This is a genomic window from Pseudomonas sp. FW305-25, from assembly GCF_017351415.1.
Classification (GTDB): domain Bacteria; phylum Pseudomonadota; class Gammaproteobacteria; order Pseudomonadales; family Pseudomonadaceae; genus Aquipseudomonas; species Aquipseudomonas chlororaphis.
The window spans coordinates 112,717-170,387 of sequence record NZ_JACNDE010000007.1; the positions used below are offsets into that span (position 1 = coordinate 112,717).

45 protein-coding genes and 2 riboswitches (2 of these 47 only partly in view) are annotated in these 57,671 nt (G+C 64.9%); of the genes, 21 read left to right on the forward strand and 24 right to left on the reverse strand.

From position 1 onward, the window contains the following. The 3 genes from J4E58_RS09470 to J4E58_RS09480 form a co-directional block, all read right to left on the reverse strand. On the reverse strand, window positions 1–516 hold the 5' portion of the coding sequence (locus J4E58_RS09470) for a branched-chain amino acid ABC transporter permease (protein WP_087091541.1). The gene continues 345 nt to the left of window position 1, outside the view; only the first 516 of its 861 coding nucleotides appear in the window; it begins with the start codon at window positions 514–516; its stop codon lies beyond the left edge, outside the window. Between the two features lie 81 nt (window positions 517–597). Continuing rightward, window positions 598–1,800, reverse strand: a complete 1,203-nt coding sequence (locus J4E58_RS09475) for an ABC transporter substrate-binding protein (protein ID WP_087091540.1) — start codon at window positions 1,798–1,800, stop codon at window positions 598–600. 112 nt (window positions 1,801–1,912) lie between these two features. Further along, window positions 1,913–2,683 (reverse strand): FadR/GntR family transcriptional regulator, encoded by a 771-nt coding sequence (locus J4E58_RS09480; RefSeq protein ID WP_087091539.1) that lies wholly within the window; start codon window positions 2,681–2,683, stop codon window positions 1,913–1,915. Between the two features lie 216 nt (window positions 2,684–2,899). On the opposite strand from J4E58_RS09480, the gene J4E58_RS09485 reads away from it, so the two are divergent. Next, window positions 2,900–3,304 carry a DUF488 domain-containing protein gene (locus J4E58_RS09485; RefSeq protein ID WP_087091538.1) on the forward strand — a complete coding sequence of 135 codons (405 nt, stop codon included), beginning with the start codon at window positions 2,900–2,902 and terminating at the stop codon, window positions 3,302–3,304. Between the two features lie 12 nt (window positions 3,305–3,316). On the opposite strand, the gene J4E58_RS09490 is transcribed toward J4E58_RS09485, so the two are convergent. Both J4E58_RS09490 and J4E58_RS09495 read right to left on the reverse strand, forming a co-directional pair. Then, a complete protein-coding gene (locus J4E58_RS09490; protein ID WP_007932333.1) occupies window positions 3,317–3,778 on the reverse strand; it encodes a hypothetical protein in 462 nt (153 codons plus the stop codon). 105 nt (window positions 3,779–3,883) lie between these two features. Continuing rightward, the gene (locus tag J4E58_RS09495) at window positions 3,884–4,162 is read right to left on the reverse strand and encodes a hypothetical protein (protein ID WP_087091537.1); all 279 of its coding nucleotides are present in this window, start codon (window positions 4,160–4,162) and stop codon (window positions 3,884–3,886) included. Between the two features lie 198 nt (window positions 4,163–4,360). Between J4E58_RS09495 and J4E58_RS09500 the strand changes: the two genes are divergently transcribed. Then, window positions 4,361–7,048, forward strand: coding sequence for an MGH1-like glycoside hydrolase domain-containing protein (locus J4E58_RS09500; RefSeq protein WP_087091536.1), 2,688 nt, complete (start codon window positions 4,361–4,363; stop codon window positions 7,046–7,048). Window positions 7,049–7,473: 425 nt separating this feature from the next. Here J4E58_RS09500 and J4E58_RS09505 read toward each other — a convergent pair whose 3' ends face one another. Continuing rightward, window positions 7,474–9,192, reverse strand: a complete 1,719-nt coding sequence (locus J4E58_RS09505; RefSeq protein ID WP_087091535.1) for a hydrogenase maturation protein — start codon at window positions 9,190–9,192, stop codon at window positions 7,474–7,476. A gap of 300 nt (window positions 9,193–9,492) precedes the next feature. On the opposite strand from J4E58_RS09505, the gene J4E58_RS09510 reads away from it, so the two are divergent. The 8 genes from J4E58_RS09510 to J4E58_RS09545 all read left to right on the forward strand — a co-directional run bounded on the left by J4E58_RS09510 (window position 9,493) and on the right by J4E58_RS09545 (window position 23,021). Further along, a complete protein-coding gene (locus J4E58_RS09510) occupies window positions 9,493–10,005 on the forward strand; it encodes a sigma-70 family RNA polymerase sigma factor (protein ID WP_007921828.1) in 513 nt (170 codons plus the stop codon). Beyond that, window positions 10,002–10,955, forward strand: a complete 954-nt coding sequence (locus J4E58_RS09515; RefSeq protein ID WP_087091534.1) for a FecR domain-containing protein — start codon at window positions 10,002–10,004, stop codon at window positions 10,953–10,955. Before J4E58_RS09510 ends, J4E58_RS09515 begins: the two co-directional genes overlap by 4 nt. A 105-nt stretch (window positions 10,956–11,060) precedes the next feature. Continuing rightward, window positions 11,061–14,000: a TonB-dependent receptor gene (locus J4E58_RS09520; protein WP_087091533.1), complete on the forward strand. Its 2,940-nt coding sequence runs from the start codon at window positions 11,061–11,063 to the stop codon at window positions 13,998–14,000. 302 nt (window positions 14,001–14,302) lie between these two features. Continuing rightward, window positions 14,303–17,197 (forward strand): TonB-dependent receptor, encoded by a 2,895-nt coding sequence (locus J4E58_RS09525; RefSeq protein ID WP_087091532.1) that lies wholly within the window; start codon window positions 14,303–14,305, stop codon window positions 17,195–17,197. Between the two features lie 273 nt (window positions 17,198–17,470). After that, window positions 17,471–19,324, forward strand: a complete 1,854-nt coding sequence (locus tag J4E58_RS09530; protein WP_087091531.1) for an extracellular solute-binding protein — start codon at window positions 17,471–17,473, stop codon at window positions 19,322–19,324. Next, entirely contained in the window at window positions 19,311–20,375 is a 1,065-nt protein-coding gene (locus J4E58_RS09535) for a microcin C ABC transporter permease YejB (protein ID WP_087091530.1), read from the forward strand. Before J4E58_RS09530 ends, J4E58_RS09535 begins: the two co-directional genes overlap by 14 nt. Beyond that, window positions 20,375–21,397: an ABC transporter permease gene (locus tag J4E58_RS09540; RefSeq protein WP_087091529.1), complete on the forward strand. Its 1,023-nt coding sequence runs from the start codon at window positions 20,375–20,377 to the stop codon at window positions 21,395–21,397. The genes J4E58_RS09535 and J4E58_RS09540 overlap by 1 nt, the downstream gene beginning before the upstream one ends. A gap of 1 nt (window position 21,398) precedes the next feature. After that, a complete protein-coding gene (locus J4E58_RS09545; protein ID WP_087091528.1) occupies window positions 21,399–23,021 on the forward strand; it encodes an ABC transporter ATP-binding protein in 1,623 nt (540 codons plus the stop codon). A gap of 81 nt (window positions 23,022–23,102) precedes the next feature. Here the strand turns inward: J4E58_RS09545 and J4E58_RS09550 are convergent, their stop codons facing one another. Beyond that, window positions 23,103–23,417, reverse strand: a complete 315-nt coding sequence (locus J4E58_RS09550) for an SCP2 sterol-binding domain-containing protein (protein WP_007921837.1) — start codon at window positions 23,415–23,417, stop codon at window positions 23,103–23,105. Window positions 23,418–23,467: 50 nt separating this feature from the next. Beyond that, the gene (locus J4E58_RS09555; protein WP_007921838.1) at window positions 23,468–24,178 is read right to left on the reverse strand and encodes a histidine phosphatase family protein; all 711 of its coding nucleotides are present in this window, start codon (window positions 24,176–24,178) and stop codon (window positions 23,468–23,470) included. Between the two features lie 204 nt (window positions 24,179–24,382). Between J4E58_RS09555 and sohB the strand changes: the two genes are divergently transcribed. Continuing rightward, the gene (sohB, locus tag J4E58_RS09560; RefSeq protein ID WP_087091527.1) at window positions 24,383–25,405 is read left to right on the forward strand and encodes a protease SohB; all 1,023 of its coding nucleotides are present in this window, start codon (window positions 24,383–24,385) and stop codon (window positions 25,403–25,405) included. Between the two features lie 163 nt (window positions 25,406–25,568). On the opposite strand, the gene J4E58_RS09565 is transcribed toward sohB, so the two are convergent. Together J4E58_RS09565 and J4E58_RS09570 are read right to left on the reverse strand one after the other, a co-directional pair. After that, window positions 25,569–26,063 (reverse strand): DUF934 domain-containing protein, encoded by a 495-nt coding sequence (locus tag J4E58_RS09565; protein WP_053261748.1) that lies wholly within the window; start codon window positions 26,061–26,063, stop codon window positions 25,569–25,571. Next, window positions 26,047–27,705 (reverse strand): nitrite/sulfite reductase, encoded by a 1,659-nt coding sequence (locus tag J4E58_RS09570; protein WP_087091526.1) that lies wholly within the window; start codon window positions 27,703–27,705, stop codon window positions 26,047–26,049. Before J4E58_RS09570 ends, J4E58_RS09565 begins: the two co-directional genes overlap by 17 nt. Window positions 27,706–28,202: 497 nt before the next feature. On the opposite strand from J4E58_RS09570, the gene J4E58_RS09575 reads away from it, so the two are divergent. Next, the gene (locus J4E58_RS09575) at window positions 28,203–29,300 is read left to right on the forward strand and encodes an ABC transporter substrate-binding protein (RefSeq protein ID WP_087091525.1); all 1,098 of its coding nucleotides are present in this window, start codon (window positions 28,203–28,205) and stop codon (window positions 29,298–29,300) included. A 7-nt stretch (window positions 29,301–29,307) separates the two neighbouring features. On the opposite strand, the gene J4E58_RS09580 is transcribed toward J4E58_RS09575, so the two are convergent. Together J4E58_RS09580 and metH are read right to left on the reverse strand one after the other, a co-directional pair. Continuing rightward, complete coding sequence (locus tag J4E58_RS09580; protein ID WP_009044467.1) at window positions 29,308–29,526, reverse strand: DUF2970 domain-containing protein; 219 nt, start codon at window positions 29,524–29,526, stop codon at window positions 29,308–29,310. 107 nt (window positions 29,527–29,633) lie between these two features. Next, window positions 29,634–33,344 (reverse strand): methionine synthase, encoded by a 3,711-nt coding sequence (gene metH / locus J4E58_RS09585; RefSeq protein WP_087091524.1) that lies wholly within the window; start codon window positions 33,342–33,344, stop codon window positions 29,634–29,636. Window positions 33,345–33,500: 156 nt separating this feature from the next. On the opposite strand from metH, the gene J4E58_RS09590 reads away from it, so the two are divergent. Beyond that, a complete protein-coding gene (locus J4E58_RS09590; RefSeq protein ID WP_087091523.1) occupies window positions 33,501–35,792 on the forward strand; it encodes a fatty acid cis/trans isomerase in 2,292 nt (763 codons plus the stop codon). A 203-nt stretch (window positions 35,793–35,995) separates the two neighbouring features. Further along, window positions 35,996–36,580, forward strand: a complete 585-nt coding sequence (nfuA, locus tag J4E58_RS09595) for a Fe-S biogenesis protein NfuA (RefSeq protein WP_007921862.1) — start codon at window positions 35,996–35,998, stop codon at window positions 36,578–36,580. A 159-nt stretch (window positions 36,581–36,739) separates the two neighbouring features. Here nfuA and cobM read toward each other — a convergent pair whose 3' ends face one another. From cobM to J4E58_RS09615, 4 genes are all read right to left on the reverse strand, one after another. Next, a complete protein-coding gene (cobM, locus tag J4E58_RS09600; protein ID WP_087091522.1) occupies window positions 36,740–37,486 on the reverse strand; it encodes a precorrin-4 C(11)-methyltransferase in 747 nt (248 codons plus the stop codon). Between the two features lie 81 nt (window positions 37,487–37,567). Next, the gene (locus tag J4E58_RS09605; protein WP_087091521.1) at window positions 37,568–37,981 is read right to left on the reverse strand and encodes a cobalamin biosynthesis protein; all 414 of its coding nucleotides are present in this window, start codon (window positions 37,979–37,981) and stop codon (window positions 37,568–37,570) included. Next, window positions 37,978–38,685 carry a CbtA family protein gene (locus tag J4E58_RS09610; protein WP_087091520.1) on the reverse strand — a complete coding sequence of 236 codons (708 nt, stop codon included), beginning with the start codon at window positions 38,683–38,685 and terminating at the stop codon, window positions 37,978–37,980. Before J4E58_RS09610 ends, J4E58_RS09605 begins: the two co-directional genes overlap by 4 nt. An 11-nt stretch (window positions 38,686–38,696) precedes the next feature. After that, window positions 38,697–38,885 (reverse strand): CbtB-domain containing protein, encoded by a 189-nt coding sequence (locus J4E58_RS09615; RefSeq protein ID WP_007921866.1) that lies wholly within the window; start codon window positions 38,883–38,885, stop codon window positions 38,697–38,699. Window positions 38,886–38,982: 97 nt separating this feature from the next. Continuing rightward, window positions 38,983–39,205, reverse strand: a riboswitch (cobalamin riboswitch). A gap of 105 nt (window positions 39,206–39,310) precedes the next feature. Continuing rightward, a riboswitch (cobalamin riboswitch) is annotated at window positions 39,311–39,510 on the forward strand. 95 nt (window positions 39,511–39,605) lie between these two features. Here J4E58_RS09615 and cobW point away from each other — a divergent pair. From cobW to J4E58_RS09635, 4 genes are all read left to right on the forward strand, one after another. After that, entirely contained in the window at window positions 39,606–40,673 is a 1,068-nt protein-coding gene (gene cobW, locus J4E58_RS09620) for a cobalamin biosynthesis protein CobW (protein ID WP_087091519.1), read from the forward strand. Between the two features lie 3 nt (window positions 40,674–40,676). Continuing rightward, window positions 40,677–44,450 carry a cobaltochelatase subunit CobN gene (cobN, locus tag J4E58_RS09625; protein WP_087091518.1) on the forward strand — a complete coding sequence of 1,258 codons (3,774 nt, stop codon included), beginning with the start codon at window positions 40,677–40,679 and terminating at the stop codon, window positions 44,448–44,450. A 177-nt stretch (window positions 44,451–44,627) separates the two neighbouring features. After that, window positions 44,628–45,635 (forward strand): ATP-binding protein, encoded by a 1,008-nt coding sequence (locus tag J4E58_RS09630; RefSeq protein WP_087091517.1) that lies wholly within the window; start codon window positions 44,628–44,630, stop codon window positions 45,633–45,635. Window positions 45,636–45,688: 53 nt separating this feature from the next. Further along, window positions 45,689–46,309, forward strand: a complete 621-nt coding sequence (locus J4E58_RS09635; protein ID WP_172963044.1) for a VWA domain-containing protein — start codon at window positions 45,689–45,691, stop codon at window positions 46,307–46,309. Window positions 46,310–46,413: 104 nt separating this feature from the next. Here the strand turns inward: J4E58_RS09635 and J4E58_RS09640 are convergent, their stop codons facing one another. Further along, window positions 46,414–47,637: an NADH:flavin oxidoreductase/NADH oxidase family protein gene (locus J4E58_RS09640; protein ID WP_087091516.1), complete on the reverse strand. Its 1,224-nt coding sequence runs from the start codon at window positions 47,635–47,637 to the stop codon at window positions 46,414–46,416. 77 nt (window positions 47,638–47,714) lie between these two features. Between J4E58_RS09640 and J4E58_RS09645 the strand changes: the two genes are divergently transcribed. Next, a complete protein-coding gene (locus J4E58_RS09645) occupies window positions 47,715–48,128 on the forward strand; it encodes a MerR family transcriptional regulator (RefSeq protein WP_087091515.1) in 414 nt (137 codons plus the stop codon). Window positions 48,129–48,215: 87 nt separating this feature from the next. Here J4E58_RS09645 and J4E58_RS09650 read toward each other — a convergent pair whose 3' ends face one another. From J4E58_RS09650 to J4E58_RS09660, 3 genes are all read right to left on the reverse strand, one after another. Continuing rightward, window positions 48,216–49,571 (reverse strand): LPS O-antigen chain length determinant protein WzzB, encoded by a 1,356-nt coding sequence (locus J4E58_RS09650; RefSeq protein WP_087091514.1) that lies wholly within the window; start codon window positions 49,569–49,571, stop codon window positions 48,216–48,218. Between the two features lie 585 nt (window positions 49,572–50,156). Continuing rightward, entirely contained in the window at window positions 50,157–51,695 is a 1,539-nt protein-coding gene (locus tag J4E58_RS09655; protein WP_087091513.1) for an MFS transporter, read from the reverse strand. Continuing rightward, on the reverse strand, window positions 51,692–52,189 hold the full coding sequence (locus tag J4E58_RS09660; protein ID WP_087091512.1) for a heme-binding protein: 498 nt from the start codon (window positions 52,187–52,189) through the stop codon (window positions 51,692–51,694). The genes J4E58_RS09655 and J4E58_RS09660 overlap by 4 nt, the downstream gene beginning before the upstream one ends. Window positions 52,190–52,292: 103 nt before the next feature. Here J4E58_RS09660 and J4E58_RS09665 point away from each other — a divergent pair, with 103 nt between their 5' ends. Both J4E58_RS09665 and J4E58_RS09670 read left to right on the forward strand, forming a co-directional pair. Further along, window positions 52,293–53,168 carry a LysR family transcriptional regulator gene (locus J4E58_RS09665; RefSeq protein WP_087091511.1) on the forward strand — a complete coding sequence of 292 codons (876 nt, stop codon included), beginning with the start codon at window positions 52,293–52,295 and terminating at the stop codon, window positions 53,166–53,168. Between the two features lie 65 nt (window positions 53,169–53,233). Next, the gene (locus J4E58_RS09670; RefSeq protein WP_087091510.1) at window positions 53,234–53,956 is read left to right on the forward strand and encodes an Imm52 family immunity protein; all 723 of its coding nucleotides are present in this window, start codon (window positions 53,234–53,236) and stop codon (window positions 53,954–53,956) included. 52 nt (window positions 53,957–54,008) lie between these two features. Here J4E58_RS09670 and dhaL read toward each other — a convergent pair whose 3' ends face one another. The 4 genes from dhaL to J4E58_RS09690 form a co-directional block, all read right to left on the reverse strand. Then, window positions 54,009–54,653: a dihydroxyacetone kinase subunit DhaL gene (dhaL, locus tag J4E58_RS09675; protein WP_087091509.1), complete on the reverse strand. Its 645-nt coding sequence runs from the start codon at window positions 54,651–54,653 to the stop codon at window positions 54,009–54,011. A gap of 3 nt (window positions 54,654–54,656) precedes the next feature. Continuing rightward, window positions 54,657–55,658, reverse strand: a complete 1,002-nt coding sequence (locus J4E58_RS09680; protein ID WP_087091508.1) for a dihydroxyacetone kinase subunit DhaK — start codon at window positions 55,656–55,658, stop codon at window positions 54,657–54,659. A gap of 133 nt (window positions 55,659–55,791) precedes the next feature. Next, the gene (locus tag J4E58_RS09685) at window positions 55,792–56,898 is read right to left on the reverse strand and encodes an alcohol dehydrogenase catalytic domain-containing protein (RefSeq protein ID WP_087091507.1); all 1,107 of its coding nucleotides are present in this window, start codon (window positions 56,896–56,898) and stop codon (window positions 55,792–55,794) included. Window positions 56,899–56,937: 39 nt separating this feature from the next. Then, window positions 56,938–57,671, reverse strand: the 3' portion of a protein-coding gene (locus tag J4E58_RS09690) for an SDR family oxidoreductase (protein ID WP_087091506.1). 25 nt of this gene lie beyond the right edge of the window; 734 of the gene's 759 nt are visible here — the last part of the coding sequence; its start codon lies beyond the right edge, outside the window — the gene reads right to left on this strand; it ends in the stop codon at window positions 56,938–56,940.

Here is a 57,671-nt window from a genome sequence, read left to right on the forward strand (position 1 = left end):
GCCGGCGCGCACCAGGGCGCCGAAGCGCGTGCGCTCCAGCAGCAGCCACAGCGCCAGCCCGACCAGCGCCGAGAAGACGATGAGGAACAGGCGGTAGTAGGGGTAGACGAAGTCGCCGACGATCAGCACGCCGCGCAGCAGTTCCGGTACCGCGACGCTTTTGCCGACGGGGCCCCAGATCAGCACGCTGGCTTCCTGGATGATCAGCGCGATGCCCAGGGTCACCAGGATCTGGAAGGTGTGGGGCAGGTGGTAGATGCGCTGGATCAATAATCGCTCGATGGCCCAGGCCAGGACCGCGACCACCAGCGGCGCGACCAGCAGCGCCAGCCAGAAGCTGCCGGTGAGGCTGACGGCGGTGTAGCAGATGTAGGCCCCGAGCAGGAAGAACGCGCCGTGGGCGAAGTTGACGAAGTTCAGCAGGCCGAAAATGATCGTCAGGCCCACCGCGATCAGGAAGTAGATCATCCCCAGGCCGAGGCCGTTGAGGATCTGGAACAGGTAAAGATTGAGCATGCGGGTACCCTCGACAGGGGGCCGGCGACTGTCGTCGGGCGGCCCGCTGCCTCTAGCCAGCGATGAAAAGGTCGGTCGGGGTCAGGCCAGGTTGCAGCCGGTGGCGCCGACATCCGGGAACGAGCGCCCGGAGCTGAGCACTTCGGCCAGGTCGTCCTTGTCGCGCATGTTGGCCGTGGCCTTGCCCTGCAGCAGGTAGTAATCCTTGATCACCTGATGGTCGCCGGCGCGGATGCTTTCCTCGCCGGTCGGGCCCTGGTACGTCAGGCCTTGCATGGCCTTGGCCACGGTCGCGCCGTCGAAACTGCCGGTGGCGACTATGGTGTCGAGCATGATCCGGGTGCCGATGTAGTCGGCGGCCAGCGGGTAGGTGGGGTTGATGCCGTACTTGGCCTGGGTCAGCTTGACCAGCTCGCGGTTGAGCGGGGTGTCGACCTGGTGCCAGTACTGCGCGCCGAGGTAGACGCCTTCGAGCACGTCGCTGCCCAGTTCCTGGAACTGGTCGAGCCCGGCGGACCACACCAGCAGCACTTTCATGCGTTCCTTGATGCCGAAGTTGACCGCCTGGCGCAGGGCGTTGGAGGACTGGCTGCCGAAGTTGAGCAGCACCAGCACGTCGGGCTGGGCGGCGATGGCGTTGGTCAGGTAGCCGGAGAATTCCTGTTCCTGCAACGAGTGATAGCTGTTGCCGACGTGCTCGATGCCATGTTCGGCGCAGACCTGTCTGGCGCCTTCCAGCAGGGCTTCGCCGAATACGTATTGCGGGGTGATGGTGTACCAGCGCTTGGCCTCGGGCAGGCGCTTGATCAGCGGCACCATGGTTTCGCGAATGGCGCCGTAGGTCGGCACCGACCAGCGAAAGGTCGAGGCGTTGCAGTCCTTGCCGGTGACTTCGTCGGCGCCCACCGGGGTCATGAACACGCCGTTGACCTTGCCCACCTCCTTGGCCACCGCCAGCGCCGAAGACGACAGGGTGCAGCCCTGGAAGAATCGCGCGCCGTCCTGGGCAATCGCCTCCTGCACCTTGCGCACCGCCTTGCCGGCGTTGCCTTCGGTGTCGATCACCTTGTAGTTCAGCGGGCGGCCGAGCAGGGTCGGGTACTGCTCCACCGCCAGGCGCGAGCCCATGTCGGCGAACTTGCCGTAGCTGGCGAAGGCCCCGGACATCGACTTGAGCCTGTAGAAGGTAAAGGGTTCGGCGGCAAAGGCGTTGCGCACCCCCAGCGGAAGGCTGAGGCCTGCGGCAACGGTCAGACTGGCTTTCAACAACGTACGACGCTGCATGGGGTAACTCCCTGGTTTAGTTATTGGCAGGAGTGGCAATGGCAAAACGGCGCAGCAGCCTGTGTTCAGGCTTTGTTATTGGCGAAGCGGTGTGTGGCGGGTGCGGCGGTTATCAATGGTGGTGGTCGAACTCCAGCAGGAAGTGTTGGGTGACCTCGCCCTCGAGGGCGCTCATATGGTGTTCGGCGTCGCACATGTGTTCGTGCATCAGCTGGCGTACCGCGGTTTCGTCCTCGGCTTTGAAGGCCAGCAACAGGCGCTTGTGGTAATCGAGGTTGGCGGCGTCGAACTGCTTGCGCTTGGGCTTGTAGGCCTTCTTCAGCACCACCAGATCACGCAGCAGGTCGTTGAGGAACTGCGCCATGAAACTCAGCAGCGGGTTGGGGCAGGCGCGGCCCAGCAGGTTGTGGAATTCCAGCTCGGCGATGCGCTGTTCGCGCTGGCCGGCCTCGCTGTCTTCCGGGGCGCTGCAGAAGTCGATATTGGCCTGCAGCGCCGAAAAGTCGTCAGCACTCAGGCGGCCGATCACCGACACCGCCAGTTCTACCTCGATGACCTTGCGCAGCTGGTACACCTGCTCACCGTCCATCTGCTGGAAGTGCAGGTAATTGCGCAGGGCGCGGCTCGCCGGTTCGGTGCCGGCCTGGTTCAGGTAGGCGCCGCCGCTGGGGCCGGTGCGGGTATTGACCAGCCCTTCGACCTCCAGCGCCTTGAGCGCTTCGCGGGCCGAACCCTTGGAACACTGAAAGCTTTCCATCAGCTCGCGCTCGGTCGGCAAGCGATCGCCGGGACGCAGGGCGTTGATCACAATGGAACGCTTGACCGACTCGACAATCACGTCGGAAAGCTTCTGGCGTTTGCGGCGAACAGGTCGTTTGAGCATGTTTTCGATTTATCGTATTAATGCGGATAAATAGTACTTAATAGGGCTGGGCCCGCTGCGTCAATCGTCCGGGAGGCGAGCTGTCGTTTTCAATGTGGGAGGGTCGTAATCAGAACCAGGGTGAGTGGCGGCGGGGCACTTGTCGAAGGTCCTCCATCCTGTGTCCAGCCACTAAGCTGATGGCAGGCCATGCGCTGCCATAGACGGGAGGAAATCATGATTCTGTGCAAACGCGCCTACGAGCCGGCAAGCCCCGACGACGGCTATCGGGTGCTGGTGGACCGCCTGTGGCCGCGCAACTGTCGCAAGGACCGGTTGCCGCTGGACGAGTGGCTGAAAGAGCTGGCGCCGTCTACCGGATTGCGTCGCGCCTTCAAGTCCGGCGAGCTGGATTTCGCCACCTTCCGCAACCGTTACCGCCAGGAACTGGCGGCCCGCCCCGAGCATTGGTGGGCGTTGCTGGAACGCGCGCAAAAGGGCCGCCTGACCCTGGTGTACTCGGCCCACGATGAAGCGCACAACAATGCCCGGGTGCTGGCCGAGTGGCTGGAGGACGAGCTGGGCCGCCAGGGCGAGGGCAGTTCGCCGGTGTGCTATGCGCACCTGTCGCCGCCTGAATGAAGACGCTGCGCTTCAGGGCTGCTTCAACATCACATAGGCCTCGCCGCCGCGCCGGTCGTGCATCAGCAGGAAGGTCTGCTGGTCGAGGGTGATTTTCGCCGGCAGGTGCTGCGCCACCGGGGTGCTGGAGAACTGCTCGGCCAGCTTGAGAAATTGCGCGGTCAGGGTCTTGTCCCGCTGCGACGGCGTGGTCACCGCGCATTGCTTGCCTTTCTGCACCTGGACCCCAAGGCTGTGGTCCGGCCTGAGCCCCATCCGCGCATACCCGGCATTGTCCAGCCTGGCGATGCCATAGGCCTTGGCCGCGCTGTCGGCCCCGGCGAAGGAGGGCGCGGACTTCAGGCAGATATCGCGAAAGGCCAGCACGCCTTCGGCGATGGCCGCCGCTTCCTTGTCGATGACTTCGGGCGGGCTGGCGCAGCCGGCCAACAGGGCCAGGGCCAGGCTCAAAGGGCTCAGGATCGCGCGGTTCATCGGACCTCCCAGGCATTCACGGGGCATGCTTATAGCCTAGCCAAGCTTCAGCCTGCGGGGGACCTGGGTGATGGGCGCCTTATGACAGGCGCCGAAAAAAGCGGATCAGTTGAACCCGACCGACCATCGGTTCACCGTTTCCGGCTCATGGCGCTGGCTCGGGTCGGTTTCGTAATTGCACTGGGGGCCGCTGCAGGCGTGCTCCAGGGTGATCGGCGCCTTGAACTTCAGGTGGAATTTCGTCGGCTCCTGCTCTGCTGCAGAGCTAGCCGTTGCCTCTGCCAGGGCGGGCATCGGGTAGCTCAGGTCCAGGCCTTCGGCCTGTGCCGGCAGGGCCAATACACAGAGCACAAGGCTCGCCAGGAGGGTGTTGTCGCTGAACATCGTGGGGACCGCGTTTGCACAAAAGGGTTGCCGAGTATAACGAGCGTCTTGCCGGAAATTTAAGCCAAAGGCTCTATCACGGGCTTTGTGCGACAACGGGTCGCTGTTGGCGCCTCGCACCATGAAACATTTGTCATGGGCCGCCGGCGCCACCAGCCCCTACACTGGCTTTCACCTCCATGGCTCACGGACACCCCCATGACGGCAGCAGCGGCGGCAAGCATCCTCGAAACGGTCGAAGGCCAGCGCCTCAATGGCGAGGCCTGCGAACCCTGGCGCGAGTGGGGGCCGTATCTGAGCGAGCGGCAGTGGGGCACGGTGCGCGAGGACTACAGCGCCGATGGCGATGCCTGGGCCTACTTGCCCCACGACCATGCGCGCAGCCGTGCCTACCGCTGGGGCGAGGACGGGTTGGCGGGGTTCTCCGACAAGGCCCAGTACTGGTGCCTGGGGCTGGCCCTGTGGAACGAGCGCGACAGCATTCTCAAGGAACGCCTGTTCGGCCTGAACAACGCCGAAGGCAATCACGGCGAAGACGTCAAGGAGCTGTATTTCTACCTCGATGGCGTGCCTAGCCATGCCTATATGCGCATGCTCTACAAATACCCGCAGGCGGCCTTTCCCTATGAGGACCTGCTGCGGGAAAACGCCCGGCGCGGCCTGGACGATACCGAGTACGAGATCCTCGACACCGGGGTATTCGAGGACGATCGCTACTTCGACGTGACCGTGGAATACGCCAAGCACGCGGTCGACGACATCTTCATGCGGGTCACGGTGCACAACCGTTTTCATCAGCCGGCGCGTTTGCGGGTATTGCCCCAGGTCTGGGCGCGCAATACCTGGAGCTGGGGCGGCGACTCGCGCAAGCCGAGCTTGCGCCTGGAGGGCGAGCAATTGCTGGCCCGGCATCCACGGTGTTCGCCGATGCAGGTCAGCGCCTGGGGGCCGGAGCGTTGCGAGTGGCTGTTCTGCAACAACGAAACCAACTTCCCGAGACTCGATGGACTGGCCGCGCCCGGTCCGTTCAAGGACGGGATCAACGACTACCTGCTGGGAGGCTCCGCCAGTGCCATTGCCCGTGACGGCGGAACCCGCGCTGCGGCTCACTTCACCCTGGAGCTGGCCGGGCTGGAGAGCAAAAGCGTATACCTGCGTTTTGCTCCGGCTGGCTCGCCCCAGGTCAGCGCCCGGCGCCTGTTCGAACAACGGCGGGCCGAGGCCGATGCGTTCTACGCCGCGCTGCAACAGGGCATCGCCGATGCCGACGCACGCAATGTGCAGCGCCAGGCCCTGGCCGGGCTGCTGTGGTCCAAGCAACTCTACGATTTCGACGTCAACCGCTGGCTCGATGGCGACCCCGGCCAGCCCGCGCCGCCGGCGTCACACGCCCATCTGCGCAACAGCCATTGGCGGCACCTGGCGAACTTCGACATCGTGGCCATGCCCGACACCTGGGAATACCCCTGGTACGCCTCGTGGGACCTGGGTTTCCAGGCGGTGGCCCTGGCCTTGATCGACCCGGGCTTCGCCAAGCACCAGCTGTTGCTGCTGGTCAAAGACCGCTTCATGCATCCCAACGGGCAGTTGCCGGCCTACGAGTGGCGCTTCGACGACGCCAACCCGCCGGTGCATGCCTGGGCCAGCTGGCGGGTGTACCAGCGGGAAAAGGCCCTGACCGGCCAGGGCGACCTGGACTTTCTCGAACGGATCTTCCACAAGCTGCTGCTGAACTTCTCCTGGTGGGTCAACCGCAAGGACGCCGAAGGGCGCAACCTGTTCCAGGGTGGTTTCCTCGGCCTCGACAATATCGGGCTGTTCGACCGCTCGGCGCCCTTGCCGCCGGGCTACACCCTGGACCAGGCCGACGGCACCGCCTGGGTCGCGGCCTATGCCCTGGACCTGATGCGCATTGCCCTGGAACTGGCCAGGCGCAACCCGGTGTACGTGGACATCGCGGTGAAGTTCTTCGAGCACTTCCTGTACATCGCCGGGGCCATCAACCGGCTGGACAACGGCGACACAGGGCTGTGGGATGAGCAGGACCGGTTCTTCTACGACGTGCTGCATCGCCCCGATGGTGGCAACGAACCGCTGCGCCTGCGTTCCATCGTCGGCCTGATGCCGCTGTTCGCCGTGCAGGTGCTGGAGCAGCATGAACACGAATGCCTGCCGGGGCTGCGTGAGCGTTTGCTGGAGTTCATGCACCATCGGCCGGACCTGGCCAGCCTGGTGTCGCGCTGGAACGAACCGGGGCAGGGTAATCGCCTGTTGCTCGCACTGCTGCGCGGCGAGCGCACCAAGGACTTGCTCAAGCGCATGCTCGACGAGGCGGAGTTTCTTTCCGAGTTCGGTATCCGCTCGCTGTCCAGGGTCTTCGCCGAACACCCCTTCGCCCTGCAGGTCGACGGTCATCAGTTGCGCGCCCGTTACGCGCCGGCCGATTCCGACTCACGGCTGTACGGCGGCAACTCCAACTGGCGCGGGCCGCTGTGGATGCCGATCAACTACATGCTGATCGAATCGCTGCGCGAATTTCATCGTTACTACGCCGACAACTTCTCGGTGGAATACCCCAGCGGTTCCGGCTACCTGGCGTCCCTGGAGGAAGTCGCCGACAGCCTGAGCCAGCGCCTGACCCGCCTGTTCCTGCGCGACGAGGACGGGCGCCGCCCATCGATGTGCGCCTACGCGCAGTTGCAGGCCGATCCCCGGGACCGGGATCTGCTGCTGTTCCACGAGTACTTCCACGGCGACACCGGCCGCGGCCTGGGAGCGAGCCACCAGACCGGCTGGACGGCGCTGGTAGCGTTGTTGTTGCAGCCTGTAGCCGCTGCCGAGCCTGCGAGGCTGCGACAAGGCCCGCAGGGCCTTCAGCGGTCTTGAGAACGCCGCGCCCCTGCGGGTCGATCGCAGGCTGCGCCAGCGGCTACACGGAGCCTGGGTCTGTAGCCGCTGCCTAGCCTGCGAGGCTGCGACAAGGCCCGCAGGGCCTTCAGCGATCTTGAGAACGCCGTGCCCCTGCGGGTCGATCGCAGGCTGCGCCAGCGGCTACATGGAGCCTGGGTCTGTAGCCGCTGCCGAGCCTGCGAGGCTGCGACAAGGCCCGCAGGGCCTTCAGCGGTCTTGAGAACGCCGCGCCCCTGCCGGTCGATCGCAGGCTGCGCCAGCGGCTACATGGAGCCTGGGTCTGTAGCCGCTGCCGAGCCTGCGAGGCTGCGACAAGGCCCGCAGGGCCTTCAGCGATCTTGAACACGCCGCGCCCCTGCGGGTCGATCGCAGGCTGCGCCAGCGGCTACAGGGGCGGAGGATCAGGCGCTCAAGGTGTCTGGCTGTGGCACGGCCCAATCCTCGATCAACCGCTGCGGCGTGCAGCAGGTCTTGCGCTTGTAGACGAAGCCGGCGCATTTCTCGGCGAAGCCGTGGCGGTTCTGCACCATGTCCAGGTGCATCTGTTCCAACTCGGCGTTGCGGCAGTGCTGCATCAGTTGCGGGTCGGCGTTGGCCTTGCGCTCGCGCAGGGCCTGGTATTTCGGTTCGGTCAGCACGGCATTGGCCCGTTGCAGCAACCACAGGCCGAACTCGTCGGGGCAGCGCGGGCCGACTTCCTGGACCATGCCCATCTGCAGGGCCTGGAAAGCGTTGATCGGCAGGCATTCGTCGGTGAGTTTGTGCGCCATGGCGTGGCCGACCGCGCGGGGCAGGCTGTAGGTCCAGTATTCCGAGCCGTACAGGCCCATGCTCTTGTAGTGCGGGTTGTAGACGGTATTGGCCCGGGCCAGCACCACGTCGGCCGCCAGCGCCAGCATCAGGCCGCCGGCCCCGGCATTGCCGGTGAGGCCGCTGACCACCAGCTGGCGGGCGCTGAGCAGCTCCTTGCAGACGTCGTCGATGGCCTGGATGTTGTTCCAGGCTTCCAGGCCCGGCACCGGCGCGGCCTGGATTACGTTGAGGTGCACGCCGTTGCAGAACGCGCCACGCCCGCCCTTGATCAGCAGTACCTGGGTGTCCCGGGCCTTGGCCCATTGCAGCGCGCTGACCAGGCGCTGGCAGTGTTCGGTGCTCATGGCGCCGTTGTAGAACTCGAAGGTCAGCTCGCCGACGTGGCCCGACTCGCGGTAGCGGATCGGCTGGTAGGCCTCGTCGCTGAACGGCTCGCTGGCGACCGACCAGTGCAGATGAGGCACGCCGTCCAGTTGGCCGGCCAGCACATGGCGGGCGGGCAGCTTGAAGTGTTCGGTGCCTGGCCGGGCCTTGCGCTTGAGGGAGCCGATCCACAAGCTGCGGTCGCCGCAGGCCACCAGCACGGCATCGTCGTGCACCGCCAGCAGTTCGCCGGGGATGCCGCTGCGGCTATCCAGGTGCGCGTCATACAGGTAGTACTGCCCGCCGGCGAGGCTGGCCAGGACCCCGGGCTGGCCGTCGGCGGCGTCGATGCAGCGCTTGATGAAGGCGGCGCTGTCGTGCCAGCTGAAGCTGCGGTCGTCCTGTTTCATGTTCGGTTGCAGGCGGCCGCGCACCTGCGGCTGGCTGTAGTCCAGGGGCACCGGGACGAAGTCGCTGCCGAATTTTTCCACCACATCGCGGATGCAGTAGATCGCCGCGTCGGCCACCGGCCCGTTGTACAGCTCGGACTTGCGCACCTGCGCCGGCACCTTGAATTCCCAGGTGGACCAGACCGGCCCGGCGTCCATTTCTTCCACCGCCTGCAGGGCGGTGACGCCCCAGCGCTCGAGGTTGTTGCTGATGGCCCAGTCCAGGGCGCTGGCGCCGCGGTCGCCGACGATGCCCGGGTGAATGATGATCACCGGACGGGTCGGGTGGCGCCACAGTTGCTCGGGCACCCGGTCCTTGAGGAAGGGGCAGATCACCAGGTCGGGGTCGGCCTGTTCGATCTGCCGGCAAACGTCTTCTTCGCTGGTGAACAGCACCACACTGGGACGATGGCCGGACTGGCGCAGGTCCAGCCAGGCACGCTGGGTGAGACCGTTGAAGGCGGTGGACAGCAGAATGATCTTCAGCGATTGCATAGCGACTCTTCCTTGAGGATGAAGCGGGGCCGGCCGTTCCGAAAGCCGTCCCTGGCCGATGGAGGCGCCAGAGTAGAGAGGACCTTTGGGCGTCCTGCTGACCGAGATCAATCAAGTGCGTCGGGCGGCGCGGCGAGGCGCCGGATTACATATATTCGTTAGTTAGCCTGGGTGAATTTTTAATTACTTCCAAATAGATTCAGCCCTGTTGCACAGTCGCTCCCCTAATCCTGGGTCGGCAATGTCCCGAACCAGCCAGACGATTTCGAGAGAGGGAGCTGTCTTGTGAGGGAGCCAGGCATGGGTGCGAATCGCAACCCTCATTACTCACTGATCGGGCAGATGTTCAAACGCGACTATCAGTGGCTGTGCGCCTCGGTGGGTCGCGTCCTGGGCTGCCATCACAGCGCCCAGGACATCGCCTCGGAAACCTTCGTGCGGGTGCTGGCCCTGCCGGACCCGGCGGCCATCCGCGAGCCCCGGGCGCTGCTGACCACCATCGCCCGGCGCCTGGTCTACGAAGGCTGGCGGCGCCAGGACCTGGAGCGCGCCTACCTGGAAAGCCTGGCCCTGGCGCCGACGCCGGTGCACCCGTCACCCGAGGAGCGGGCGCTGGTGATCGAAGCGCTGCTGGCCGTGGACCGCTTGCTCAACGGTTTGTCCGCCAAGGCCAAGGCGGCCTTTCTCTACCATCAGCTCGACGGCCTGACCTACGCCGAAATCGGCCAGCAGCTGGGGGTGTCCACCAGTCGCGTGCAGCAGTACATGGCCGAGGCGTTCAAGCGCTGTTATCAGGCGATGGTCGACGCATGAGTCGTCCGCGCGCGAACGAGGCGCTGGTGGATGAAGCGGCGCAATGGATGGCCCTCCTGCAATCGGGGCAGATGAACGCCCAGGAACGCCAGGCATTCCACGACTGGCGCGCCGCCGACCCGCAGCACGAGCAGATCATCGCGCTGATGGGCGGCGGCCTGGGGGCGCTGCGCAGCCAGGCCTTGCGCAACCTGTCCCGGGACAGCCTGCTGCACAGCCTGAATGCGCCGTCGAGCCGTCGGCGTTTTATCGGCGGCAGCCTGAGTGTGATGGCCCTGGCCCTGGCCGCGACCTTGCTCGGCCGGCGCTACAACCTGCTGCCCGAGGCGGGCGCCCTGTACACCGGCACTGGCGAGCGCCGCGACTTCACCCTGGCCGACGGCAGCGCCCTGACCCTCAATGCCCGCAGCCAGGTAGTGAGCTGTTTCGATGCCCAACAGCGGTTGTTGCAACTGCGCAATGGTCAACTGCTGGTGGACGTGGCCAGGGACCCGCAGCGGCCCTTCGTGGTGGAAACCGAACACGGGCGCATGCGGGCTTTGGGCACGAAGTTCCTGGTGGAGCGCGGCGAGGACTGGACGCGCCTGGTGATGCTGCATTCGCAGGTCGAGGTGCTCACCGCCAGTGGCGCGCGGCAGGTGGTCGAGGCCGGCGAAAGCCTGCGTTTCGACGCTCGGCAACTGTTGCTGCTGGAGCGTGCCAAGGGCCATGAAAGCGCCTGGACCTCGGGGGTATTCGAGGCCCGCGACCGGCCCCTGAGCGAGGTGATCGACAGCTTGCGCGGCTACCGGCGCGGCATCATCCGCCTCAGCCCCCAGGTGGCCGACCTGCGCCTGAGCGGCATCTATCCCCTGGACGACAGCGACCGCAGCCTGCAGTTGCTCGAGCGTTCGCTGCCGATCCGCGTCAGCTACCACAGCCCATATTGGGTCAGCATCGAGCCGCGCTGAAGGGCGCGGTTATAACCCCATAACCCCTTGGCCTAACCGCCACCCTATAAAAACCCGTCAGTCGCTGCTCATTCCCTGCAACCGCATTCAACAGGGAATCGCTCCATGCACTCATCGAACCTTTTCAACCCGCCGCGCCTGTCACTGGCGTTGGCCCTGGCGTTCGGCGCTTGTGGCAGCGCCGCCTGGGCCCAGCAGGCAGAAGCCCGGCAGCTAGAGGCCAGGCAGATCACCTTCGACATTGCCGCCGGCCCGCTGGACGAGGTGCTGCTGGATATCTCGCGGCAGAGCGGGGTGCCGATTTCCTTCCGCCAGGACCTGGTGCAGGGCAAGCGCAGCCCGGCCATTCGTGGTGCCCTGGGCGGCCAGCAGGCGGTGGACAGGGCCCTGCAAGGCAGCGGCCTGGAGGCCCAGCACAGCGAGCAGGGGCTGACCATTCGCAATGCTCCGGCCAGTGCCAAGGCCAGCCCTAAAGCCAGCGCCGTGGCGCCGGTACGCGCGCCGGACCCGCAGTTGGAAAAGGTCACGGTGACCGGCTCGCGCATCGCCCGCGCCCAGTCCGACGGCGCCACTCCGGTGAACGTGATTACCCATGAAGAGATGGAGGCCCGCGGTTACCGCAACGTCTACGACGCCCTGGCGACCCAGACGCAGAACACCGGCATGACCCAGGGCGAGGACTACGGCAACACTTTCCAGCCCGCCGCCAGCGCCCTCAACCTGCGGGGGCTGGGCCCCAACCACACGCTGGTGCTGATCAACGGCCGGCGGGTCGCGGACTATCCGACGGCCTATGGCGGCCAGGTCAACTTCACCAACCTGGCCAACATTCCTTCGGCGATCATCGACCGTATCGAGGTTCTCAGCAGCGGCGCCTCGGCCATCTACGGCTCCGATGCGATCGCCGGGGTGGTCAACATCATCCTCAAGGAGAAGGCCAGCGGCATCGACGTCAACCTGCGTGGCGGCACCACCGAGCGCGGCGGCGGCGATAACCAGCGCCTGCAGATCAGCGGCGGTGGCAGTTGGGGGGATTTCGATGGCCTGTTCGGCCTGGAGCTGACCCATCGCCAGCCGATCTGGGCCGACGACCGCGGCTTCATGGATCGCGGGCCGGCCCTGGACGTCGGTTACCGGCGCAACCTCGACAGCGGCAAATACATCGGCCCCGGCTGCGGCGCCTACTCCGGGGTGTTTGCCAACCACCTCAGTGGCAGCGGCGGGCGCTGCACCACCGACCAGGTCTACAACGATTACTGGACCTTGCAGACGCAGAAGGAAAACTACGACGGCTACACCCGCGGCACCTGGCATTTCAGCGACAGCGGCAAGGTCTTCGCCGACCTGATGTATGGCCTGGACCATATCCAGAACAACACCCGCGGGCCGAGCTTCACCTCGCCCGACTTCATCAACCGGAACACGGGCAACCTGGAGCGCTGGTTCCGGCGTTTCTCCGAGGAGGAAGTCGGCGGCCGCACCAGCAACAACAGCAAGTGGCGCGACACCTCCTGGACCGGCACCCTGGGCCTGTCCGACCGGATCGCCGACACGGCCTGGAGCTACGAGCTGGCGGCCAACCGCTCGGAGTACCGCAGCGTGCGCACCACCCGCTATACGCCGTCGGCCACTATTCGCGATTTCTACCTGGGGCCGCAGCTGGGCGAGCAGGGCGGGTATCCGCTGTTCGCCCCGGATGCCTCACGGCTTGACCGCCCGCTGACCGAAGAGGAGTGGCGACAGTTTCGCCGCAACCTGACCCAGACCAGCAAGTCGGTATCGCAGAGCTACAACGCCTCGCTCAACGGCGAGCTGTTCGACTTGCCGGCCGGGCCGGTGGGCTTCGCCGGCATCCTTGAGCTGGGCAAGCAGGAATACCGCGTCGACCCGGACGATGGGCTCAACGACGGCAGCTTCTACGGCACCACCCCGGCGCAGAGTTCCGGTGGCTCGCGCAAGCGTTATGCCGCCGGCGGCGAGTTCAGCGTGCCGATCAGCGACAGCCTGCTGGCGTCGCTGGCGGGGCGCTGGGACCAGTACAAATTCAGCGGCCGCACCGAGCAGCAGAAGACCTACAACCTGGGCCTGGAATGGCGCCCGCTGAACAGCCTGCTGCTGCGCGGCAGCTACGGCACCAGCTTCCGCGCCCCGGACCTGAACTACATCTACCAGGCCGACACCAACGGCTATGTGCCGGACCAGATCGACTACTACGGGTGCAGCCAGGGTGTCGAGGGCGCCTGCGATCGCGGGCGGGTGGACTACACCCAGAGCGGCACCGCCGACCTCAAGTCCGAGCGGGGCAAATCCTGGACCTACGGGTTCGTCTGGTCGCCGTCGCGCAACTTCGATGTGTCGGTGGATTACTGGCGCGTGCAGATCGAGGACCTGCTGACCACCGTCGACCAGAACCGCCTGTTGCAAGAGGAAAACGCCTGCCGCAGTGGCGCCATGGACATCAATTCGGCCAGCTGCCAGGCGACGCTGGCGCGCATCCAGCGCAACCCGGGCACTGCCGCGGTGGACCCGAACCGCTTGCAGCGGGTGCAGATCAATGCGATCAACGCCGCCAGCGAACGGGTCAGCGGGCTCGACCTGAAAAGCAATATCCGCTGGGGCGCCGGGGAGTACGGGGCGTTCAGTTCGACCCTGGGCTACACCTTGGTGCTCTCGCATTTCTACAAGGAATCGGACGACGCGCCGACCCAGGACTGGCGCGTGGACCGCAGCAATCACGACTGGCGCAGCAAGGTCAACGCCAGCCTGACCTGGGATTACCAGCACTACACCGCGACCCTGCTGGGCATCCGCTATGGCAGCGTGACCAATGGCAACTCGGACGGGCGCCTGTCGCCCTGGACCGTGTTCAACGCCAGCGCCCGCTACAAGGTCAACGACCGCGCCAGCGTCGGCCTGACCGTCAACAACCTGCTGAACCAGGTCAAGCGCGACGACTCCGGCGGCTGGCCGTATTACCCCACCGGCAACTACGACCCCTACGGCCGCCAATGGTGGCTGGATGTGAGTTATCACTTTGGCGGCTGAACCCTCCCTATGGCTGATGGTGTCTGGCCTGATGCACCGCGGCGCCTGCATCGCGAGCAAGCTGCGCTCCTACAGGTTTTGTTGCGCCTGCAAAAATGGAGGCCTTTGCGTCATTCCTCTGTAGGAGCGAAGCTTGCTCGCGATGGCGTTGTATCTGACCCGCCGCTATTGCGAGCAAGCTTCGCTCCTACGGGGCAGACGAACAGGCATAAGCTCATCACCCAACGGTCTAGATCGGCCTCTATAAAAACCTCCGGGCCGTTGCACATCCCTGCATACACCTAATGCAGGGATGGTTGTCCATGAGTCTGTTCGTACCCCGTAGATCCCCTTTGAGCCTGGCCTTGCTGGCGTCGCTGAATGTATTGCCGGCCTGGGCCGCGACCACCCCGTTCAACCTGCCCGCGGGTCCGCTGGACCAGACCCTGCTGCAGATTTCCCGGCAGACCGGCCTGCCGATTTCCTTCGAGCAGAAACTGGTGAGCGGCCGTTATGCGCCGGCGATCCAGGGCCAGCTCGACCAGCACCAGGCGCTGACCCTGGCCTTGCAGGACAGCGGCCTGAAGGAGCAGCAGGACACCCAGGGCGTGACCCTCGTGGCGGACACCAGCACCGCCAGCAGCGCCCCGGCATTTGCTGAGCCCACCACCCAGTTGCAGCGGGTGGAAGTGACCGGCACCGCGATCCGCCGGGTCGATGCCGAGACCGCGGTGCCGGTCACCGTGCTGCGGGTCGAGAAGCTGCGCGAGCAGGGCGTGACCACCACCGAAGAGCTGATCAACCGGATTTCCGCCAACCAGTCCTCGGTCGGTTCCGGGCGTTCGGTGGGCTCCAGTAGCGGCGGCGCGGCCTATGCCGACCTGCGCGGCATAGGCCCGAACAAGACCCTGGTGCTGCTCAATGGCCGGCGCCTGAGCAACAACGCGACCAATGCCATCAACGGCTCCGGGGTCGACCTCAACACCATTCCGTTTGCCGCCATCGACCGGGTCGAGGTGCTGCGCGACGGCGCGTCCGCGCTGTACGGCACCGACGCCATCGGCGGGGTGATCAACTTCATCACCAAGAAGAGCCTGACCCGTGGCCAGATCAGTACCGGCTATGACACCCCGAGCCATTCCGGCGGTGGCCAGAGCAGGAACTTCAGCGGCAGCTGGGGCATCGGCGACCTGGAGGAAGATCGCTTCAACGTGTTTGGCGTGGTCAGCTACGACAAACAAGAACGCCTGGCCGCCAAGGATCGCGGCTACACCTACAACTACCAGCCGGGCCGGGGCCTGGACTACACCTCCGGCACCGCTTCGCCGGCCAACTGGAGCCAGGGCGCCAATGCCACCAACCCGCTGGCCGGCTCTGGCTGCAACGCACCGGGCTTGCTGTCGCGCAACGGCATTTGCCGCCAGAGCCTGTGGAGTTACCTGGACCTGGTGCCGGAAACCGAAAAGACCTCGGCCTTCGCCAAGGCCACCGGCAAACTCAGCGACGATCACAACGTCAGCCTCGAATACTTCTGGGCGCGCAACGAGAACCGCACCCAGATCGGCCCCGGCACCCTGATGGGCAATCAGGTCAACCCGGGCACCGCGTTCTATCCGGGCAATGGCATCACCCCGGGGCCGAGCGGCTTTGCCCTCGACCCGACGCAACCGGTGGCGGCCAACTGGCGGGAAACCGATGTCGGCGCCCGCCGCCATGAAGACGACAACACCGGCCAGCGCCTGCTGCTGAGTTTCGATGGCAGCGCGGCGGGCTGGGACTACAACATCGGCGCCTCATACAACCAGAACAAGGTGGTCAGCACCATCCGCAGCGGCTACGTGAACGATGTGGCAGTGTCCGAGGGCATCGCCAATGGCGTGATCAACCCCTTCGGCCCGCAGACCGCGGCAGGCAGCGCGCTGCTGGCGGCCAATACGGTGGACGGCGATTACGCCACGGCGGTCGGGCGGGTCAAGGCCATCGACGGGCGGGTCAGCCGCGAGATCGGCGACTGGTTCGGCTCCGGCCCCGCGGCCCTGGCCCTGGGCGGCGAGTACCGCAAGGAAGACTTCCACCAGGATTTCGCCCAGTTCGCCGGCAATGTGCAGAGCCTGGGCATCGACCCCAACGGCAGTGTGTCGGGCGACCGCAGCGTGCAGGCGCAGTACGCCGAACTCAACGTGCCGGTGCTCGACAGCCTGGAGCTGACGGCGGCGATCCGGCATGACAAATACAGCGACTTCGGCAGTACCACCAACCCCAAGTATTCGTTCCGCTTCCAGCCCTTCAAGGAACTGGTGCTGCGCGGCGCCTACAGTGAAGGCTTCCGCGCGCCGTCGCTGTACGAGCTGTACAACCCGACCTTTACCACCTTCACCAACGCCAACTACAACGACCCGCGGCTATGCCCCGGCGGCACCCCGGCCAATGGCGGGATCGGCAACCGCGACTGCGCCCAGCAGTTCAACCGCAGCACCGGCGGCAACACCGAGCTGAAGCCGGAAACCGCGCGCAACGTGACATTCGGCTTCGTCTACCAGCCGTTCGAGCGGCTCAACGCCGGGCTGGATTTCTGGTGGATCAAGGTCGCCAACCAGATCGCCGAGTTTCCCGAGTCGGCGCCGTTCGACAATCCCGACCTGTACGCCGACCGGCTGGTGCGCAAGGCCGACGGCTCCATCGATCATGTGGTCACGGGCATGGCCAACCTGGGCAAGCTCAAGACCAGCGGGGTCGATGTCAGCCTCGACTATCGCCTGCCGGCCACTGCCTGGGGCGAGTTCGGCCTGGGGCTGCAAGGCACCTACGTCACCCGCTACGACTATCAGCAACAGCTCAAGGGCGAGTACATCGACAAGCTCGGGGATTTTCGCGGCGGCGACTTCGCCTCGGCTGGCGCGGTGGCGCGCTGGCGCCACAGCCTGACCGCGACCTGGAACCAGGGGCCGCTGGGTGCGACCCTGACCAACCGCTACACCAGCGGTTACCACGACTCCGACCGCGACAGCCATAACCGCGTCGGCTCCTACAACGTCTGGGACCTGGCCGGCACCTACACCTGGCGCCAGGCCCTGGGCGTGACCCTCGGGGTGAAGAACCTGTTCGACCGCGAGCCGCCGTTCAGCAACCAGACCTACACCTTCCAGAGCGGCTACGACCCACGCTACTCGGACCCGTTCGGACGGACCCTGTATACGCGGCTCAGTTACAACTTCTGAGTCGACCGGCAATAAAAGGTCCGGACGCTTTTTAGTAACCAAAGGTTCTAAAACCCGCTCTATAAAAATGCCCGGTCAGTTGCACATGACAGGCAGGAGCGGGGTGTTTCGGGTGGAGAGATAAGGCTGGGAGTCGAGTGGCGGCTGGGCGATCTTTCGCGAGCAAGCTCGCTCCTACAGAAGCGCACAGGCCCTCTGTAGGAGCGAGCTTGCTCGCGATGACGCCGGTACGAACACCGTCATCCTGGCCCCTGTTCAAAGAGGCATCATTCCATGCTGTTGCAACGCGCTGTGCTGTTCTGGCTCTGCCTGCTGCCGAGCCCCATGCTGCTGGCCGCCGTGCAACCGTCGCTGACGGTCTACGGCGAAGCCCCGAAATACCCCGCCGGTTTCCAGCACTTCGACTACGTCAACCCGGACGCGCCCAAGGGCGGCAGCCTGCGCCGTTCCTCCCTGGAAAGCGGGCCCTTCGATCATCTGATTCCGTACATCGACAAAGGCACCGGCGTGGCCGATATCGACGGCTGGCTGTACGCGCCGCTGGCCTATCGCTCCAAGGACGAGCCCTACACCGTGTACGGCCTGGTGGCCGAAGGCCTGGAGCTGGCCGCGGACCGTTCCTGGCTGCGCTTCTACCTCAACCCGCGGGCGCGCTTCGACGATGGCAGCCCGATCACCGCCGAGGACGTGCGCTACACCTTCGAGCTGCTGATGACCCAGGGCAGCTTCGTCTACCGCCAGCAGTTCGCCGATGTCGCCGAGGTGCAGGTGGAATCGCCGACCCGGGTGCGTTTTGTGTTCAAGAACACTGAGAGCCGGACCTTGCCCCTGGACCTGGCATCGCTGCCGGTGTTGCCCGAGCACTGGTGGCGCGGCCGCAATTTCGCCGACGGTGGCGGCTTCGAAGCGCCGCTGGGCAGCGGGCCATACCGGGTGAGCGCGGTGGACGCCGGGCGCAGCGTGGACTTCGAGCGGGTCAAGGACTGGTGGGGGCAGGACCTGTCGGTGGTCCGTGGGCGCTACAACTTCGACCGGCTGCGGGTGGAGTTCTTCGCCGACACCGATGTGTCGCGGCAGATCCTCAAGGCCGGCGGCTACGACTACAACCGCGAGTTCTCCGCCACCGGCTACACCATAGGTTATGCCGGCGCCGCGCTGGAGCAGGGGCGGCTGGTGCGCGAACACCTGGCGCCGGGTTCGGCCCTGGGCGCCCAGGGCTTTATTTTCAACCTGCAGAAACCGCAGTTCCGGGACCGCCGGGTGCGCCAGGCGATCGCCATGCTCTGGGACTTCGAGTGGAGCAACCGGCAGATGATGCGCAGCCTGTATCTGCGCCAGCAGAGCTTCTTTTCCCACAGCGAACTGGCGGCAGCGGCGCTGCCGGACGCGCAAGAATTGAAGATCCTCGAATCCTGGCGCGGGCAGGTCCCGGACGAGGTCTTTACCCAGGTGTTCCAGGCGCCGCGCACCGACGGCAGCGGGATCATCCGCCCGCAGCAGTTGCAGGCCCTGAAGCTGCTGGAACAGGCGGGCTGGAAACCCCAGGGCGATCAGTTGCGCAACGCCGCCGGCGAGCCCCTGCATTTCACCTTTCTCAACGGCCAGAAAGGCCTGGAGCGTTTGCTCCTGCCGTTCAAGCGCAACCTGGCGCAGATCGGCATCGGCTTCGATATCCGCCAGGTCGACACCGCGCAATACACCAACCGCGTGCGCAGCCGCGACTACGACATGATCATCGCCGCCTACCCGGTGTCCCAGGCGCCGGGGCGCGAGCTGTTCAACTACTTCGGTTCGGTGAGCGCCGACGACCCGGGCTCGAACAACTACATGGCGCTGCGCGACCCGGCGGTGGACGGGCTGATCAGCGCCCTGGTGCAGGCCGACAGCCGCGCCAGCATGCTGGCCCACGCCCGGGCGCTGGACCGGGTGTTGCAGTGGGGCTATTACTGGATTCCCAACTACTACCCGCCGGGCATTTCCTCGGTGTGGTGGAACCGCTTTGGCCGGCCGGCCATCGCCCCCCTGTACGACGCCGGGCTCGACACCTGGTGGGAGGTCAGCGCCGAGGCACTGACCCTGAGCCAGATGCGCCAACGTAGCGGGGAGGCGGTCCATGCTGGCTTATAGCGCGCGGCGCCTGCTGCTGATCGTGCCCACCTTGCTGTGCATCCTGCTGGTGAACTTCGTCATCGTCCAGGCGGCGCCCGGCGGCCCGGTGGAGCAGGCCATCGCCCGCCTGCAAGGCATTGGCGGCGCCGCGGCGGTGGGCGGCGGGCATGTCGAGACGGTGGGCGGCGAGTCCCGCGCCACCCGTGGCCTGGACCCCAAGCTGCTGGCCGATATCGAGCGCCAGTACGGCTTCGACAAACCTGCCGGAGAGCGTTTGTGGCTGATGCTCAAGCACTATGCGCGGCTGGATTTCGGCGACAGTTTCTTTCGTGGCGCCAAGGTCACCGAGCTGATCGCACAGAAGCTGCCGGTGACCTTGTCGCTGGGCCTGTGGGCGACGCTGATCACCTACCTGGTGTCGATCCCGCTGGGGATTCGCAAGGCCATTCATGACGGCTCGGCCTTCGATGTCTGGAGCAGCGCGGCGATCGTCATCGGTTATGCGATGCCGGGGTTCCTGTTCGCCCTGCTGCTGATCGTGGTGTTCGGCGGCGGCACCTTGCTCGACTGGTTCCCGGTGCGCGGTTTGGTCTCGGAGAACTTCGCCCAGCTCTCGGCCTGGGGCAAGGTCGTCGATTATTTCTGGCACCTGGTGCTGCCAGTCAGCGCCCTGGTGATCGGCGGTTTCGCCACCTTGACCCTGCTGACCAAGAACAGCTTTCTCAACGAGATTTCCCGCCTGTATGTGGTCACCGCCCGGGCCAAGGGCCTGAGCGAGCGGCAGGTGCTGTACGGCCATGTGTTTCGCAACGCCATGCTGCTGGTGGTCGCCGGCTTGCCCCAGGCCCTGGTCAATGTGTTCTTCGGCGGCTCGCTGCTGATCGAGGTGATCTTCTCCCTCGACGGCCTCGGGCGCCTGAGCTACGACGCCGCGGTGTCGCGGGATTACCCGGTGGTGTTCGGCTCGCTGTTCATCTTCACCCTGTTCGGTCTGCTGATAAAACTGCTCGGCGACCTGTGCTACACCCTGGTCGATCCGCGCATCGACTTCAGTGCAAGGAGCGCCTGATGTTGACCTTGTCTCCCATAGGCCAGCGGCGCTGGCAGCGCTTCAAGTCCCACCGGCGCGGCTGGTGGTCGTTGTGGCTGTTCGTCGCGCTGTTCGCCCTGAGCCTCGGCGGTGAGCTGATCGCCAACGACAAGCCTTTGCTGGTGGCTTACCAGGGCCAGTGGTATTTCCCGGCGTTCAAGCGTTACACCGAGCAGCAGTTCGGCGGCGAGCTGCCGTTCCAGCCGGATTACCGCAGCGCTTCGGTGCGCCAGTTGATCGAAGGGCAGGGCGGCTGGTTGCTGTTCGCGCCGATTCCTTTCGCTTTCGACACGGTCAACTACGACCTGACGGAACCGGCGCCAAGCCCGCCCTCGGCGCAGAACTGGCTGGGCACCGACGACCAGGCCCGGGACGTGCTGGCGCGGGTGATCTTCGGCACCCGGGTGTCGCTGCTGTTCGCCCTGGCGCTGACCGCCGCCAGCGCGCTGATCGGCATCGCCGCCGGCGCCCTGCAGGGCTATTACGGCGGCTGGATCGACTTGTTGGGGCAGCGCCTGCAGGAGGTCTGGTCGGCGCTGCCGGTGCTGTATCTGCTGATCATTCTCTCGGGGTTCGTCGAGCCGGGTTTCTGGTGGCTGCTGGGGATCATGGCGCTGTTTTCCTGGCTGGCCCTGGTGGATGTGGTGCGCGCCGAGTTCCTGCGCAGCCGCGGCCTGGAGTACGTCAAGGCGGCGCGGGCCCTGGGTGTCGGCGATACCCAGGTGATGCTGCGGCACATCCTGCCCAACGCCATGAGCGCCACCCTGACGTATCTGCCGTTCATCCTCACCGGGGCCATCGCCACCCTGTCGGCCCTGGATTTCCTGGGTTTCGGCATGCCGGCCGGCAGCGCGTCCCTGGGCGAGTTGATCGGCCAGGGCAAAAGCAATCTGCAGGCGCCCTGGTTGGGGCTGACGGCGTTTTTCGCCCTGGCGCTGATTCTGTCGTTGCTGGTGTTTATCGGCGAAGCCTGCCGCGACGCCTTCGATCCGAGGCATTGAGATGAGTGAACGACTGATTGAACTGCGCGGCCTGCGGGTGGCGTTCAAGGCCACTGAGGTGGTGCATGGCATCGACCTGGAGATCCGCTGCGGCGAATGCCTGGCGCTGGTGGGCGAATCCGGCTCCGGCAAGTCGGTGACAGCCCACAGCCTTCTGCAATTGCTCGACCCGGGCAGCACGCGCATCGCGGGCAGCATCCGTTATCGCGGCGAAGAGTTGCTCGGCGCCAGCCCGGCGCGCTTGCGCCAGCTGCGCGGCAACCGTATCGCGATGATCTTCCAGGAGCCCATGAGCTCGCTGAACCCCCTGCATAGCCTGGAGCGACAGCTGGGGGAAACCCTGCGCCTGCACAAGGGCATGGCCGGCAGCCAGGCCCGCGAACGGATCCTGGAACTGCTGCGTCTGGTGGGCATCCAGCAGCCGGAGCAGCGCTTGCAGGCCTATCCCCATCAGCTCTCCGGCGGGCAACGCCAGCGGGTAATGATCGCCATGGCCCTGGCCTGCGAACCGGAGCTACTGATCGCCGACGAGCCGACCACCGCCCTCGACGTGACGGTGCAGCGCAAGATCCTGCTACTGCTCAAGGATTTGCAGCAGCGCCTGGGCATGGCCTTGCTGCTGATCAGCCACGACCTCAACCTGGTGCGCAGCATCGCCCAGCGGGTGGCGGTGATGCGTGCCGGGGAGATAGTCGAAACGGCGGGCTGCGCGCAGCTGTTCGCTGATCCTCGGCATCCCTACAGCGTCCAGCTGCTGAATGCCGAGCCTGGCGGCCAGGCGCTGCGCCGCGGGCCCAGCGAGACCCTGCTGGCGGTGGACGGGCTGAAGGTCTGGTTCCGCCAGGGCGGTGGCTGGCTGCGGCCCAGGCGTTACCTGAAGGCGGTGAACGGCATCGACCTGCAACTGCAACGGGGCAAGACCCTGGGCATTGTCGGTGAATCCGGCTCGGGCAAGTCGACCCTGGGCCAGGCGATCCTGCGGCTGATCGAGTCCGAAGGCCGCATCCGCTTCAAGGGGCAGGACCTGCACAGCCTCGACGGCAAGCAACTGCGGCCGTTGCGTCGGCAGCTGCAAGTGGTGTTCCAGGACCCCTTCGGCAGCCTCAGCCCGCGTCTCAGCGTGCAGAAGATCATTGCCGAAGGCTTGCTGGTGCATAGCGAGCTGAATGCGTGGCAACGCGAGCAGGCGGTGGTCGAGGCCTTGCAGGAGGTCGGCCTCGACCCGGCCAGCCGCCATCGCTATCCCCATGAGTTTTCCGGCGGCCAGCGCCAGCGCATTGCCATTGCCCGCGCCCTGATACTCAAGCCGGAACTGATCCTGCTCGACGAACCGACTTCGGCCCTCGACCGCACGGTGCAGAAACAGGTGGTGGCGCTGCTACGCCGCCTGCAACAGGAGCATGGTCTGACCTACCTGTTCATCAGCCACGACCTGGCGGTGGTGCGGGCGCTGGCCCATGACCTGATCGTGATGAAGGAGGGCGAAGTGGTGGAGCGCGGCGAGACCGAGCAACTGTTCGGCACGGCGCGCCATCCCTATACCCGGGAGCTGCTGGCGGCGTCCTCGGTGATGGCGGTTCCCGTCACCGGTTTGCCGCTGGCCGAGCCCCTTGGCGCCGACTGAAAGCGCGGGCCTGAAACGACGAATCCCGCCGGAAGGCGGGATTCGTGGGCAAGACAAGGGCTTCCCTGGGGAAGCGCTGACTTAGGCCGGGAACAGTTCGCTCAGCTTCATTGCCAGCATCATGTCGCCTTCGGCGCGCAGCTTGCCGCCCATGAAGGCCTGCATGCCGTCGGTTTCGCCGCTGACGATGCCTTGCAGGGTTTCGCCGTCCATTACCAGCGTGACCTGGGCGTCCGGGTTCTCGCCTTCCTTGAGCTCGCAGGTGCTGTCTTTGACGATCAGCGAGAAGTTCTTGGTGTCATCGATACGGAAACCGAATACCAGGTCCAGGCCGGCAGCGGCAGCTGGGTTGAACTTGGCTTTCATGGCTTGTACGGCGTCGGCTACGGAGGTCATGGTTCGATCCTTTTATGGGTTGTTACAGCAAGGGTCACAGTGATCCGGACTCAGCGGAAAGTGATGAGTTCCGGGGCCTTCAGCAGTTGCAGGTGGGCATGGCTGTTGAAGGAAGCCAGGGCAACCTCGCGACCGCGAAACTTCAGCTGGTTGAGCGAGGTATTGACGATTTGCCAATTCAGTTCGAAGGCCTGGGCGGCAGGCATCCGGGTAATCAGGTGGAGCAGGGCGGTGATGGTGCCGCCGGAGGTGAACACGGCGATTTTCTGGGTGTTGTCGGCCTGTTCCAGAATGCGCTGCAGGCCGGCCTGCACCCGTTCGACAAACCCCAGCCAGCTTTCCAGCCCCGGTGGATCGTAGGTGCCGGCCAGCCAGCGCTCGATGATCAGGGCGAAGATGCGCTGGAATTCGGCGCGGTTCTGCGCGGCGTTGCGCAGGATGTCCAGGGCGTTGGGCTCCTCGGACAACATATCGGGCAGCAGGGCGCGGATCACCGCGTCGGCATCGAATTCGTTGAACGCCGAATCGGTTTCCAGGATCGGCGTGGGCAGGCCAGCGGCGCTGAACTGTTGCAGGGTGGAATTGGCGGTGTGTTGCTGGCGACGCAGGTCGCCCGCCAGGCAGCGATCGAAGTTCACGCCCAGTTCGACCAGGTGTTGACCGAGCACTTCGGCCTGGCGCACACCCGTGGTCGACAGAACGTCGTAGTCGTCCGCACCGAAGGAGGCCTGGCCATGTCGAATCAGATAGATGCTGCCCACGTCCGCGTCATCCCGGTACGTTGAAAGTTTTGCGAGGTTATGAGGATGCCGGTGAGCTGTCAATGAAAAAACATACGCTTGTTTGAAATGCCCGTTAGAGCACGGTAACAGGAGGTTTCGCGACTGGCCGGCGCCTGGCTGCGCCGGTATGCTGGAGCCATTCCGCCACGTGTTGGCAGTGATGCACGTCTTTAAGGAGTCCCTGTGGAGTTTCTCTCCGAGTACGCCAGTTTCCTGGCCAAAACCGTCACCCTGGTCATCGCCATCCTGGTGGTGCTGATCATCGCTGCCTCGCTGCGTAGCAAAGGCCGGCGCAAGGGCGCTGGGCAGTTGCATGTGAGCAAGCTCAACGATTTCTACAAGGGCCTGCGCGAGCGTCTGGAGCAGAGCCTGCTCGACAAGGACCAGCTCAAGGCACTGCGCAAGTCCGAGGCCAAGGCCGAGAAAAAACACAAGAAGCAGCACGAGGAAAAACCGCGGGTGTTCGTGCTGGATTTCAGCGGCGACATCAAGGCCTCGGCCACCGAGGGGCTGCGCCACGAAATCACCGCGCTGCTGAGCCTGGCCACGCCCAAGGATGAAGTGGTGCTGCGCCTGGAAAGCGCCGGCGGCATGGTGCACAGCTATGGGCTAGCCTCGTCGCAACTGGCGCGGATTCGCCAGGCCGGCGTGCCGTTGACGGTGTGCATCGACAAGGTCGCGGCCAGCGGCGGCTACATGATGGCGTGCATTGGCGAGAAGATCATCAGCGCGCCGTTCGCCATCCTCGGCTCGATCGGCGTGGTGGCGCAGTTGCCCAACGTCAACCGCCTGCTGAAAAAACACGACATCGACTTCGAAGTGCTGACCGCCGGTGAATACAAACGCACCCTGACCGTGTTTGGCGAAAACACCGAAAAGGGCCGGGAGAAATTCCAGGAAGACCTGGATGTCACCCATCAGTTGTTCAAGAACTTCGTTTCCCGTTATCGGCCGCAACTGGTCATCGACGACGTGGCCACCGGTGAAGTCTGGCTGGGTGTCGCGGCGTTGGAAAAGCACCTGATCGACGAGCTGAAAACCAGCGACGAGTACCTGGCCGAGCGCGCCAAGAGCGCCGAGCTGTTCCACCTGCACTACGCCGAGCGCAAGAGCCTGCAGGAGCGGGTAGGGCTGGCGGCCAGCGGTTCCATCGACCGCGTGCTGCTGACCTGGTGGAGTCGCCTGACCCAGCAGCGTTTCTGGTAAGGGGCACCACGGGAACGTGTTTCTTCTGTAGGCGCGAGGCTTGCCCGCGATCGCGGGCACTGCGTTAAAGATGCCGCGTTTAAAGATGCTGCATTTAAAGATACCGGATACAAAAAAGCCCTGAACCGGTTTCCCGGTCCAGGGCTTTTTATTGGCGCGGGCTTTAGCGGCGACGGAACAGCGGCAGCGGTTCGTCGGTGGCGGCCTGATAGGTCACGGAGAAGTCCTTGAGGCTTTCCAGGGCTTCGTACGGGTCCTTGTCGGCGCGCAGGGCGTAAGCGTCGAACCCGCAGCGGCGCAGGTAGAACAGCTGGTCGCGCAAGATGTCGCCGATTGCCCGCAGCTCGCCCTTGAAGCCGTAGCGGTCACGCAGCAGGCGGGCGTTGGAGTAGTTGCGGCCGTCGGTGAAGGCCGGGAAGTTCAGGGCGATGACCTGGAAGTGCTGCACGTCATCGCCGATCTCTTCGGCTTCTTCATCGGCGTCCAGCCACACGCCCAGGCCGCCGTCGCGGGCCTTGAGGGCGTGAGCGTGCTCGCGCCATAGGGCCAGCGGCACGATCAGGTCGTCGCAGTTGGAAATGCCGTCGAGGGTCGCGTCCTTGGGCAGCAGGTGCCAGGTTTCGTCGATGACCTCGTTGTTCTTAATGATTCGCTGCATAGACGCGCTCCTTGAAGAGGTCGATGCCAATACGTTGGTAGGTGTCGATGAAGCGCTCGTCTTCGGTACGTTGCTCCACGTACACGTCGATCAGCTTCGAGATCACGTCGGGCATGTCGTCCTGGGCGAAGGACGGGCCGAGGATCTTGCCCAGGCTGGCGTCGCGGCTGGCGCTGCCACCGAGGGAAACCTGATAGAACTCTTCGCCTTTCTTGTCCACCCCGAGGATGCCGATATGGCCCACATGGTGGTGGCCGCAGGCGTTCATGCAGCCGGAGATGTTCAGGTCCAGCTCGCCGATGTCGAACAGGTAGTCCAGGTCATCGAAACGGCGCTGGATGGACTCGGCGATCGGGATCGACTTGGCGTTGGCCAGGGAGCAGAAATCACCGCCCGGGCAGCAGATGATGTCGGTCAGCAGGCCGATGTTCGGCGTGGCGAAACCTTGTTCGCGCAGCTCGCCCCACAGGGTGAACAGTTGGCTCTGCTCGACGTCGGCGAGAATCACGTTCTGCTCGTGGGAGGTGCGCAGCTGGCCGAAGCTGTAGCGGTCGGCCAGGTCGGCGATGCCGTCCAACTGCTTGTCGGTGACGTCGCCCGGGGCTACGCCCGTGGGTTTCAGCGACAGGGTCACGGCGACATAGCCCGGCTTCTTGTGGGCCAGGGTGTTGCGCGTGCGCCAGCGGGCGAAGCCCGGATATTGTTTGTCGAGCTCGGCCAGCTCGGCGTCCTGGTTGGCCAGGGCCTTGTAGTCCGGATCGACGAAGTGCTTGGCCACGCGATGCACTTCGGCTTCGGTCAGGGTGGTCTGGCCGCCGCGCAGGTGAGCCATTTCCGCTTCGACCTTCTCGGCGAACACCTCTGGGGTCAGGGCCTTGACCAGGATCTTGATCCGCGCCTTGTACTTGTTGTCACGCCGGCCGTAGCGGTTGTAGACCCGCAGGATGGCGTCGAGGTAGCTCAACAGGTCCTGCCACGGCAGGAACTCGTTGATGAAGGCGCCGACCACCGGGGTCCGGCCCAGGCCGCCACCGACCAGGACCCGGAAGCCCAGCTCGCCGGCAGTGTTGTGCACCGGCTCCAGGCCGATGTCGTGGACTTCGATGGCCGCGCGGTCCGAGGTCGAACCGTTGATGGCGATCTTGAACTTGCGCGGCAGGTAGGCGAATTCAGGGTGGAAGGTGGTCCACTGACGGACGATTTCACACCAGGGGCGCGGATCGATCAGTTCATCGGCGGCGACCCCGGCGAACTGGTCGGTGGTGACGTTGCGCAGGCAGTTGCCGCTGGTCTGGATGGCGTGCATCTGCACGGTCGCCAGCTCGGCCAGGATGTCCGGGATGTCTTCCAGCGCCGGCCAGTTGAACTGCACGTTCTGCCGGGTACTGATGTGGGCGTAGCCCTTGTCGTAGTCGCGAGCGATCCTGGCCATCATCCGTGCTTGGCGCGAAGTCAGCTGGCCATAAGGCACCGCCACCCGCAGCATCGGGGCAAAACGTTGGATATAGAGGCCATTCTGCAGGCGCAGAGGGCGGAATTCTTCTTCGCTCAGCTCGCCTGCCAGATAGCGCCGGGTCTGATCACGGAACTGCTTGACGCGGTCCTCGATGATCCGCTGATCGTACTCGTCGTATACGTACATATAGATCCTGTTCTCAGGCTTATCAGGTGACGCAGAGGCGGATGTCACCCAAGAAATTCTGCGCGCACGGCCGCGCACTCCCAACGGAGCCGGGCGAAGATACCAGTTTGCAGTTATGCGCAAAAGTGATGTTTGAGTATATGCAAAGAACCAAAACGACTAACGGTATCCGGCCGGCTCAAACCCACATTTGTGGTGAGGGCAATCCTCGGCTTAACTGTGCTCGAGTCTTTGTGCAGTCACCGATAAAACCGACAAGAGGCGATGCTATGAGCAATCCAACCAAGGCAAGGAAAAGCGACAGCGCTGTCGATGCTTGGGCCATTCTCTTTCTGATCATTCTGGTCGTGGGAACGGCGGTGTTCTGGGTCAGTCATCAATAGTTGCGGTCAAGCGATGAGCAGAGTCCGAATTGTCTGTGGGAAATGACGATTTGCCGACATAGGCCAGTATTTTGCCAGTTATACTGCGGGCAATATTCCGGGACTCTGGTCGCAATGTTCAAGGCGTTTGGTAAGTGTCTGCTGCTGGTGCTGCTTGTACTGAGTCCAACGTTCTGGGCCATGGCCCATGCCACCTCGGTAGTGTTTTTGAATCCGGGCCACTCCACTGAAACCTTCTGGGTCGGGTATTCCCAATTCATGCAGGCCGCGGCCAATGACCTCGGCCTGGATTTGCGCGTGCGTTATTCGCAGCGCGATTCGCAAACCACCATCCGCCAGGCCCGGGAAGCCCTGCAGGGCCCGGACCGGCCGGATTACCTGGTGGTGGTCAACGAGCAATATGTTGCGCCGGAGATCCTGCGCCTGTCCCAGGGCAGCGGGGTGAAGCTGTTCGTCGTCAACAACGCGCTGACCGCCGATCAGCAGCGCTTGCTCGGCGAGCGCCAGAGCCGTTATCCCGACTGGATCGGCAGCATGATCGGCAACGACGAAGAAGCCGGCTACCTGATGCTCAAGGAGCTGATTCGCCGTTACGGCCCGCTCGCTCCCGGGCAGTACATCGACCTGCTGGCGTTCTCGGGAGTGAAGAACACCCCGGTGGCGCAATCCCGCGAACAAGGTTTGCAGCGGGCATTGGCGGAGCACCCCGAGGTGCGCTTGCGGCAGCTGGTGTATGGCGAGTGGAATCGCCAACGCGCTTTTGAGCAGGCCCAGCAGTTGCTCAAGCGCTATCCGCAGACGCAGTTGATCTGGTCGGCCAACGACGAGATGGCCCTGGGCGCGATGGAGGCGCTGGAGCAGCAGGGGCGGCGACCGGGCAAGGATGTGCTGTTCAGCGCCCTGAACAGCTCGCCGCAGGCCTTGCAGGCATTGATCGACGGACGCCTGACGGCGCTGATCGCCGGGCACTTCACCCTGGGGGGCTGGGCAATGGTGGTACTCAACGATGATGCCCGGGGGCTGAACCCTGCGACCCATGGTGGCCCGAGCTGGCAACTGGGCGTGTTCCAGCTCCTGGACAAGGTCCAGGCGCAGCGTCTGCTGGAGATGCAGGGGACACAGCAATACGGCGTGGACTTTCGCGGGCTGTCGGCCGAGGGCAAGCCGGCCGGCTACCGTTATCCCTTCTCGCTGGATCTGTTGCTGCGCTGACAGGCGTTCAAAGCCCCGCCAGGTGCACTACCAGCTTGACGATACCGAACAGGGTCAAGGCGAACACCGCGGTGAACAGAATGCCCAGGATCATGAAATGGCTGGGCTTGCCGTGGGTGAAGTCGCGCTTGCGGTTCTTGCCGCTCTGCACGCCAAAGGCAGCAGCGGCGACGCTTTGCAGCATCTGCCAAAGGGTCGGCGGCTTGTCGTTGGTGGGGTCGTCCATAAATCCCTCGACACAAATGGATGTGGGGAAAGCATAGACAATACCGCTTGTTCCAGCTTGCGGGAGCGCCGACTGGCGGCTCCCGCATAGTGAAGCGAGCTGGGCTTTTAGTTGTCGTAGCCCAGGTTCGGTGCCAGCCAGCGCTCGGTCACGGCCAGGTCCTGGCCTTTGCGCGCGCTGTAGCTGCTGACCTGGTCCTTGTCGATCTTGCCCACAGCGAAGTACTGCGCCTGCGGATGGGCGAAGTACCAGCCGCTGACCGCCGCCGCCGGGAACATGGCGAAGTGTTCGGTGAGGAACACGCCGCTGCGCCCGGCCTTGCCTTCGGATGCCTCGGGGTCGAGCAGGGCGAACAGGGTGCTCTTCTCGGTGTGGTCCGGGCAGGCCGGATAACCCGGGGCAGGGCGGATACCGCTGTACTGCTCCTTGATCAGCGCTTCGTTGTCCAGCTCTTCGTCCTTGGCATAGCCCCAGTAGTTTTTACGCACTTGCTGGTGCAGCCACTCGGCGCAGGCCTCGGCCAGGCGATCGGCCAGGGCCTTGACCATGATCGAGTTGTAGTCGTCGCCCTTGTCCTGATAGGCCTTGGCCACTTCTTCGGCGCCGATGCCGGCGGTGGTGATGAAACCACCGACGTAGTCGGTCACGCCGCTGTCCTTGGGCGCGACGAAGTCGGCCAGGGAGAAGTTCGGCTTGCCGTCGGTCTTGATGATCTGCTGGCGCAGGTGGTGCAGCCTGGCCAAGGGCTGGCCGTCGGCGCCATAGACTTCCAGGTCGTCGTCCTGCACCTGGTTGGCCGGCCAGAAGCCGAACACCGCGCGGGCGCTGATCAGCTTCTCGTCGATCAGCTTGTCGAGCATTTCCCGGGCGTCCTGGTACAGCGCGGTGGCGGCTTCACCCACCACTTCGTCCTCGAGGATGCGCGGGAACTTGCCGGCCAGGTCCCAGGAGATGAAGAACGGCGTCCAGTCGATGTATTCGGCCAGGACCCGCAGGTCGATATTGTCCAGCACCTTGGCGCCGGTGAAGGTCGGCACGGTCGGCTGGTAGCTGCTCCAGTCGAACTGTGGCTTCTTGGCCACGGCCGCCGGGTAGCTCAGGCGCTCGGTGCGGGCGCTGCGGTTGGCGGTACGCTCGCGGACTTCCACGTACTCTTCGCGGGTGCGCTCGACGAAACCGGCCTTGAGTTCCTTGGACAGCAGCTGGGTGGCCACGCCCACGGCACGCGAGGCGTCGGTGACGTAGACCACCGCGTCATTGCTGTACTTGGGCTCGATCTTCACCGCCGTGTGCGCCTTGGAGGTGGTGGCGCCACCGATCATCAGCGGCAGGTGGAAGTCCTGGCGCTGCATTTCCCGGGCGACGTGGACCATCTCGTCCAGCGACGGGGTGATCAGGCCGGACAGGCCGATGATGTCGCACTTCTGTTCCTTGGCCACCTGCAGGATTTTCTCCGCCGGCACCATCACGCCGAGGTCGACGATGTCGTAGCCGTTACAGCCCAGGACCACGCCGACGATGTTCTTGCCGATGTCGTGCACGTCGCCCTTGACCGTGGCCATGAGGATCTTGCCCTTGGCTTGTGGCTTGTCGCCTTTTTCCAGCTCGATGAACGGGATCAGGTGGGCCACGGCCTGCTTCATCACCCGGGCGGACTTGACCACCTGGGGCAGGAACATTTTGCCGGCGCCGAACAGGTCGCCGACGATGTTCATGCCAGCCATCAGCGGGCCTTCGATCACTTCGATCGGGCGGGCGAAGGACAGCCGCGACTCTTCGGTGTCTTCGACGATATGGGTGGTGATGCCCTTGACCAGGGCGTGCTCCAGGCGCTTGTTGACGTCCCAGTTGCGCCACTCTTCGGTCTCGGCTTCCTTGACGCTGCCGTCGCCCTTGTACTTGTCGGCGATGGCGAGGAGGGCGTCGGTGCCTTCCGGGGTGCGGTTGAGGATCACGTCCTCGACGGCGTCGCGCAGCTCCTGCGGGATCTGGTCGTAGATCTCCAGCTGGCCGGCGTTGACAATACCCATGGTCAGGCCGTTGCGGATCGCATACAGCAGGAACACCGAGTGGATCGCCTCGCGCACCGGGTTGTTGCCGCGGAAGGAGAACGACACGTTGGACACGCCGCCGGAACTCAGCGCATAGGGCAGCTCGTCGCGGATGTAGGCGCAGGCGTTGATGAAGTCCACCGCGTAGTTGTTGTGCTCCTCGATGCCGGTGGCCACGGCGAAGATGTTCGGGTCGAAGATGATGTCTTCCGGCGGGAAGCCGACGTCGTTGACCAGGATGTCGTAGGAGCGCTTGCAGATTTCCTTCTTGCGCGCCTCGGTGTCGGCCTGGCCGGCTTCGTCGAAGGCCATCACCACCACGGCGGCGCCGTAGCGCTTGCACAGCTTGGCGTGATGAATGAACTGCTCGACGCCTTCCTTCATGCTGATGGAATTGACGATGCCCTTGCCCTGGATGCACTTGAGGCCGGCTTCGATCACTTCCCACTTGGAGGAGTCGATCATGATCGGCACGCGCGAGATATCCGGCTCGCCGGCGATCAGGTTGAGGAAGGTCACCATGGCCTTCTTCGAGTCCAGCATGCCTTCGTCCATGTTGATGTCGATCACCTGGGCGCCGGCTTCGACCTGCTGCAGGGCGACTTCCAGGGCTTCGGTGTAGTTCTCTTCACGGATCAGGCGGGCGAACTTGGCGGAACCGGTGATGTTGGTGCGTTCGCCGACGTTGACGAACAACGACTGGCGATCGATGGTGAACGGCTCCAGGCCCGACAGGCGGCAGGCCTTGGGAATGTCCGGGATCTGCCGCGGGGCATAGCCGGCGACGGCCTTGGCGATGGCCTCGATGTGCCCCGGGGTGGTGCCGCAGCAGCCGCCGACGATGTTCAGGAAACCGCTCTGGGCGAACTCTTCGATGACCTTGGCGGTTTGCGCCGGCAGTTCGTCGTACTCGCCAAATTCGTTGGGCAGGCCGGCGTTGGGGTGCGCGGAGACGTGGGTGCTGGCCTTGTTCGACAGCTCTTCCAGGTAGGGGCGCAGTTCGCTGGCGCCGAGGGCGCAGTTGAGGCCGACGGAGATCGGCTTGGCGTGGGCCACGGAGTTCCAGAAGGCTTCGGTGGTCTGCCCGGACAGGGTGCGGCCCGAAGCGTCGGTGATGGTGCCGGAGATCATGATCGGCAGTTCGAGGCCCAGCTCTTCGAACACGCCCTGCACGGCGAAGATCGCCGCCTTGGCGTTGAGGGTGTCGAAGATGGTCTCGATCAGGATCAGGTCGGCGCCGCCCTCGATCAGGCCCTTGGTGGCCTCGGTGTAGTTCTCCACCAGTTCGTCGAAGGTGACGTTGCGGTAGCCTGGGTTGTTGACGTCCGGCGACAGCGAGCAGGTGCGGCTGGTCGGGCCCAGTACGCCGGCGACGAAGCGCGGCTTGTCCGGGGTCTCCAGGGTCTTGGCGTCGGCCACCTTGCGCGCCAGGCGCGCGCCTTCGACGTTGAGCTCGTAGACCAGCGCTTCCATGCCGTAGTCGGCCATGGAAATCTGCGTGGCGTTGAAGGTGTTGGTCTCGAGGATGTCGGCGCCGGCATCCAGGTAGGCTTTCTCGATGCCGCCGATCACGTCCGGACGGGTCAGCACCAGCAGGTCGTTGTTGCCCTTGACGTCGCTCGGCCAGTCGGCGAAGCGTTTGCCACGGTAGTCCTGCTCCTCGAGCTTGTAGCTCTGGATCATGGTGCCCATGCCGCCGTCGAGAATCAGGATGCGCTCTTTGAGGGCTTGCTGAAGGGCTTGGAGGCGCGTGCTGCGATCGGACATGAAAGACTACCTGGAAGGGCCATTACGAAGGGCGAGGATCATAGCAAACCTGTGCGCTTTTAGAGCATGCGGCGCTTTTGCATGAATATCGCTCATGTTGGTGGCCGTGCTGGCCCGGTAGAATCGCCGGATTTTCTTATGGATTGGACCAGGGATATGTCTTACCGCGTTGTCATCGGCAGTGTGCTGCTGCTTTTAAGTTCGCTCGCCAGCGCCCAGGGTCCCGCGCCAGCGATCTCCTACACCCGCGATATCCAGCCGATCTTCACCGAGAAGTGCGTGGCCTGCCACGCCTGCTATGACTCGGCCTGCCAGCTCAACCTGGGCAGCGGCGAGGGCGCGGCCCGCGGCGCCTCGAAGATCCCGGTGTACGACGGCGAGCGCAGCAAGGCGCAGACGCCGACCCGCTTGTTCTACGACGCTTCCGGCAAGCACGCCTGGCAGGGCATGGGCTTCTACTCGGTGCTCGACGCCCAGGGCAGCCAGGCGGCGCTGATGGCGCGCATGCTGGAACTGGGCCACAAGACGCCGTTGCAACCCAACGCCAAGCTGCCGGACAACATTGTCCTGGGCCTGAACCGCGAGAACATGTGCGCGCAACCGGCCGAATTCGACGGTTATGCCCGGGCCCATCCGCGCGAAGGCATGCCGCTGGCGGTGACCGGCCTGACCGATCAGCAATACCAGACCCTGCAACGCTGGCTGGCCTCCGGTGCGCCGATCGACGAGCAGGGCCTGGCGCCGAGCGCCAGGGAAGCGATGCAGGTGCTGCAGTGGGAAAACCTGCTCAATGCCCCGGGCGCCCGGGAAAGCCTGGTGGCCCGCTGGCTGTTCGAGCACTGGTTCCTCGCCCATATCTACTTCGAGGGCGGCGAGCCGGGGCATTTCTTCCAGTGGGTGCGTTCGCGCACGCCGAGCGGCCAGCCGATCGACCTGATCAACACCCGCCGGCCCAACGATGACCCGGGCACCCAGGTGTATTACCGCCTGTGGCCGGTGCAGGGGGTGATTGTGCACAAGACCCACATCACCTACCCGCTGAGCGCGGCGAAGATGGCGCGGATCAAGACCCTGTTCTACAGCGGCGACTATCAGGTCAGCGCACTGCCGGGTTATGGCCCGGGCCGCCGCGCCAACCCGTTCGAGACCTTCGAGGCGATTCCGGCCAAGGCCCGCTACCAGTTCATGCTGGATAACGCCGAGTACTTCGTGCGCACCTTTATCCGCGGCCCGGTGTGTCGCGGGCAGATCGCCACCGACGTGATCCGCGACAACTTCTGGGCGCTGTTCCAGGCCCCGGAGCACGATCTCTATATCACCGACCCGGCCTACCGCGGCCAGGCCACGCCGCTGCTGGCCATGCCCGGGCAGAACGATGACGTCGGCAGCGTGCTGAGCCTGTGGCTGGCCTACCGCGACAAGCGCAACGAATACGAGATCCTGCGTCGCGATTCCTACGCCGATGCGCCGCCGCCAAGCTGGTCGACCCTGTGGGCGGGCAACGACAATGCGTTGCTGAGCATCTTCCGTCACTTCGACAGCGCCTCGGTGACCAAGGGTCTGATCGGCGAGGTGCCGCAGACGATGTGGCTGTTCGACTACCCGCTGCTGGAGCGCACCTATTACCAGTTGGCGGTCAACTTCGATGTGTTCGGCAATGTCTCGCACCAGGCGCAGACCCGGCTGTACTTCGACCTGATCCGCAACGGCGCCGAGCAGAACTTCTTGCGCCTGATGCCCGCCGGCACCCGCGAGGAGTTCCTCGACGATTGGTACCAGAACAGTGGCAAGTTCAAGATGTGGCTGGACTACGAGTCCATCGACGACGACAAGGCCAGCGCCCTGGTGCTGGACGAAAAGGACCCGAAACGCGACTTCGCCAACCAGTTGCTGAACCGTTACGGCGACCTCAATGCGCGGCCCGATCCGATCAACCGCTGTGACGGCGCCTATTGCTCGCGGCCGAATATCGACCCGGCGCTGCAGAACGCCGAACAGGCCCTCAGCGGACTGGTTTCGCGGCCGGCGGCCGGCATGCGGGTCATCGACCTGTTGCCGGAGGCCACCATGCTGCGCATCCAGGCACCGAGCGGCAAGCGGGTGTTCTACAGCATGCTGCGCAACCGCGCCCACAGTAACGTAGCGTTCCTGCTGGGCGAGTCGCTGCGTTACCAGCCGGGCCTGGACACCCTGACCATCTATCCGGGCGTGCTCAGCAGCTACCCGAACTTCATATTCAACATTCCCGCCGGGCAGGTGCCGGAGTTCGTGGCCGAGATGGAAAACGCCAAGGACGCCCACCGTTTCGAGAAAATCGTCGAGCGCTGGGGGATTCGTCGCAGCCATCCGCAGTTCTGGCAGTACTTCCATGACCAGACCCAGTACATCCTCGAGACCGATCCGAAAGAGGCGGGCGTACTGGACATGAACCGCTACGAGAACCTCTGAAGGCGCCAGGCCCTTGAAATTCCGGGCCGCAGCCCTCAGGTTGCGGCCCGGCCCATCCCGGAAAAGCCTTGTAAAAAATCCCAGGCGTTGCGTCGACCACGCAGCGCGGGCCTATCGACCAAGGTCTATCCCGACAAAAATACTAGGACTTTGTCCGGCACGCCGATTGGCGTAAACTGCGCCCACGCCTGCGAGGAATTTCCATGACCGCTATTACCATTACCGACGCCGCCCACGATTATCTGGCTGATCTGCTCTCGAAGCAGAACACCCCGGGCATTGGCATCCGCATCTTTATCACCCAGCCAGGGACTCAGTACGCCGAGACCTGCATCGCCTATTGCAAGCCGGGTGAAGAAAAGCCCGAAGACAAAGCCCTGGGGCTGAAGAGCTTCACCGCCTACATCGACGCCTTCAGCGAAGGTTTCCTCGATGACGCGGTGGTCGACTACGCCACCGACCGCATGGGCGGTCAGCTGACCATCAAGGCACCCAACGCCAAGGTGCCGATGGTCAACGCCGACAGCCCGGTCAACGAGCGCATCAACTACTACCTGCAAACCGAGATCAACCCGGGGCTGGCCAGCCACGGCGGCCAGGTCAGCCTGATCGATGTGGTCGAGGACGGCATCGCCGTGCTGCAGTTCGGCGGTGGTTGCCAAGGCTGCGGCCAGGCCGACGTGACCCTGAAGGAAGGCATCGAGCGCACCCTGCTCGAGCGCATTCCCGAGCTCAAGGGTGTACGTGACGTCACCGACCACACGCAGAAAGAAAACGCCTACTACTAAGTAAGGCGTTCGCTGCGAACATAAAAAACGGCGCCCCGTGAGCGCCGTTTTTTTATGCCCATTATTCCAGGTGTCTTGCGGCGCCTTGATCGCGAGCAAGCTCGCTCCTACTGGAGGGACACGATCAACTGTAGGAGCGAGCTTGCTCGCGATACACACTCAAGGCCGATACAGGTGCGCATGCCCCGCGCGATACAACGACGACTCACTGAAACTGTCCGTGGCCAGCACCCGGCCCACCAGGATCAGCGCCGTGCGCCGAAAGCCCTTGGCCTGGACCTTTTCGGCAATGTCCGCCAGGGTGCCCAGCACCCAGTCCTGGTCCGGCCAGGTCGCCCGGTGCACCACGGCAATCGGGCAGTCGGCGCCGTAGTGGGGCAGCAGCTCGGCGACAATCTTGTGCAGGTGGTTGACCCCCAGGTGAATCGCCATGGTGGTGCCGTGGGCGGCCAGGCTGGCGAACGCCTCGCCGGCGGGCATCGAGGTCTTGTCGGCATAACGGGTCAGGATCACGCTCTGGGCGATGTCCGGCAGGGTCAGTTCGGCCCCCAGCAAGGCCGCGCAGGCCGCGGTGGCCGTCACGCCGGGGATGATCTCGAAGGGGATGCCCAGCTCGCGCAGACAGCGAATCTGCTCGCCGATGGCGCCGTACAGGCTCGGGTCGCCGGAATGTACCCGGGCCACGTCCTGGCCTTTGCCATGGGCGTCCTTGATCAGCTCGATGATCTGCTCCAGGTGCAGCTCGGCGCTGTTGACCAGCTGTTCGGCGCTATGCCCCTGGAGCACCGCTTCGGGCACCAGGGAGCCGGCATAGATGATGACCGGGCAGTTGTGGATCAGCCGCTGGCCCTTGACGGTGATCAGTTCCGGGTCGCCGGGACCTGCGCCGATAAAAAAGACGGTCATGGCGTTCTCCTGTGAAAAAAGGGGCGAGGCAACCTCACAGATGAAGATTGCTCATGATCAGCGGCGGGGATTATCGAAGATTTACCCGGAGCAGGCCAAGGCGAGGGTCGCCTGGGCGTATTTCTGCCGCGGGACCAGCAGCCTTGCCGGGCTTCGGGCCAGGCGTTCGGCCAGGGCCAGGGCGGCACTTTCAGCGACGCCGTAACAGCCGGTGCGCTCGTAGGCGATCTGCGAACGATGGCTGAGTTGCAGCACATAAGGCGTCAGCTGGGTACTGCTGAAACAGGTCAGGGGCAAGTCCAGTTGCGCGGCCAGGGCCAGCAGCCCGGGTTCCTCGCGTTTCAAGTCGATGCTGGCCAGGGCCTTGATCTGCCCGGGGTCGATGCGGTGGGTGCTCAGGGTCTGGTCGAGCAGGGCGCGCAAGGTCTCCACCGGGCAGCCCCGCTGGCAGCCCAGGCCGACCACCAGGGTCGGAGCTGTGCTGGCCTGCGTCATGCCGAGTACTGATCGTCGCTCTTGCGGCGGAACAGCCAGGCGCTGATCAGGCCCAGGGCCAGCCAGAACGCGGCGTTGGTCAGCTGCGAAGCGATCTTGAACTGCGCCTCCAACTCCTCCGGGGCGAGCATCGAATGCACTGGCGGCTGTGGCGCGCCGATGAGGTGCGGCACGGCGAGGATGGCCACGCCCAGCGCTTTCAGCAGCCAGTTCCGGGCGAAGACGATCAGGGCAATGCCGGCCGCGGTGGAAGCGGCGGTACTGACCCACCAGATCTGCCGTTGCGCCAGGTCCGCGGCGGCGGTGCCCGGCAGTTCGGGCGGCAGGCCGAGGGTCGGCGCCAGGCAGAAGGTCGCATAACCGGCCAGGCCCCAGAGCAAGCCCTGGGAAGTACGGTTCGGCGCGCGCAGGGTGTAGAGGCCGGCGAGCATCAGGGCGAAACCCACGGCGACTACCAGGTTGCCGCCGGTGGTGGACAGCACGCGCTGCCAGCCGTCTTCCGGTTCCCAGGCTTCGGCGTCGTGGCTGTGGGCGGCGGTGCCGGCGGCATGCTCATGCGCTTCTTCATGCTGGGCGGCCGGGGCCTTCTCGTAGGTTTCCGCCTCCAGGATCAGCGGCGCGACCCAGAAGCTTTGCAGCAGGGTCAGCAACAGGGCCGCCAGCAACCCGGTGAACCCCGCGGTTTGCGCGATACGCTTGATCATGTCGGCAGGTCTCAGTGGCAAGGGAAGGCGGCGCTGTGGCGGGTATCGTGGGCGGCGTTGTGCACCGCTTCGATATGGGAGAAGCCGGCGAAATACACAAGGCACGCACCGAGAATCGAGGCGCCGATGGCGGCGACCAGGCGTTGGCTCAGGGTGGCGGTACTGCTGCTGGAGTGGCTGGTGCTGCTGATGATCGACATGGCGCTTCCCTCTGGTGTGTCAGCGGGTGAATCGAGCGCAGCAAAACCCCGCGAGACGGGCTCGCGGGGAATTAACAGCGCCCGCCCACCGCGGGTTTGTTATGACTGTGCAGCGGGCCGGTCTCCGGGCTCGCGAGGGGCGGGGCTTGCGCCACGCCTGCAAGAATCGCCTTCCCATGCCGGACTGCTGGCACAGTGGATCTGATTCTTCGCTCACTTACCGTTGCGGGGGCAGCACCGGACTGATCAAGGCTTTTGGCCTGTGACGCACCGGTTTCCCGTTTCACCCTGTGAAGGGCACCCGTAACAAGGTGTGTAGGAGAGCATGGGCGAGGGAGGGGCGTCAATTGGCAAGGGTTCTCGTTTTCGATCGCAATTGGCCTGTCCTCGCGCTGCATGAACATTGACCGCCCCCCAAGCTCTGCGTAGCCTTGCGCTTTCGAGGTTCTTCGGCGTCTGTCGAAGCTAAGAAGGGAACGCGGTTCAAGCCGCGGCTGCCCCCGCAACTGTAAACGGTGATGAACGATGCAAGGCCACTGCCAGGCGGCGGGAAGGCGCATCGTTGGCCAGTCGAACGACCGGCACGCCGTCAGCCAGGAGACCTGCCTCGGACCTGATTCTCACTACAACCGGGCGGGGTGATCCGGTGGCGAACCCTTCCGTGCAGTTGCCTGCGCGGTTCTCGTCCCGTATGCCCGCCACCTTGCCAAAGGGCATCCGATGAAAACACTGGCCAAACTTCCCGTCACCATCGTTACCGGCTTCCTCGGCTCGGGCAAAACCACCTTGCTGCGGCACATGCTGGACAACGCCCAGGGCCGACGCATCGCGGTGATCGTCAACGAGTTCGGCGAGCTGGGCATCGACGGCGAGATCCTCAAGCAGTGTTCCATCGGTTGCACCGAGGAAGAAGCCAGCGGTCGCGTCTTTGAGCTGGCCAACGGCTGCCTGTGCTGCACCGTGCAGGAAGAGTTTTTCCCGGTGATGCGCGAGCTGGTGGCCCGTCGCGGCGACCTCGACCATATCCTCATCGAAACCTCCGGCCTGGCCCTGCCCAAACCTTTGGTCCAGGCATTCCAGTGGCCGGAAATCCGCAGCGCCTGCACCGTCGACGCGGTGATCACCGTGGTCGACAGCCCAGCCGTGGCCGCCGGCACCTTCGCCGCCTTCCCGGACCAGGTCGACGCCCAGCGCAAGCTCGACCCGAACCTCGACCATGAGTCGCCGCTGCATGAGCTGTTCGCCGACCAGCTGTCCAGCGCCGACCTGGTGATCCTCAACAAGGCCGACCTGATCAGCCCGGCAGACCTGGCCAAGGTGCGCCTGGAAGTGGCCGAGGAGCTGCCGCCGGCGGTGAAAGTCATCGAAGCCAGCAGCGGTCGCCTGCCGTTGGACGTGCTGCTGGGCCTGGGCAACGGCTCGGAAGAACACATCGACGGCCGCCACAGCCATCATGACCATCACCATGATGGCGACGATCATGATGATCATGACCACGACGCCTTCGATTCCATCTCCATCGAGCTGCCCCAGGCCGACGAAAGCCTGCTGCTGGACGCCCTGACCCAACTGGTGGTGCAGCACGGCATCCTGCGGGTCAAGGGCTTCGCGGCGATCCCCAACAAGCCGATGCGCCTGTTGATCCAAGGCGTGGGCACCCGCTTCGACAAGCACTTCGACCGCCAGTGGGGCGCCGATGAAGCCCGTGCCACGCGCCTGGTGTTGATCGGCCAGGAATTGGACGCGATCCTGCTCGAAGCGCAATTGCGCGCCGCGCTTAGCGTGTAAGTCATGCACCTGCTCAGGACCCAGCCCGGCGGTTTCGTGTCGGATGACAACATTGCCGACCTTGGACAAACCCCCGCCGAGCTGGTGATCCTGTGCAGCGGCGACTCCAGCCTGGCGCTGCTGGCCGAAGCGGCGCAGCAACTGCCAGAGGACTACCCGAGCTTTCGCCTGGCCAACCCGATGCAGGTGCAGAACCATGCCTCGGTCGACCTGTATGTCGACCAGGTGCTGCGCCACGCCAAGGTGATCCTGCTTTCCCTACACGGTGGCATCGCTTATTGGCGTTATGGCATCGAGCAACTGGTGCAGCTGGCGCAGCGCGGCGTGCAGTTGATCCTGGTGCCGGGCGACGATCGTCCGGACCCGGAGCTGAGCGACCTGAGCACGGTGCCCGCCGCCGACCGCGAGCGCCTCTGGCACTTCCTGCGCCAGGGCGGCATGGGCAATGCGCTGAACCTGTACCGCTGCCTGGCCAGTGCCTGGCTGGGGCGCGATTACCATTGGTCCGAGCCGCAGACCCTGCCGCGCACGGCGATCTACCACCCGCACAAAAGCAGCGCCGCCCTCAGCGACTGGCACGCCGATTGGCGGGCCGGCCAGCCGGTGGCGGCGCTGCTGTTCTACCGTTCGCATTTGCAGGCGGCCAACACCGCCTTTATCGATGAGTTCTGCCGGCGCTTGTTGGCGGCGGGCCTGAACCCGCTGCCGATTGCCCTGGCCAGCCTGAAAGAGCCCGGTTGCCTGACGGTGGTCGAGGAGCTGCTGGATGAAGTGCAGGCGGGGGTGATCCTCAACACCACCGGCTTTGCCCAGTCCAGCCCGGAGGCGCCGCACCTGCGGCCGTTCCGCCGCGATATCCCGGTGATCCAGGCCATCTGCGCCCAGGACAACGAACCCGGCTGGCGCGCCAGCGAGCAGGGCCTGGGCCCGCGGGACCTGGCGATGCACATCGCCTTGCCGGAACTGGACGGGCGCATCATCAGCCGGCCCATCAGCTTCAAGGACCTGGCCTGGCGCAGCGAGCGCAGCCAGTCGGACGTGGTCTGCTACCGCTCCGCCCCCGAGCGCATGGATTTTGTCGCCGAACTGGCGCGGCGCTGGGTCGATCTGGCCCGGCTGCCGAATGCTGAAAAACGCATCGCCCTGATCCTTGCCAACTACCCGACCCGCGACGGCCGTATCGGCAATGGCGTGGGCCTGGATACGCCGGCGGCGGCGCTGAATATCCTGCGCGCGCTGCACGCCGAGGGTTATCCGTTGCCGGCCGAGTTGCCGGACAGCGGGACGGCGCTGATCCAGCAACTGCTCGGTGGCGTCAGCAATGACCTGGACAGCCTCGACCTGCGCCCGTGCCAGCAAAGCCTGGCGCTGGAGGAGTACCAGGCCATGTTCGACGCGCTGCCCGAAACCAACCGCCTGGCGGTGACGGAACGCTGGGGCGGGCCGCAAAACGACCCGATGTTCCGCGGTGGGCGGCTGATGATCGCCGGCCTGCGTTTTGGCCTGACCTTTGTCGGCATCCAGCCGGCGCGCGGTTATCAGGTCGATCCGAGCGCGGTCTATCACGACCCGGACCTGGTGCCGCCCCACGGGTACCTGGCGTTCTACTTCTGGCTGCGCCAGACCTACGGCGCCCACGGGCTGATCCACGTCGGCAAGCACGGCAACCTGGAGTGGCTGCCGGGCAAGGGCGTCGGCCTGTCCGAAAGCTGTTGGCCGGACGTGCTGCTGGGGCCGCTGCCGAATATCTATCCATTCATCGTCAACGACCCGGGCGAGGGCGCCCAGGCCAAGCGCCGGACCCAGGCGGTGATCATCGACCACCTGATGCCGCCGCTGACCCGCGCCGAAACCTACGGCCCGCTGCGCGACCTGGAACTGCTGGCCGACGAGTACTACGAAGCCCAGTTGCTCGATCCGCGCCGCGCCCGCGAGTTGCAGAAGGACATTCTCAAGCTGGTGCGGGTGACCCGGATCGACCGTGAACTGCAACTGGACGGACAGCTCGACGGCGAGGCCGACGCGGCGCTCTGGCTGCCGCGCCTGGACACCTATCTGTGCGACCTGAAGGAGTCGCAGATCCGCGACGGCCTGCATGTGTTCGGCGAATCACCGGTGGGCCGTCTGCGTATCGACACCTTGCTGGCCTTGCTGCGCATTCCCCGTGGCGATGGCCGGGGCGCGCAGTCGAGCCTGTTGCGGGCCCTGGCCAAGGCTTTCGAGCTGGGTTTCGATCCGCTGGATTGCGCCCTGGCCGAGCCCTGGGGCGGGCGCCGGCCACAGTTATTGCAGGACATCAGCGAGCAACTGTGGCGCACCGCCGGCGATACCCGCGAGCGTCTGGAGCTGTTTGCCGGGCGCTTGATAGAAGCGGCCTTGGTCGGTGAGGTCGAGCAACTGAACGAGCCCGGCTGGAGCGAGGTCAAGGCGATCATCGATAGCCTGCGCGAAGTAGTGGCGCCGCGCCTGGATGCCTGCGGCCCGGCGGAAATGCGTGGTTTGCTGGATGCCCTGGGCGGGCGTTTCGTGCCGGCCGGGCCCAGCGGCGCACCGAGTCGTGGACGCCTGGACGTGCTGCCCACTGGGCGCAATTTCTACTCGGTGGACGTGCGCAACCTGCCGACCACCACCGCCTGGCGCATCGGTTTCCAGTCGGCCAACCTGATCCTCGAACGGCACCTGCAGGACCATGGCGACCACCTGCGCCAACTAGGCCTGTCGGTGTGGGGCACCGCGACCATGCGCACCGGCGGCGACGATATTGCCCAGGCCATGGCGCTGATGGGCGTGCGCCCGGTGTGGGCCACCGGCAGCCAGCGGGTCGACGACTTCGAGATCCTGCCGCTGAGCCTGCTGGACCGCCCGCGGGTGGACGTGACCCTGCGGGTGTCCGGGTTCTTCCGCGATGCCTTCGCCAACCTGATCCGCCTGTTCGACGCCGCGGTGCAGGCGGTGGCCGCGCTGGACGAGCCGGACGACCTCAACCCGCTGGCGGCCAAGGTCCGCGCCGAGCGTGAAGCGCTGCTGCAGTCCGGTCTTGATGCCGAGGCCGCGCAGCGCCAGGCCGGCTGGCGGATCTTCGGCGCCAAGCCCGGGGCCTATGGCGCGGGCGTGCAGGGCGCTATCGACGCTCGCCTGTGGCAGAGCCGCGAGGACCTGGCCGAGGTCTACCTGAACTGGGGCGGCTACGCCTATGGCGGAGCCGACGAAGGCACCGCGGCCCGTGGCCAGTTCGCCCAGCGCCTGAGCCAGGTGCAGGCGGTGCTGCAGAACCAGGACAACCGCGAGCACGACCTGCTGGATTCCAACGACTACTACCAGTTCCAGGGCGGTATGCTCGCGGCGGTGGAGAGCCTCAGCGGCGAAAAGGCCGCCAGCTACCACGGCGACCACAGCCAGCCGGACCTGCCGAAGATCCGCAGCCTCAAGGAAGAGCTGAACCGGGTGATCCGCTCCCGCGCAGCCAACCCGAAGTGGATCGAAGGGGTGAAGCGCCACGGCTACAAGGGCGCCTTTGAAATGGCCGCCACCGTGGATAATCTGTTCGCCTTCGACGCCACCACCCAGCTCATCGACGATCACCAGTACGCCCTGCTGGCCGACGCCTATCTGCTGGACCCGGCGACCCGTGAATTCATCCGGCAGCACAACCCCCATGCGTTGCGCGACATGACCGAACGCCTGCTCGAAGCCCAGCAGCGCGGGATGTGGCAGGCGCCCGGCGAGTACCGCGAGGCCCTGGAAAACCTGTTGCTGGATATCGAAGAAGATGGCTGATGCCCCTGTAGCCGCTGCCGCAGGCTGCGATCGGGCCCGCAGGGACCGCTGGGGCAGGCGACGCAGCCTGTCAGATAGCAATGCGTCGTCTGTTTTATGCCGACTGCGTCGTCAATCGCAGCCTGCGGCAGCGGCTACAACTATTGATGTTCGTGCATCCCTTTACCGAGAACCGACATGAGCGATACCCCACATTTCCCGCTGTCCGCCGTGGTCGGCGCCGATGACCTGAAACTGGCGCTGTGCCTGACGGCCATCGACCCGAAAATCGGCGGGGTGTTGATCGAAGGCCCGCGGGGCATGGCCAAGTCCACACTGGCCCGCGGCCTGGCGGACCTGCTGGCCAGCGGGCAGTTCGTCACCTTGCCCCTGGGCGCGACCGAAGAGCGCCTGGTCGGCACCCTGGATCTGGACGCGGCGCTGGGCGAAGGCCGGGCGCAGTTTTCCCCGGGCGTGCTGGCCAAGGCCGATGGCGGGGTGCTCTACGTCGACGAGGTGAACCTGCTGCCGGACCACCTGGTGGACCTGCTGCTGGACGTGGCCGCCAGCGGCACCAACCTGATCGAGCGCGACGGTATTTCCCACCGGCATTCGGCCAGGTTCGTGCTGATCGGCACCATGAACCCGGAAGAGGGCGAGCTGCGTCCGCAACTGCTGGACCGCTTTGGCCTGAATGTCGCCCTGAGCGGGCAGACGCCGCCCACTGAGCGGGGGCAGATCATTCGCCGGCGGCTGGATTTCGACAGCGATCCCCAGGGCTTCTGCCAGCAATGGGCCGCCGATCAGGAGGCGCTGCGCCAACGCTGCCAGCAGGCGCGGGGGTTGCTGGCGGAGATTGCCCTGGACGATCGAGCGCTGGAGCGGATCACCGAACGCTGTTTCGCCGCCGGTGTCGATGGCCTGCGCGCGGACCTGGTGTGGCTGCGTGCCGCCCGCGCCCATGCGGCCTGGCGCGGTGCCCGGGCCATCGAGGAACAGGACATAGACGCCGTGGCCGAATTCGCCCTGCGCCATCGCCGTCGTGACCACCCGCCGAGCGCAGCGCATCCGCCGCAGCCGTCTCCCGCGCCATCCCCGGCCCAATCCAGCCCCGCCGAAGGCCAGGGCCAATGGGGCGAATTGCCGGCCCAGGCGCTGGCCACCGGCGCCCGGCGTAAAGTGCCGAGCTGGCCAAAAAAGCCCTAGGCATTCGTCCCCGGTCCGACGCGGGGGCGAATGCCAAGTCCCGCGCCGGGCGGTTGGACAAGGGCAGACAAGGCCGCGCGCGCGCGGCCGTCCACGGCTCGATCAATTGGCCGGGCACCTTGCTCAACGGTCGTCCCCGCCAGCGTGACGATCTGTTGTGGCACCTGCGCAGCCGTTCGCCCCATGAGCTGTGGCTGGTGGTCGTCGATGCCTCGGCCTCGACCCGCCGCCATCAGGCGTTGAGCGATGCCAAGGGCCTGCTGGCCCAGCTGTTCGACGATGCCTACCGGCAGCGCGCACGCCTGGCCTTGCTGACCGCCAGCGGCCGCGCGCCGAACTGGCAGGTGCAGGGCCTGAAGGCCTCGAAGGATCTGCGCGACTGGCTCGACGGGCTGGGAGCGGGCGGCGGCACGCCGTTGCTGGCGGCCTTGGCCGAGGCAGGGCGGTGGCTGCTGTCCCGGCAGAAACGTTACCCGGCCGAGCAGCAGCGGGTGCTGCTGCTCACCGATGGCCGGCTGAAAAGCTTGACTCCCCTGGCGCGCCTGGGTTGCCCGACCCTGCTGATCGATATCGAACGCGGCCCAATTCGCCTCGGCCGCGCCCGCGAACTGGCGCAGCAACTCAACGCGCAGTACCAGCATATCGACGACCCTTCGCAGCCCCAGCTTCCGTAGGAGCGAGGCTTGCCCGCGATAGCGCTGCACCTGACTCAGCGCAGCGCTTGCATCGCGCGCAAGCTGCGCTCCTACAGGTTCGGCGGTGCCCACGATCATCGTATTTACTTGGCCATCGCCTGCCGGTACTGGCGCGTGCGCCTGGCGCTGTTCAACTGGTCGAGCAGCAGCGCCAGCCAGGGGCGTACTTGAGGTTTGGGCGCGCGCCCGCGACTGAGGCGATGCATCTGCAGGCGGACGATGGCCATGGTCGCCAGGGAGGCCAGGGGCTTGCGTTTCCAGCGTAGCGGCGGCAGTTGCGGATGGCTGTGCTGGCCGCTGCGCCAGAGCCGGGGCAGGGCTGGTTCGAGGGCCAGGGCGGTGGCGATGCCGGCCATCGCGATACCGCTGTCCAGCACTTGCTGCACCACCGGCAGGCGGCGGATGCCGCCGGTGACCATCACCGGCATCCGCGCCACGGGCGCCAGTTCGCTGGCCATTTCGATAAAGTAGGCTTCGCGTGCCAGGGTCCGGCCGTCGCGCACCTCGCCCTGCATGGCCGGGGACTCGTAGCTGCCGCCGGACAGCTCCAGCAGGTCCACCGGCAGGCCGTTGAGCATCTCGATGACCTGGCGCGCATCCCCGGCATCGAAGCCGCCGCGCTGGAAGTCGGCGGAGTTGAGTTTGACTGAGACACAGAACGTGGCCGAAACCCTCTCCCGTACCGCCTTGATCACCTCTACCAGCAGACGCGCGCGGTTCTCCAGCGAGCCGCCCCATTGATCGGTGCGGCGATTGGTCAGGGGCGAGAGGAACTGGCTGATCAGGTAGCCGTGGGCGGCATGGATCTGCACCCCGGAAAAACCGGCCTGTTCGGCCAGCCAGGCACTGTTGGCGAAGCGCTGGATGATCTCGGCGATGTCCTCTTCGCTCATGGGCCTGGGTTCGGCGAACATTTTCGAGAACTGCCCCATGTCCAGGGCCACTGCCGATGGCGCCAGGGCCTGTTGGCCGAGGTTGGCCATGGTCTGGCGCCCGGGGTGATTGAGCTGCATCCAGAACTGCGCGCCCTTGGCACGACCGGCACGGGCCCACTGGCGGAACTGCTCCAGGTGCTGCTGGTCTTCCAGGGCCACGCCGCCGGGGCCGGTCATCGCGCGGCGGTCGATCATCACGTTGCCGGTCAGGATCAGCCCGGCCTCACCCTCGGCCCAGGTCTGGTAGAGCCGGATCAAAGCCGCGGAGGGTGCCTGCCGGCGGTCGGCGAGGTTCTCCTCCATCGCCGCCTTGGCGATGCGATTGCCGATCGTCTGGCCGTTGGGCAAATTCAAGGCTTGAAAGGGTGACATGCTTGACTCCTCATCAGTGGAGGCCTGAGGCTAAGCTTAAAGTTAACTTTAATGTCAAGCAGGTTATCGAGGTCGAAATGAACATTGGCCAATTGGCACAACTCAGCGGGCTGGCGGCATCGCGCATCCGTTTTTACGAAGCTCAGGGCCTGCTGCCCCAGGTCCAGCGCCAGGCCAACGGCTATCGCCGTTACCCTCCGCAGATCCTGCAGACCCTGGAGATCATCCAGTGCGCCCAGCAGGCCGGGTTCAGCCTGGACGAACTCAAGCAACTGCTGCCGGGCTGCGAGTCGAGTGACCTTGACCATCAGGCCCTGCTGCAAAGCCTGGAGCGCAAGGTCGGGCAGATCGAGGACATGCAGCGGCACCTGGCCCAGAGCAAGGCGCAACTGCTGGAGATCATCGACAACATCCGCGACCGCCCGGAAGGCATGGATTGTGCCGAGAACGCCGAGCGGGTCATGGCGTCGATCAAGGGTGGGAAGTCCTGAGCAGGTCTGCCTTTGCGGGTACTGAAAACAATTTGGGCGACCGTTGCGGTCGCCCAAAGGGTGTTTCAGATTCGTAGGCCGAACGGCTTACTGTGGTGTGTGGTCGTCTTTGCCTCGAACCTTGCCGGACTGGTCCAGGAGTACTGGGGTTGCGAGCAAGCCATCATGTTCCGATGCACGGTGCGAGCGGATGAAGTGACGAATCAGAGCGATGATCACACTGAGCATCAAGCCCAGTACGACGGACAGCACCATGATCAGTGCTGCTCTCGGCTTGACCGGTTTCACCGGTTGCAGTGCCTTGCGATCGATAGTGACGAGTTTCAGACGATCCATATCGATGTTCAGGTTACGCAGACGGGTGACTTCAGCCCTGAGCGGAAAGACGTCCTTCAGGAAAATGTCTTCGTTGGAACGTTTGTTCAATTCCTGCACTTGGCGGTTGACCTGCAGCATCTGCAATTCCTTACCGATTTCGGCGATACGTTTCTCGGTGAAATCGTCAGAGGTGCGCTTCTGCAAGGCTGCGCGTTCCGCCTCGAGGGTTTCATAACCCATGAAGTACAGCGGGATGTTCTGAGTGTTGACCTCGGTGCGCATGACCTGGACGGAGCCAGCGTGGGCAGCATCAGACATCGAGGACGGTGTGGTCGGAGTGCGGATCCCCATTGACTTGGCGATGGAGATCGCTTCGGCCAGTTCGGCCAGACGATCTTTACGTCGTTCTTTCAACTGCCCGCGTAAGGCCTTGAGTTCGTCCTCGAGCTGCGCGCGGCGAATATTATCGCTTTCGAGCAAGGCAGCGATTTTCGATTCCTTGTCGGTTTCATAGTTGGAGCGCGCCGCGGCAATCTTGCCTTTGAGCTCATTGAGCCGGTTGTTGACGATGACCTTGAGGTCGGCAGCAATGCGATCGCGTTCGGCGTCGATGGCGTATTCGACAAAGCCGTTGAGGATCGCTACCCCGTTTATATCCTTGGGATATTGCATTTCCAGCTTGATGTAACTGCTCAGGGCATTGTCTTTTTTCGGATCTGGCTGAACCAGCTTTATCGAGTCGCGGTTGAAGTCCTCGAAGCTTTGTTCGAGTGTTTGTCCTGGGCGTTTGAAGGCCTGGAACAGATCCTGATGAGAACGGAAGAACTCCAATCGTGTTTCATAGGATTCAAGTGCTGCGCCGACCTTGGACAAGGCATCTGCGGGCGGCAGTTTGTAGACTTCCGAGCGATTGAGGGCGTCGAGTTCATTCAGCGCAGCGGGGCGTAATACGCTGCTGACCTCATATACGCGGGGAGCCAGTATCACATAAGCCAGGCCTGCCAGTGTCACAGCCAGAGTACAGCCAATTACCAGCTTCTTTTGCTGCCAGACGGATTGGAACAACGCAAACAAATCAATTTCATCCGCTTCAGCATTCATCTGAGGCCGGGGAATAATGTTCAAATCAGCACACCCTCTAATTCATGTGAATCCTAACCCTGTCATGCCGTACCCCAGAGGGGGCACGCATGCAGGGCCGCCCCCGTGATGAGGCTCCTTGCCGATGGGCGCCACTCGTTGCCAGAAAAAACCATGAGATGGGGCTGTTTTCTTGCGAGAGATAGTTGGCAGGCCGCTTTCCGAGGTAGGTCCCGGAAATGGCTGTTTCGATGCCGAGCGCTTTTAACGTAACTCTGAATCCTGCAGGCACTTTGCCATTTACGAATGGTGAAGACGTTAAGTGGGGGAATATTACAGGAATGCTCGGGAGGATAAATATATGAATTTAACCGTACCTTCATAATTCGCCTTATCTATTGCTGTTCGGATGGCAAAGCGGCCTGTTTGCCATATGGAAGTTTATCGGTGCCCCATAAGAGGGCGGGTAGGCTTACAAGTTGTGAGTATTTATCTAATAGCCTGGCAGTTGGCCTCAAAAGAATGGGCGATAGAACACCCTGAGGTTTTATTGGTGCCGGGCAGATCATGACTGGCCTGATACAGAGTTGCCGCACCTTGAACGCGAGAGGGGGCGAGCCCCATGAGTGTTCACTCCACACTCAGCGTCAAAGGCCGTGGCTGCGGGATGGGGTTGCGCATCAGCGTACCGACCGTTACCGCCGCCAGCAGCGCCAGCAAGCCGGCCACCCCGAGCACCACGCCGAAACCGTCGACGAAGGCCTGGCGGGCCAGCGGTTCGACCAGTTCTTTCGCGGAGTCGGGCAGCAATGCCAGGGCTGCGGGCATGTCGCCGGCCACCACCCGGGAGGCGATGGCCTGGACCTGGTCGAGCCATTGCGCGGCGCTTTTGCCCAGGCTGGCGAGCAGGCGTTGCTGGGTATGGCTGCCGAGCAGGGCGCCGAACACGCCGATGGCCAGCATGATGGCGCTGAAGCGCATGGTGGTGCTCAGGCCCGAGGCCATGCCGGCGCGGTCGCGGGGCACGCAGGCCATGATGTTTTTCTGCGTGTCGCCATTGAGCAGGCCGGCGCCGGCACCGGTCACCGCGATGGCCAGGGCAAAGCTCAGGTAGCCGCCAGCCTGCACGGCCCAGGCCGCGAGCAGGTTGCCGCAACCGACCAGGGTCAGGCCGGCGGCCATCAGGGTCGCCGGGGCATAACGCGTCGCCAGGCGCACGCCGATGCGCGGGCAGATCAGCATGGTCAGGGCAAATGGCAGCATGCCCAGCCCCGAGGCGATCGCCGAGAAGCCCAGGCCGTTCTGCAGGTAGAAGGGCAGCAGGGTCATCATCACCTGGGCGCAGCCGGCGTAGGCGAACATTCCCAGCAGAGCACCGATAAAGCGCGGATGGCGGAACAGCTGCAGGTCGACCATGGGCCGGCGCTGCACCCGCTCGATCTGCACGAACAGCCCGAGCAACGCCACGCCGCCCAGCAGTCGGGCGTAGGTCAGCGGGTGGCTCCAGCCGATGCGATTGGCTTCGATCAGGCCCCAGATCAGGCACAGCAGGCTGGCGCTGAAGGCCAGGCTGCCCCAGGGATCGAGGCGGGCGGCCTGGGTGTCGCGGGACTCGGGTATCGCGCGCAACACCATCAGCACCAGCAGCCCGCCCACCGGCAGGTTGAGGTAGAAGATCCAGCGCCAGCCGATGAACTCGGTGATCAGGCCGCCGACGGTGGGCGCGGCGGTCATCGCCACGCCCATGCAGGCCCCCCAGAACGCCCAGGCCTTGGCCCGTTCGACCTCGTCATGGAAGGTGTGGCCGATGGTGGCCAGGGCCGAGGTCAGCAGCAGCGCCGCGCCGACCCCCTTGATCGCCCGGGCGATGTCGAGCAACAGCACGTTGGGCGCGGCGCCACAGCCGAGGGAGGCGAGGATGAACAGCCCGAGGCCGCAGAGCAGGGTGCGCTTGCGCCCGAAGCGGTCAGCCAGGCTGCCGGCCGGTAGCAGCAGCGCGGCGAAGGCCAGCATGTAGGCGCTGACCACCCATTCGATATCGGCGAAGTTGGCCCCTAGATCGCGGGCGATGCTCGGCAGGGTCACCGCGACTATGTTGGTGTCGAGCACGATCAGCGAGCACACCCCGGAAGCGGTGAGCAGGGTCAGCCGCGGGCTGGCCGGCCTCATGGCTGCACCCGTTCGCCCAGCGCGGCGAGGGCGGCCTGGGCGATTTCATCGTCGTGGGCCGGGGTGTCGGCGCTGATGCCGATGGCGCCGATCACCTGGCCGTCGACGCGGATCGGCTGCGCGCCTTTCATCATCAGCAGGCCCGAGGTGATGGCCGCCTGGCGCCCGCCGTTGATGGCGTTTTCCAGGTCGCCGGAAGGGCGCTTGAACAATGCCGAGGTCCGCGCCTTGCCCTGGGCCAGTTCGATACCGGCCACCACCGGCGCACCGTCCATGCGCGCGCTGAGGATCGGCCAGCCGCCGTCGTCGACGATCGCCACGGCGCAGGGCCAGCCCTTGGCCGAGGCGGTTTCCTGGGCGGCCTTGAGCAGTTGTTGGGCGGTGGCGAAATTGAGGATTGCCTTCTGGGCAATGTCGGCGTCTTTCTCGGCGGCGAAAGTCGTGGGCACACTGCAGCAAGTGATCATGGCCAGAAACAGTGGTTTGACGTGCATGGCGTGGGCTCTCTACTGTGAAGGTCTGGCCAGCTTATCCCGGGCTTTCGCCCGTTCTGTTAGGCGAGCTGGAGCACTTCATTACCTTTGAGCTAACGCACTTATGGAAATCCGTCATTTCCGCTATTTCCTGGCGGTGGCCCGGCAACGCAATTTCACCCGCGCCGCCGAACAGCTGGGCATCGCGCCGCCAACCCTGAGTCGGCAGATCCAGGACATGGAACAGGCCCTGGGCACCCGCTTGTTTGTGCGCCAGCAGCGCGAGGTCAGCCTGACCGAGGCCGGCGCGGCCCTGGTGCGCGAGGCCGAGGCCACGGTGCGCCAGTTCGAGTTCGCGCAACGTAACGCCCAGCGCGCCGGGCGTGGCGAAATCGGCCATATCGAGCTGGGATACGTGGCCTCGGCGGTGTATTCGGGGCTGCTGCAAAAACAGGTGCAGCGCTTCAGCCAGGACTGCCCGGACGTCAGCCTGAGCGTGCGCGAAAGCCCGATGGCGGCATTGCCCGGATTGGTGGCCGAGGGGCGGTTCGACATCGGTTACATCCGCTCGCCCATGACCCTGCCCGAAGGGGTGGAGGCGGTCCGCCTGGATGGCGAAGGTTTTGTCCTGGCGCTGCCCGCCGAGTCCTGGCTGGGGCGCTTGCCGGAGATCGCCCCGGCCCATCTGCACAACGAGACCTTCGTGCTTCCGGAACAGATCAGCGGCACCTTGCAGGTCGCCGCCGAGGGCGGTTACGCGCCGAAACTGGGGCCGCAACCCGGCGGCCTGGTGGCGGTGCTGGCCCTGGTCTCCCTGGGGCAGGGGGTGGCCGTGGTGCCGGAATCGGTGGTCGGGCACGTGGGGCTGCCCAATGTGTTGTACCGGCCGATCCAGGGCAGCACGGCTTCTTCCTGGCTGTCGCTGATCCACCGCCGCTTCGAAAAGGCGCCAGCGGTGGCGCGGTATATCGAGCAGGTCAGAAGCCCATTGCGGGGGTAGGTGGCGGCGTTCTATCTGTGTTTCTTGCGCCTACGCAAGATGACTTGAGACCGTACGGAGTACTCATGGACACATTCAAGCGTTTCAATTTTAAGCTGAGCTTTGATAAGCAGAAGATTGCCCAGGTTACCGAGCAGCAACAAATCGACAGGAGCCTGGCCTTTCTCAAGGCGATAGGCGAGATCGACCCCATTCTCAAGAACTGGTTCTTGTGCGCCGAAGGCAAGGATGACGGCCTGACGCACAATGTGCTCCTCGATCCGAGCAACTTGCGGCGTGATATAGCCTCCTGGGAAGACTCGGACTTCGACGTCAACGACATGAGTTTTGTGTTGTGGAACGGGATACCCGACCCGCTCAAGGGCGGGCTTTCGATCACCTATCACGCACGAAGCGGCGGTTCGTTGCCCGCGGGCATCGAGTTTTCCGAAGCCGGGACACTGGTCCGTTGCCTGCCGGATCCTCGACAGGGCATTGTCGAGTTGATGAACGCAGCGGTCGATCTCTGGCCGGAAATCTATTGGGGCGTGGCTGCTCCCAACGAGTACTTTCGCAAGCAGCGGGTGTTCCAGGACCGGCAGGCCATCGGCTGGATCGGTTATTGCCCGCACCCTCTATCGGCGGCCGATTTTCCGGAGGTCGCCGAGCTGCGTCCCACTCAATCGAAGGGCACCATTGTCGTTGCCTGCCCCGGCATCATGGACGAGAAGAACGTCCAGCATGTGCAGGTGGTAGGGGACACCGATATCAAGCTGGTGGAACTCGGGCTGTTGCCCGGACGTTATTGAGTCGGCCCGGGCAGGCTCGCTTTTGCAGGAGCGAGCTTGCTCGCGCGGTACTTCAGACCAGGCGCGGTTCCAGCGAGTCCGCCAACTGCGTGAGGATCAGGCAGCAGGACACGGCGCCGGCATCCAGTGCCCCCAGCGAGCGCTCGCCCAGGCGGCTGGCGCGGCCGATCTTCGCCACCAGGTCGCGGGTCGAATCCCGGCCCTGGGAGGCCGCGCTTTTCATCCGTAGCAGGGCTTGCTTGAACGAGGCGCCGCCGGCCGCGGCCTGTTCGAACGCCTCCACCGCGGGAATCAGCGTATCCATCAGGCACTTGTCGCCCACCCCGGCGTCGGTGATGTCCTGCAATGAGCTCAGTCCACCGCGCAATAGCCGGGCGAAGCGGGCGGCATCGATCTGCTGGCAGCCGCGGACTTCGTCGGCCATGCCGATAAACAGGCTGCCGTAGAGCGGGCCCATGGAGCCGCCGATGCCTTCCATCAGGCTCAGGGTCAATTCGTCGAGGGCCTCGGCCAGGTCCAGCTGGCGACCGGCGAGGGCCCGGCCGCAGTGGGCGAAACCCTTGGCCATGTTGATACCGTGGTCGCCATCGCCGATGGCGCCGTCCACTTCGCTGAGGTACTCACGGTTGGCGACTATCACCGTCACCAGGTCGTTCACGATGGCGCCGCCGTCGAGGCTGGAAAAATGCTGGCTCATGGTTCACTCCGCCTGGGTCATGCCGATGGAGCGGCAGGGTTGGTCGATCAGGGTTTTCAGCTCGGCATCCAGGCCCAGCAGGGTCAGGGTCACGCCCATCATTTCCAGGGAGGTGAAGTAGTTGCCGACATAGCAGCGATGGATCTTCAGGCCCCTGGCCCTGAGTTGGCGCTCGACTTCGGCGTAGAAGATATACAGCTCCATCAACGGCGTGGCGCCGAGGCCGGAGACCAGCACCACCACGCTGTCGTCGCGACTGAAGTCGCGATCGGCGAGGATCGGCGCGAGCATGCGCTCGGCCATGGCGGCGGCGGACTCGACCGGCACGACCTGGATGCCGGGTTCGCCATGGTGGCCGATGCCCAGCTCCATCATGCCGTCGGCGATCTGGAAGTTCGGCTTGCCCACCGCGGCAATGGTGCAGGGCGTGAGGCCGACACCAATGGAACGGCACTGGTCGACGGCCCTTTGCGCGACGCCAATCACCCCGTCCAGGTCATAGCCCTGGGCGGCGGCCGCGCCGCCGACTTTCCACATGAAGATCTCACCCGCCACGCCGCGGCGCTTGCCGATCTCCTCACGGGGCGCGGAGGCCACGTCGTCGTTGGCCACCACGGTGCGGATCCGCATGTCCTTGCTGGCGGCCATCTTCATCGCCAGCTTGACGTTCATGTTGTCGCCGGCGTAGTTGCCGTACAGGCAGGCGACGCCCGCGCCCTGGTCGGCGGCGCGGAAGGCGTCGAAGAAGCTCTTGGCGGTGGGCGAGGAGAAGATTTCGCCGACCGCCACGGCGTCCACCAGGCCGGGGCCGACATAACCGAGAAAGGCCGGCTCATGGCCGGAGCCGCCGCCGGTGACAATACCCACCTGGCCGTTCGGAGAGAGGCGGCGCTTGCGGATGACCCGTGGGTTGGCCTCGTATTGGGCCAGTTCGGGGTGGGCCACGAGTATGCCTTGCAGCATGTCCTCGACCACCTGGTCCGGATCGTTGATCACTCGATTCATGACGCGGTTTCCTTGTTCCTGTTAGCTGCACGGCTGTGCAGTGAGTCGCCGGCAAGCTCGCCTCCCGTGGAGGGAGTGGGAGAGTCCGCGGGCGGCGGGCTTGTCGACGAACCGGTTGGAAGGCGGTGGGGCCTCAGGGCTTGAGCACCACCTTCAATGATCGGTCGCCGCGCTCCATCACCGCGAAGGCCTGCTTGAAGTCGGCCAGGGCGAAGGTGTGGGTGACCACGTCGCGCATGTCGATCTTGCGCTTGCCGATAAAGTCGATGGCCCGTGGGTACATGTAGGGCCCCAGGTGCGAGCCGAGCACGTCCAGCTCCTTGCGGTCGCCGATGATCGACCAGTCCACCGTGGCTTCGTCGTTGAACACGCTGAACTCGACGAAGCGCCCGAGCTTGCGCAGCATCGCCAGGCCCTGGTTGACTGCCTTGTGATGACCGGTGGCTTCGATATAGATGTCGCAACCGTAGCCGTCGGTGATCGCGCGAATCTTCTCCAGCACATTCTCATGGGCCGGGTTCCAGACCTCATCGGCGCCCAGGCGCAGGGCCAGCTCGGCGCGCTCGGGCTTCATGTCGAGGACGATCAGGCGCTTGGGGTTGCGCATCCGCACCGCGCCGATGATGCCCAGCCCCAGGGTGCCGGCGCCGGCCACTACCACTATGTCGTCGAAACCGACATCGGCGCGCTCGGCGGCGTGCAGCGAGCAGGCCAGGGGTTCGATAAGGATGGCTTCGTCCGGCGGAATTTCGTCCGGCACTTTGTGCACGATGCCTTCCCTGGTGAAGATCATGTACTGCGCCATGGCGCCCTGGACATTGTTCTGGAAGCCGTACAGGTCGTGCTTCTGGCACATCCAGTACTGGCCGTGGTTGCAGAAGCGACAGCCCCAGCACGGCACTATCTGTTCGGAGATCACCCGGTCGCCGACCCGCACCCCGCGTTTTTCCGCGCCCGGCCCCAGGGCCACCACGCGGCAGACGAACTCATGGCCGGGAATCATCGGCGGCTTGACGTAGCGCGGCTGCTCGGCGTCGCCCCAGAAGGAGGGGGCGCCACGGTAGGTCTTGATGTCGCCCATGCAGATGCCGCACAGCTCGACCTTGGTCAGGATTTCGTCCGGGCCGGGGGTCGGCACCGGCACCTGTTCCAGGCGGTAGTCTTCGGGGCCGTGGCAGACCACGGCCTGCATGGTGCTGGGAATCTCGGGTGACAGGTGTTCGGCGGGCAAGGTGGACATGACGATGGGCCTCACTGCAAGAATGGGAGTAACGCTCGATTACTGGATGCTGTAGCCGCCATCGATCACCACGTTCTCTCCGGTGATCATCTGCGCGGCGTCGCTGAGCAGGTACAGCACCAGCCCGGCGATTTCCTCGGGCTGAGCGAAACGGCCGACCGGGATCTGCGATTTGGCCCGCTCGCCCAGTTCGCCGGCCCAGGCCTGCTTGCCCAGGGCGGTCTCGACTATGGTCGGCGAGACGGCGTTGACGTTGATGCCGTGGGCCGCCCATTCCATGGCCAGGACCTTGGTCATGCCCACCACCGCGGCCTTGCTCGCGCAATAGGCCACGTGCCGGTCCAGGGCGATCACGGCGGCCTGTGAAGCGAGGTTGACGATGCGTCCGCTGCCTCGCTCGAGCATGTGCCGGGCGCAGGCCTGGGCAACGAAAAAGCTGGCCTTGAGGTTGATGTCCAGGGTGCTGTCCCAGGCGCTTTCGCTGACCTCCAGGGCCTTGTCCAGCAGGGCGACGCCGGCGCTGTTGACCAGGAAATCCAGGCGCCCGAAGTACTCGGCGACCCGGTCCACGGCATGCTGCACCTGGCCCAGCTGGCGCAGGTCGAGGGCCAGCCCCAGGTGCCCGTCGCCGAAGCGGGCGGCGATCTCGACGACCTCCGGGTCGCGATCCAGCAGCGCCACCTTGGCGCCGCGTTCCACCAGCAGTGTGGCGCAGGCCAGGCCGATCCCGGCGGCGCCGCCGGTGATCACCGCGCAGCGACCGCTGAGGTCGA

Bases quoted from the DNA above. Each gene is read 5' to 3' on its own strand.
- cobW (WP_087091519.1), top strand. From the start codon at position 39,606: ATGAAAACACTGGCCAAACTTCCCGTCACCATCGTTACCGGCTTCCTC.
- J4E58_RS09500 (WP_087091536.1), top strand. From the start codon at position 4,361: ATGACGGCAGCAGCGGCGGCAAGCATCCTCGAAACGGTCGAAGGCCAG.
- J4E58_RS09505 (WP_087091535.1), bottom strand. From the start codon at position 9,192: ATGCAATCGCTGAAGATCATTCTGCTGTCCACCGCCTTCAACGGTCTC.
- J4E58_RS09670 (WP_087091510.1), top strand. From the start codon at position 53,234: ATGGACACATTCAAGCGTTTCAATTTTAAGCTGAGCTTTGATAAGCAG.
- J4E58_RS09575 (WP_087091525.1), top strand. From the start codon at position 28,203: ATGTTCAAGGCGTTTGGTAAGTGTCTGCTGCTGGTGCTGCTTGTACTG.
- J4E58_RS09665 (WP_087091511.1), top strand. From the start codon at position 52,293: ATGGAAATCCGTCATTTCCGCTATTTCCTGGCGGTGGCCCGGCAACGC.
- J4E58_RS09550 (WP_007921837.1), bottom strand. From the start codon at position 23,417: ATGACCTCCGTAGCCGACGCCGTACAAGCCATGAAAGCCAAGTTCAAC.
- J4E58_RS09565 (WP_053261748.1), bottom strand. From the start codon at position 26,063: ATGCAGCGAATCATTAAGAACAACGAGGTCATCGACGAAACCTGGCAC.
- dhaL (WP_087091509.1), bottom strand. From the start codon at position 54,653: ATGAGCCAGCATTTTTCCAGCCTCGACGGCGGCGCCATCGTGAACGAC.
- J4E58_RS09610 (WP_087091520.1), bottom strand. From the start codon at position 38,685: ATGATCAAGCGTATCGCGCAAACCGCGGGGTTCACCGGGTTGCTGGCG.
- J4E58_RS09475 (WP_087091540.1), bottom strand. From the start codon at position 1,800: ATGCAGCGTCGTACGTTGTTGAAAGCCAGTCTGACCGTTGCCGCAGGC.
- J4E58_RS09490 (WP_007932333.1), bottom strand. From the start codon at position 3,778: ATGAACCGCGCGATCCTGAGCCCTTTGAGCCTGGCCCTGGCCCTGTTG.
- J4E58_RS09605 (WP_087091521.1), bottom strand. From the start codon at position 37,981: ATGACGCAGGCCAGCACAGCTCCGACCCTGGTGGTCGGCCTGGGCTGC.
- J4E58_RS09525 (WP_087091532.1), top strand. From the start codon at position 14,303: ATGAGTCTGTTCGTACCCCGTAGATCCCCTTTGAGCCTGGCCTTGCTG.
- nfuA (WP_007921862.1), top strand. From the start codon at position 35,996: ATGACCGCTATTACCATTACCGACGCCGCCCACGATTATCTGGCTGAT.
- J4E58_RS09645 (WP_087091515.1), top strand. From the start codon at position 47,715: ATGAACATTGGCCAATTGGCACAACTCAGCGGGCTGGCGGCATCGCGC.
- J4E58_RS09660 (WP_087091512.1), bottom strand. From the start codon at position 52,189: ATGCACGTCAAACCACTGTTTCTGGCCATGATCACTTGCTGCAGTGTG.
- J4E58_RS09510 (WP_007921828.1), top strand. From the start codon at position 9,493: ATGGGTGCGAATCGCAACCCTCATTACTCACTGATCGGGCAGATGTTC.
- J4E58_RS09540 (WP_087091529.1), top strand. From the start codon at position 20,375: ATGTTGACCTTGTCTCCCATAGGCCAGCGGCGCTGGCAGCGCTTCAAG.
- J4E58_RS09685 (WP_087091507.1), bottom strand. From the start codon at position 56,898: ATGTCCACCTTGCCCGCCGAACACCTGTCACCCGAGATTCCCAGCACC.
- J4E58_RS09485 (WP_087091538.1), top strand. From the start codon at position 2,900: ATGATTCTGTGCAAACGCGCCTACGAGCCGGCAAGCCCCGACGACGGC.
- J4E58_RS09520 (WP_087091533.1), top strand. From the start codon at position 11,061: ATGCACTCATCGAACCTTTTCAACCCGCCGCGCCTGTCACTGGCGTTG.
- J4E58_RS09535 (WP_087091530.1), top strand. From the start codon at position 19,311: ATGCTGGCTTATAGCGCGCGGCGCCTGCTGCTGATCGTGCCCACCTTG.
- J4E58_RS09545 (WP_087091528.1), top strand. From the start codon at position 21,399: ATGAGTGAACGACTGATTGAACTGCGCGGCCTGCGGGTGGCGTTCAAG.
- J4E58_RS09680 (WP_087091508.1), bottom strand. From the start codon at position 55,658: ATGAATCGAGTGATCAACGATCCGGACCAGGTGGTCGAGGACATGCTG.
- J4E58_RS09580 (WP_009044467.1), bottom strand. From the start codon at position 29,526: ATGGACGACCCCACCAACGACAAGCCGCCGACCCTTTGGCAGATGCTG.
- J4E58_RS09615 (WP_007921866.1), bottom strand. From the start codon at position 38,885: ATGTCGATCATCAGCAGCACCAGCCACTCCAGCAGCAGTACCGCCACC.
- J4E58_RS09515 (WP_087091534.1), top strand. From the start codon at position 10,002: ATGAGTCGTCCGCGCGCGAACGAGGCGCTGGTGGATGAAGCGGCGCAA.
- J4E58_RS09590 (WP_087091523.1), top strand. From the start codon at position 33,501: ATGTCTTACCGCGTTGTCATCGGCAGTGTGCTGCTGCTTTTAAGTTCG.
- J4E58_RS09530 (WP_087091531.1), top strand. From the start codon at position 17,471: ATGCTGTTGCAACGCGCTGTGCTGTTCTGGCTCTGCCTGCTGCCGAGC.
- J4E58_RS09480 (WP_087091539.1), bottom strand. From the start codon at position 2,683: ATGCTCAAACGACCTGTTCGCCGCAAACGCCAGAAGCTTTCCGACGTG.
- J4E58_RS09495 (WP_087091537.1), bottom strand. From the start codon at position 4,162: ATGTTCAGCGACAACACCCTCCTGGCGAGCCTTGTGCTCTGTGTATTG.
- cobM (WP_087091522.1), bottom strand. From the start codon at position 37,486: ATGACCGTCTTTTTTATCGGCGCAGGTCCCGGCGACCCGGAACTGATC.
- metH (WP_087091524.1), bottom strand. From the start codon at position 33,344: ATGTCCGATCGCAGCACGCGCCTCCAAGCCCTTCAGCAAGCCCTCAAA.
- J4E58_RS09570 (WP_087091526.1), bottom strand. From the start codon at position 27,705: ATGTACGTATACGACGAGTACGATCAGCGGATCATCGAGGACCGCGTC.
- J4E58_RS09655 (WP_087091513.1), bottom strand. From the start codon at position 51,695: ATGAGGCCGGCCAGCCCGCGGCTGACCCTGCTCACCGCTTCCGGGGTG.
- cobN (WP_087091518.1), top strand. From the start codon at position 40,677: ATGCACCTGCTCAGGACCCAGCCCGGCGGTTTCGTGTCGGATGACAAC.
- J4E58_RS09630 (WP_087091517.1), top strand. From the start codon at position 44,628: ATGAGCGATACCCCACATTTCCCGCTGTCCGCCGTGGTCGGCGCCGAT.
- J4E58_RS09640 (WP_087091516.1), bottom strand. From the start codon at position 47,637: ATGTCACCCTTTCAAGCCTTGAATTTGCCCAACGGCCAGACGATCGGC.